The sequence below is a fragment of the Flavobacterium sp. genome (genome assembly GCF_044348915.1).
Classification (GTDB): domain Bacteria; phylum Bacteroidota; class Bacteroidia; order Flavobacteriales; family Flavobacteriaceae; genus Flavobacterium.
In genome coordinates, this window is the sequence record NZ_JBIKRX010000017.1 from 1 (window position 1) to 48,048 (window position 48,048).

The following is a 48,048-nucleotide window of genomic DNA, read 5'->3' on the forward strand; positions in this document are numbered from 1 at the left end:
AGAGAACTATAAACAATTATTCCGTAATCCACTTTAAGGAAACCGCCGTACACGCAAGTACATACGGTGGTGTGAGAGGACGACAAAGTTAAATACATTACTTAACTTTGTCTCCTACTTTAATTTAAAAACTTTGATTTAAAGCTTCCAGCCTTTTGAAGGCTGAAGCTTTGCAATGTTTAAAACAAGCCTTCAATAGACAAATATCTTTCGCCTGTGTCGTAGTTAAAGGTGAGTACAACCGCACCGTCTGGAATAGTTTCCAATTTTTTTGCTACTGCTGCCAATGATGCTCCAGTCGAAATACCCACCAGAATACCTTCTTCTTTGGCTATTTTTTTGGCGAATGCAAAAGCATCATCCTTGCTAACTTGTATCACTTCGTCGATGTATTGGCTATGATAATTCGCAGGGACAAATCCAGCGCCAATTCCCTGCAAAGGATGAGGTCCTGGAGCTCCACCACTCAATACGGGCGACAATTCGGGTTCAACAGCAATTACTTTCAAATTAGGAAATTTAGCTTTCAAGACTTTTGCTACACCCGTGATGTGTCCGCCAGTTCCAACACCTGTGATGATATAATCTAAACCATCAGGAAAATCAGCTAGGATTTCTTGGGCGGTTGTTCTTTCGTGAACAGCGACGTTTGCAGGATTATCAAATTGTTTTGGTGACCAAGCATTTGGGATTTCAAGAACTAATTCAGCGGCTTTTTCGATAGCGCCTTTCATTCCTTTTTCACGAGGTGTTAGCACAAATTCGGCTCCGTAAATTTCCATTAATTTTCTGCGTTCTACGCTCATAGAATCGGGCATTACTAAAATCACTTTGTAACCTTTGACAGCGGCTACCAAAGCTAAACCAATTCCCGTATTTCCTGAAGTTGGCTCAATAATTACGCTATCAGGATTCAATAATCCTTTACTTTCGGCATCTTCGATCATTGCCAAGGCAATTCGGTCTTTGATACTATTTCCTGGATTCGATCTTTCTAATTTAATCCAAACTTCTTTGCTGTTACTAAATAGCTTGTTGATTTGAACCACAGGTGTGTTTCCAATGGTTTCTAAAATGCTTTTTGCTTTCATATTTGTTTATGTTATGATTCGAATATTGTTTTTTATAATTTGTAATGGATTGCTAATTTACATAAAAATAGTATAGGGATTAAATTGGTGTGGAAACAAAAAACCCTCACCTCCCGAAACTTCGGGACTGCAAGGGTTCTAAAAATATAGGATGAGATTCCCGCCTGCGCGGGAATTCGGATTAGTATCTGTAATACTCCGGTTTGAAAGGCCCTTCAACCGCAACTCCAATGTATTCTGCTTGATCTACACGCAAAGTTTCTAGTTCAACACCTAGTTTTGCCAAGTGCAACATCGCCACTTTTTCGTCCAAATGTTTTGGTAACATATACACGTCATTGTTGTATGCCGCGCTATTTTTCCACAATTCGATTTGAGCTAGAGTTTGGTTAGTAAAGGAGTTACTCATTACAAAACTTGGATGACCTGTAGCACAACCAAGGTTTACCAAACGACCTTCGGCCAAGATGATAATGTCTTTTCCAGCGATAGTATATTTGTCCACTTGTGGTTTGATTTCGATTTTCGATGCGCCGTGGTTTTTGTTCAACCAAGCCATATCAATTTCGTTATCAAAATGTCCGATGTTACAAACGATAGTTTTGTCTTTCATTTGTTCGAAATGAGAACCCAAAACGATGTCTTTATTTCCTGTTGTAGTGATGATGATATCAGCATTTCCAACAACAGTGTCTAATTTTTTAACTTCAAAACCGTCCATTGCAGCTTGTAAAGCACAAATTGGGTCAATTTCAGTAACTGTTACAATAGAACCCGCACCTCTAAAAGAAGCAGCAGTTCCTTTTCCAACATCACCATAACCACAAACGATTACTCTTTTTCCAGCCAACATAATATCGGTAGCACGACGAACTGCATCAACGGCACTTTCTTTACAACCGTATTTATTGTCAAATTTCGATTTAGTAACCGAGTCATTTACGTTAATGGCAGGCATTGGCAATGTTCCCGCTTTTACTCTTTCGTACAATCTATGTACACCTGTAGTAGTTTCTTCGCTCAATCCTTTGATTCCAGCAACCAATTCTGGGAAACGGTCAATCACCATATTGGTCAAATCACCACCATCATCAAGAATCATATTCAATGGTTTTCTGTCTTCGCCAAAGAATAAAGTTTGTTCGATACACCAGTCAAAAGATTCTTCATCAAGGCCTTTCCAAGCATAAACTTGAATTCCAGCAGCAGCAATTGCAGCAGCAGCTTGATCTTGAGTTGAGAAAATGTTGCAAGACGACCAAGTCACTTCAGCGCCAAGAGCAATCAATGTTTCAATCAAAACCGCAGTTTGAATCGTCATATGCAAACATCCAGCAATACGAGCACCTTTAAGCGGTTGTTCGTCTTTGTATTCTGCACGAAGTGCCATCAAACCTGGCATTTCAGCTTCGGCTAATTCAATTTCTTTTCTTCCCCAAGCCGCTAGAGAAATGTCTTTTACTTTGAAAGCCACATAAGGCATAGTCGTTGTACTCATTTATAGTATATTTGTAATTGTAAAATTTTTTGCAAATTTACGCAATAACTTTAGAATTTAAAAAGCATTCGGGAACATTTATGAAATGTTTAATAGCCTAATCTTTTGAATTTTAATGAAATAATTTATTTTTTTAAGGAGCTAATCCTGCTGTACACTATATCTTTTCTGCCTCCCGATAGCTATCGGGACGGCATAAAAGGATGCCGTTTCCATCAGGGCTAAAAATCACGTTGCTAAAATGCCATTATTCAAAACCATAATCTTCAGTCCTACAACCCAAATCCTAGTTTGGGAAATCACCGAATCCCGAGAGGAATTATTGGGCAATGTAGTGCTGAAAGAAAAAACCCAACTTCGATTAAACGCAATGAAATCCGAAATGCACCAACGGGCTTTTTTGAGTGTGCGTATGCTTTTACAGGAAGTTGGCTATACTGATTTCGAATTGCATTACGACGAATTTGGAAAACCTTATTTTCTGGATGGAAAACACGTTTCTATTACACATTCGCATCATTTTTCTGCCATTATTATCAGTGATGAAACGGTTGGAATTGACATCGAAATGCAAAGAGAAAAAATCATCCGCATTGCCGATAAATTTGTAAACGAGAAAGAGTTGAATCGCCTAAAAAATTTCGACACCGAAGATTATATCAAAAAATTGACTGTAAAATGGGGAGCCAAAGAAGCCATTTTCAAAATCCGAAACGAAAAAGGAATCAGTTTCAAAGATCACATTCAAGTTAATACATTTGAAATTGAAGACCAAAAAACAAATGCAATTCTTGAATTCGAAAATATAAAACAAGTATTCTCCATTTACTTTGAAGAGTTTGAAAAATTTACTTTAGTGTATGCCTTTGAAAATTAAAAATTAATCCGCGCCAATCTGTAAAAATCCGTTTTATCCGTGTGCCAATAATGATAAACATCTACAACCAAATATTAAAATCAAAAGCCAATAAAGAGAAACTTCTCGCCATTCTCCTCGATCCCGATAAAGTCGATTTGAATCAGGTTGAGATTTTAATCGAAAAAACAAACCAATCACCCGCAACCCACATTTTCATTGGCGGAAGCCTGGTACAAAACAATATAATCGACGAATTAATTCTAAGAATAAGGCAAGTCTCCCCTTTTGGGGGTCGGGGGGCTTTACCAATTGTTCTTTTCCCAGGAAATCCGGCGCAAATTTCAAACGAAGCCGATGCTATTTTGTTCCTGTCTTTAATTTCGGGCAGAAACCCTGATTTTTTAATCGAACACCAAATACAAGCTGTTCCAATTCTTAAGAAAACCAATCTCGAGATCATTTCAACAGGATACATCCTCATCGAAAGCGGAACCGAAACTGCCGTTGAACGCGTAAGCAAAACAACGCCTTTGGCCAGAAATAATCCAGAATACATTTTACAAACGGCGCAAGCTGGAGAGTTGTTGGGGAATAAATTAATCTATCTCGAAGCAGGAAGTGGTGCCAAGAAAGCCGTTTCCAAGGAAATCATTCAGCTAGTCTCGCAAAATATCGATATTCCCTTAATTGTTGGCGGTGGAATTGTAGATTTGCAAGGAATTCAAAATGCCTATGATGCAGGTGCCGATTTGGTGGTTATCGGAACGGCGTTTGAAAATGACTTGAATTTTTTTAATCAAAATAGGTAAAGACGTTGCAATGCAACGTCTCTAACGAAAATGAAAATCAAATGTTAGATTACTTTTTCTCTCAATATAAAACCTACTCCACCTTTAATATTTTTCTAGAAATTACAGCAGTAATTTTTGGTTTAATGAGTGTTTGGTTTGCAAAAAAGGACAATACTTTGGTCTTTCCCACGGGACTAGTGAGCACTTTTATATATGCGTACTTACTATGGCAATGGGAATTGCTCGGAGATTCAATGATTAATGGCTATTATTTTATAATGAGTATTTACGGTTGGTATCATTGGACTCGTAAAAAAGGCGATACAGTTGAGTTTCCCATTGCGACAATGACCAATAAAGAAAAAAAAGCTGCCATCTTTATTTTCGTGTTAACAATCGTTTTTGTTAGTATTGTATATCTTTATTTTAATAAATTTACCAATTGGTATTCCTATATTGATACTATTTTGACTGGACTATTTTTTGTCGGGATGTGGTTAATGGCAAAACGAAAAATCGAAAATTGGATTTTTTGGATCATTGGCGATATTATTTCCATTCCATTGTATTTTGCAAAAGGATACACATTTACTAGTTTTCAGTTTTTAATTTTTACAATTATCGCCATATACGGTTATTTAGAATGGAAAAAAATCTTAAACAAGTCCGAAATACAGAAGGTTCAGAGATATTAAAAATAACTCTTTTTGGCCCTGAATCAACTGGAAAAACTACATTGGCAATCCAACTAGCTGAACATTTTGAAACAGCCTGGGTTCCCGAATTTGCCCGTGATTACCTTCAGGGAAAATGGGATAAAACGGGACAGATTTGCTCCGTTGATGATATGCTTCCTATAGCTTATGGACAAACTCAATTAGAAAACGAAAGCCTATCTAAGGCGAATAAATTTCTTTTTTGTGACACGAATTTAATGGTGACCAAAGTGTTTTTCGAAGTCTATTATAATTTCTGTGACCCAGCAATAGCTAAAGCTGCGAGGAAACACGAATATGATTTGTTTTTCCTAACCGATATTGATGTCCCTTTGGAAAAAGATGATTTGAGAGATAAACCCGAAGGTAGAGAGGCAGTTTTTAAGGCGTTTAAACAAGCATTAATAGATAACAAAAAACCATTTATTGTTCTCAATGGGGATAAAGAGTCTCGATTAAAAAATGCAATCACAATCTTAGAACAGTTAGAAAAAGCAAAAAAACTTGGTTTTTCGTCTGCTGATTTGCTGCAAATAAGGGAACATGGAATTCCATTAGAAAATTTAGTTAATCAAATTAATTATTACAACAATGGGATTGCCAAAGCCGTTTTGGTCAAACCAGCTCAGGTTTCTAGTGGAATTGCAAAATTTTCAGGCGATGAGATTCAGCAAAAAGCTGAGTTTTTTGATGCTAATAAAACGAATTTGAAATTGATAAAATTCGTTCCCGCTTCAGGTGCTGCAAGCAGAATGTTTCAATTTTTGAATGAATTTTTGAATGAGTTTGATATAGAGAAAGAAAGTATCAATGCATACATCAACAGGAAAAAAGCAAGTGAATTAGCGGTTTTTATTGTTGGATTAGACAAACTCCCTTTTTTCGATGAGATTTATTCAAAGCTGAAAGAAACCAACCCTAATTTTAATGTTTTAGAAAGGGATGCTAAATTTTTCCATTTTATTAAAACAATGTTGTCTTCGGAGTATTTTAATTATGCAAATAAACCGAAAGCAGTGCTTCCTTTTCACAAATACAAATCGCATATAGCAACTCCAATTGAGGAACATCTGTATGAGTGCACCAGATATTCGAGGTCCAATGGAAGTTCTCATTTGCATTTTACAGTTACCGAAATGCATCAAATTGGTTTTGAAACTGTTATCAAAACTGTAAAAAGAAGAGTAGAAGAAGAAACACAAACAAAAATTGATGTTAGTTTTTCGTATCAAAACAAAGCCACCGATATACTTGCCGTTGATGATTTGAACAAGCCTTTTCGAGAAGATAACGGAAAATTACTTTTTAGGCCAGGAGGACATGGTGCTTTGATTGAGAATTTAAATAATTTGGATGGAGATGTGATTTTTGTCAAAAACATCGACAATGTAATTCAAACTCATGTAGAGATCAATACTTTGTATAAAAAGGCATTGGCAGGAATAATGATAGAATTGCAACAACAGATTTTCAAATATTTGAATGCTATTGATAGTGGTCAAGAAATAAACGTTGAAGAAGTTATAAATTTTGCTAAGACTCGCTTGAATATTAAAGGGTCTAAAAAAGTCTTTAAATATACTTTGGAATATCAAAAGGAATACATCAAAAAAATTCTCGACAGGCCTATAAGAATTTGTGGTATGGTCCGAAATGAAGGCGATACAGGAGGAGGGCCTTTCTGGGTTCGAAGTCCGAAAGGAGCGGTTTCGTTGCAAATCGTAGAAACTTCTCAAATTGATTTAACAAATCCAGAACAAGCTACAATTTTTTCTGGCTCGACTCATTTTAATCCAGTTGATCTAGTTTGTGGAACACAAAATTACAAAGGGATTAAATTTAACTTAGCTGATTTTGTAGATAAGAACAGTGGGTTTATTGTGAAGAAAAACAAGGATGGAAAGCCATTAAAAAGCTATGAATTGCCTGGCTTGTGGAATGGAGCAATGGCGAAATGGATAAGTGTTTTTGTTGAAGTGCCTTTGATTACATTCAATCCGGTAAAAACAGTAAATGATTTACTGAAGGAACCGCATCAACCTCAATAATTTTGGAAACCGATAAAATCATATCCGAATTACAATTCAAAGCCGTACGAAGTAGCGGAGCTGGTGGGCAAAACGTGAATAAAGTTGCCTCGAAAGTAGTCTTGTCTTTTGATTTAAATGCTTCGCAAGCTCTATCGGAAGAGGAGAAAGCTTTGCTTGAAAACAAATTGGCTTCCAGACTTACTTCTGAAAAAATTCTGATTTTGAATTGTGATGAAGACCGAAGTCAACTCAAGAATAAATCTATTGTAATCAAGCGTTTTCTGGATATTATCACGGCAGGACTCCTCGTTCCGAAGATTAGGAAAGCAACAAAAGTCCCGAAATCAGTTATTCGAAAAAGAATCAAGGATAAAAAGACTGTGTCAGAAATAAAAAAATCGCGCAGAAAGCCTGATTTTTAGTTGTTTCAAAAACTTTAACTTTAAACTTGGAACTTCAAACAAATACTATATCTTTGCCCCGTCTCAAAGGGGTGCTCTAAATAACGAGCTGAGATTATACCCATAGAACCTGAACAGGTAATGCTGTTAAGGGAAAATAGAATAACAGATGAAGTGCACGTTATCTGAAAATTCAAAAAACCATTTTTTAATTTAACAAAAGAATAATTCCCCCTTTTATTCGTAAAACCATTTACGGATGAACCATTTATTTTATATACGAAGTACAAAGTACAAAGTACAAAGTAGTAAGACAAAAACTTTTAAACTGTTTTCAGGTCTATTTTCTATTCTCTTTTTTCTATTTTCATTAGTCTCATTTTCACAAGACAAACCTAAAGACACTACCAAAGTTAGTCAACTCGATGAAGTTTTGGTATCCGCTGTTCGTGTAACGACAAAAACGCCAGTTTCCTTCAGTAACTTAGACAAAAAGGAAATCAAATATCGAAATTTGGGACAAGATATTCCTATCTTAATGAATTATTTACCATCAGTAGTTACTACTTCTGATGCCGGAAACGGAGTAGGCTACACCGGAATTCGAGTTCGTGGTAGCGACGCCACACGTGTCAATGTAACCATCAACGGGATTCCCTACAACGACTCCGAAAGCCAGGGTACCTTTTGGGTGAATATGCCTGATTTTGCATCTTCCTTAGAAAGCGTTCAATTGCAACGCGGTGTGGGAACTTCTACCAATGGTGCAGGTGCTTTTGGCGCCAGTTTGAATATGCTAACAGACAATTATTCCAAAAAAAGCACGGGTGAAATTTCTAGTTCTATTGGGAGTTTTAATACCAATAAAAATACGGTAAAATTCAGTACGGGTCTAATGAATGATCATTTTGAGATTGCGGGACGTTTGTCAACTTTAAAATCAGACGGTTATATAGATAGAGCGACTTCCAATTTGAAATCCTATTTTCTTCAAGGAACTTATGTGGGGAATACTACCTTAATCAAAGCCTTGGCTTTTGGCGGAACAGAAAAAACCTATCAGTCTTGGAACGGAATCGACGCCGCTACAATGGAAACTGATAGAACTTTCAACTCCGCGGGAATGTTTACCGATGAGTTTGGGAATACTCGTTTCTATGATAATGAAACCGATAATTATCAGCAAGATCATTATCAATTGCATTGGAACGAAAAAGTATCTGGTAAGTGGAGTACAAATTTGGCTTTTCATTATACCAAAGGGAGAGGGTATTTTGAGAATTATAAAGAAGATGCTAAATTTTCTAGTTATGGTTTGACTCCAATTGTAATTGGTGGAACAACTATAAAAACTACAGATTTAGTACGTCAGAAATGGTTGGACAATGATTTTTATGGCACAACATTTTCAGCGAATTACAAAAACGATAAACTGGATTTGATTCTTGGTGGAGGCTGGAACAAGTACGAAGGCGAACATTTCGGAAAAGTAATTTGGGCGAGATATGCCTCAACAAGCGAGTTGGGCGATCTCTATTATGAAGATTTTGCAACAAAAACAGATGGAAATATTTTTGCAAAAGCGAACTATCAAATTACAGAAAGAATCAGCTTGTTTGGGGATCTACAGCTTCGAAATGTGCATTACAAAGCTGATAGTTGGGAAACAGGAGTGGTCAATGACAACTTTAATTTTTTCAACCCAAAAGCAGGTTTGAATTATGATATTGACTCAAAAAACAAATTGTATTTTTCTTATGCCAGAGCCAATCGTGAACCGAATAGAACTGATTATGAAAATGGGAATCCAAAACCAGAAAAATTAAACGATTTCGAATTAGGCTGGAGATTTGATGCTCAGAAAGTAAAAATCAATTCGAATATTTATTATATGGCTTACAGAGACCAATTGATTTTGACTGGAAAACTCGACGATGTAGGGAACCCTATCCGTTCTAACAGTGATAAAAGTTACCGTTTAGGATTAGAAGTCGATGCTACAATTGCTTTGTCTGAAAAATTCATCATCAGGCCAAATTTCACTTTGAGTGATAACAAGAATGTAGATTTGAACATAGGATATGGCGAAGTAAATACAGCCATTGCTTATTCACCAGCGATTGTTGCGGGGAATATTTTCATCTATAAGCCAATTGAAGGCTTGTATCTTTCGTTGTTACAAAAATTCGTTGGAGACCAATATATGAACAATCTTGATTCGCCAGAAGCAATATTGGAAAGTTATTTTGTGAATGATATCAATGTAAGTTATGAAATAAAACCAAAATCGGGCCCGATGGCTATCGGGATCCAGTCGATTACAATTACCGGTTTGGTTAACAATGTTTTCGATAAGGAATACGTATCCAACGGCTATATGTGGGATGTTTATCCTTACTATTATCCACAGGCTGGAATCAATTTCTTATTGGGACTAAGTTTGAAGTTTTAGTTTTTTTGTTCTTTTTTTGAAAATCCTGATGGTTATACTGTCAGGATTTTTTAATTAAATACTCTCAGAACATTTCCGTTTACCTCTACTCGGTATTGTCGTAATGGATATTGTTTGCCCTTACTTTGCCCTGAAAACAAACTGTATTCGGTATTGTCACAAGCGCAAATGGCGTTAATTCCTTTGATAGTCATTGTTGAGCAAGAACTCAATGCTTGATTAGGGCAAGCGGCATCAAAGGCATTATAACCACTACCCATATTGAAAACTATTATTCCACGAACCCCTTGATTAGGTATATAAACTGCATTGCTCACAAATTTAAGATCGGAATATTGGGGTAAATTCAAATTTATTTCTGTGTTGACCTGATAGATGGGCAGATACGGATTGTTGTTATTTGGGGAGTCGTTACTACATCCAAAAAGCAACGGAAAGACAATTAAAAGGAGAAAATATTTTTTCATTAGTTGGATAAAGTATAAGAATTAGCCGTACAAAATTAATTTATTTAACTTGCGAATCGATATGTTTAACGTATATTTATAGTTTAAATAAAAATAATACTATCTTTGTGAAAAGAAATCCCGTCCTGATGGGATTTTTTGTATTTTATATAAACGACGAAGTTATGACTAAAGTATCTTATTACACCGCCGAAGGATTAAAAAAATTGCGAGACGAATTAGATCAATTGAAAAGTATTGAAAGACCAAAAGCTTCACAAGCCATTGCCGAAGCCAGAGATAAAGGAGATCTATCCGAAAATGCCGAATATGATGCTGCTAAAGAAGCACAAGGTATGTTGGAAATGCGAATTGCCAAGCTAGAAGACATACATTCGAATGCTAGATTAATTGATGAAACCCAACTTGACGTTTCTAAGGTGCTTGTTTTGTCTAATGTGAAAATCAAAAACCAAACCAATGGAATGGAAATGAAATACACACTTGTTGCCGAAAGTGAAGCCGATTTGAAAACCGGAAAAATCTCTGTAACCTCGCCAATTGGAAGAGGATTGCTAGGCAAAAAGGTCGGAGAAGTAGCCGAAATCACAGTGCCAAACGGTGTTTTGAAATTTGAAATTCTCGAAGTTTCTAGAGACTAGAAATTTTACTCCCAACTTCTAACCTCTAAATTCCAGCGTTCTATGCCAAGTATTTTTACCAGAATAGTAAACGGAGAAATTCCTTGCTACAAAATAGCAGAGGACGATAATTTTTTGGCTTTTTTGGATGTAAATCCTAATGCAAATGGACATACTTTATGTGTTCCAAAACAAGAAATCGACAAAATTTTTGACATTGAAGACGACTTGTACCTTGGGCTAATGCAGTTTTCCAAAAGAATTGCCACCGCACTCGAAAAAACAGTGCCTTGCAAAAGAATAGGAATGGCTGTAATAGGTCTCGAAGTGCCACACGCTCACGTTCATTTGATTCCGTTGAACGAAATGGGAGAAATGACATTCAAACATAAAGTAAGTTTGACTAAAGAAGAATTTGAAACTTTGGCCAAAGATATACAAGCTAATTTGTAAATATTATTTGATTATCAAATGAAAAATTACTTACTGAGCTTAACTTTATTCTTTACCTTATTTAGTTTCGCTCAGACCAATTTGGCATACGAGGCAGTCGACAAAAAAGTTGCTTTAATTCCTCAGAAATCAACTACTTCAACCCAAGAAATAGCAAAATATATTGACGCCAATTTTACAACTGAAAACGAAAAAATTCGAGCTATTTTCTATTGGACCGCTTCCAATATAAGCTATGATGTAGCCAATATGTTTGCGGTCAATTTTGAAGAAACAACTAAAGATCGAATCGCAAAAACATTAAAAACCCATAAAGGAATTTGTGCCGATTACGCTGCAATTTTTAATGAAATAGCGAATTCGGTTGGCATAAAATCGGTTGTTATTTCTGGATATACCAAGCAAAATGGAAAAATTGCCGATTTGTCTCACGCTTGGTGTGCGGCAAAAATTGACAATAAATGGTATGTTTTTGATCCAACTTGGGGTTCAGGATCCTTGACGAATGGAAAGTTTGTCAAAAAAATCAACAATTATTATTTTAAAACGGAGCCAAGCAAAATAATTTCTTCTCACATTCCTTTTGATTATTTATGGCAGTTTTCAAATTATCCAGTTACCAATGATGAGTTTTACGCAGGAAAAACACAAATCAATAAAACCAAGAAATACTTTGACTTTGAGAAAGAACAAAGAAAACAAAGTAGCTTGTCTGAAATAGATCAATTGTTTGAATCGGCGGAACGAATTGAGAAAAACGGTTTGAAAAACGCGATGATTGTTGCGTACTACGAAAATCAAAAGAAACATTCAGCCTTTCTTCGGCAAAACGTCAGTATAGAAAAATTGAATAAGATAGTTGCCGAAATGAATGAAGCTGTTGTTTTATTGAATGATTTTATTTTTTACAGAAACAACAAGTTCAAACCTACTTTTCCTGACGAAGAAATCAATTCGATGATTCAAAAACCCAAAGAAAAATTGATTAAATGTCAAAACGATATTTACAAAGTGGGTGCCATCGGAACAGATTCTGCGAACTTATCATCTATTAAAAAATCAATAGAATCCAATTTGGCTTTAGCCGAAGAACAAGCTTTGTTTGTGAAAAACTACTTGAGCAAATCTAAATTGATTCGTAAAACGATGTTTTCTAAAGTGTCTTGGATGGGAATTCCCTTAAATTAATTCGGTGACGGTAAAACTGACCTGCATTGTGGTCCCTTTCCCTATTTCGGAATGCAGTACTTTTATAGTTCCTTTGTGATATTCTTCAACAATTCTTTTGGTTAGCGACAATCCCAATCCCCAACCCCTTTTTTTGGTAGTAAATCCAGGTTCAAAAACATTTTTGAATTGGTTTTTTGGAATGCCGCTTCCTGTATCCGAAATATTAATCTTAACCAATCCGCCTTCGTGCAGTACTTCAAGTGCTAATTTTCCTCGACCTTTCATTGCATCAATAGCGTTTTTGACCAAATTTTCGATGGTCCAACTGTGTAAAGTTGGATTGAATAATACAATTACTGGCGCTTCAGGACCTTTGAATGAAAATTCAATCTGTTTAGAAAATCGAGACTGTAAATAATCATAGGATTTTTGAGTTTCTTCGATGATATCTTTGCTTTCTAATTTGGGTTCGGAACCGATATTCGAAAAACGCTCCGTTATAGTTTGCAGTCGCTCAATATCTTTTTCGATTTCTTGGGTAGTGGTTTCATCAACATTATCGGCTTTGAGAATTTCAACCCAACCTACAAGTGAAGTAAGCGGTGTGCCGATTTGATGTGCCGTTTCTTTTGCCATTCCAGCCCAAAGCTTGTTTTGAGTAGCCATTTTGGTACTCTTGTAAAAATTGTACACCAAAGCAGCAAACAAAACAATGATTAGCAATAAAGCAATAGGATAATATTTCAGTTTATTCAACAAAGCGGAATCTCCATAATATAGATATTGGAATTTTCCAGGAACATACTCAATGATGATGGGCTCATTTTCGCTTTTTAAGCCTGACAAAAACTGATTTGCTCGTTTTGGGTTTTTTGCAATTGCTTCGTCAATATTAATATAATTGATGATGCTGTCATTTTCAGTCAGCATTATCGGAATCGAAGTATTGTTGCTAAAAATTTGAAGCGGGAGTTCTAAATCGGTGTTTTCGCCAGCATTGATAAGTGTTTTTTGTGCATTGGCCCAAAGATTCATTTTTAACCGTTCTTCCTGTTTGAAAATTTGGAAAAAGGTATAAGTGTTCCAAAGAATTAATGAAATAATTAAAAAGGAAGCAAAAATTATAATCCAACGGCTGGTGTTTCGACTCTCGGAAAACTGCATAAATTGATTTTTGTGGCATAAATATAACGAAATAATTCATCTAAGATTGTATTTTTTTGGGACTAGTTCTTTATTATTTAAATTTTGAAAAAAAGAGAATTTATATTTTTTCTGAATTCGTTTTTAATTTGAAACTAATTGATAAAATACTATATTTGTGTATCACAAATAATAAAAATTATAATGGAAGTTACAGGAAAAATTAAGATGGTCGATCAGACCAAAGAGGTTGGGTCTTCAGGTTTCAAAAAGAGAGATGTTGTTGTTACAACAGATGAGCAATATCCACAACATATTTTGGTTCAATTTGTTCAGGACAAATGTGATTTGTTGAATAATTTCCAAGTTGGAGAAGCCGTAAAAATCGACATCAATTTAAGAGGTCGCGAGTGGACAAATCCACAAGGTGAAACTGTTTACTTCAATACTATTCAAGGTTGGAGAATTGCAAAAGTTCAAGCCGAAGCAGCAGCCGCGACTCAAGCTCCGCCAATGCCTACAGCAGCAGCTTTTCCTCCAGCAACAAGCTTAAACGAAGAAGAACCAGACGATTTACCGTTCTAAATATGATATTAAAATCCTTGAAATTTCTCAAGGATTTTTTTTGGTTTTTCAAGAAATTATACCAATTGTAATTTAAAAATGGTCTAATCCATTTAAAAATTTTACAATGGTTTATGCCGATAGACAATATATTGAGTACAATTTATTGGACTCTTATATATTGCTAATCGGTATTAATTCAGTTGAATTAATGCTCCCATCCCAATTTGACTCCCTATTTTCGGATATACAAAAGCCGTATTTTTATTCTTCTTCCCAAATGACATCGACTTAAAGGGATTCCAATAGGAAACTATCAATCCCGATGCCAGTCCAATTCCTGCGCCGGCAAGCACATCGGAAGTATAATGTTCGTTATTAGCAATGCGGAGAATTCCTGTGGCGGTGGCAAACAAAAATCCGCTGCTCGCATACCACATATTTGAATCTTTGAATTCATAATATAATAAGGCAGCATTTGTAAAGGCAATCGCCGTATGACCCGAAGGAAAGCTTAAATCATCCGATTGGTCTGGTCTTTCTTCTTTTATGCTGTACTTTAACGCCATTGTTGTAGAAACTGCTATAACATTCGCAATCGCAATATTGATAGTCTGATGGTAAAAGTCGTTTTTTGGTTTGAATCCAAAACTTTTCCCAAGATAAATTTGTGCTGCCGGAACAAATAGTAGAACATCATCTGCTCGAGAACTAAAATCTTCGCCAAAAAAGTTGTTTGCGTTTTTCTGCAAATCGTCGTTTAATGCTGAGTTAATCATCAATGATCCCGCTGTTATTAGTGCAACTGGCGCTATAAATTGTTTATAAGATATTTTATCTTTTGGCTGTATTGATGAAATTGAATCTTTAGTTTGTGCATTTCCTGTAGCAAATAGTATAGAAAAGAGAAGGCAAAAAAGATAATTATTCATTGGGTTCAGCGGAATTTTTAAGATTAACTAATAAAGTGTATTTTAGCTTGCTCAAATGTAGGAATTTGTTCGAAACTATGTATTTTTTATCTGAAGAATTGTTTTTTCCTCCTGTTTCCGAGGCATATCCTGACGGAATACTTGCGATCGGTGGCGATTTGTCAGCTGAGCGGTTACAATTGGCTTACAAAAGCGGCATATTCCCTTGGTTTGAGGAAGACGAGCCCATTTATTGGTGGTCGCCCAATCCTCGGATGGTTTTGTTTCTGGACGAATTGGTGGTTTCGAAAAGTATGCGAAACGTTCTGAATCGAAATATGTTGAAAGTAACTTTCAATGAAAATTTCAGAGAGGTAATTTCGAATTGCCAAAAAATAAAACGCGAGGGGCAAAACGGAACTTGGATTACCAATGATATGATTGAGGCCTATTGCAAATTGAACGAAATCGGAATTGCAAAATCAGTAGAAGTCTGGCAAAACGAAGAATTGGTTGGCGGTTTATATGGAATTGATTTGGGACATATTTTCTGCGGAGAAAGTATGTTTTCTAAAGTTTCGAATGCTTCCAAAGTGGCATTTATTGGGTTGGCAAATCAATTAAAAAAGGATAATTATAAACTCGTAGATTGTCAGGTATATAACGAACATCTTGAGAGTTTGGGTTGTCGCGAAATCCCGCGGGAAGATTTTATGGAAATTCTTAAAAGTAACTAATTATGAAATGAGCATGACTCAAAATTTGGTAAAAAACACCAATGATGATATGCGAATTACATATGACCGATAACAAAACAATAAATATCAACATATGAAATACAAGGTTGAAGAATTGTACATTTATCCTATAAAAAGTTTGGCTGGAATTCGTGTTGAAAGCGCCAAAGCAGAAGAAATGGGCTTCAAAAATGACCGACGTTGGATGCTAGTCGACGAACAAAATCAGTTCATTACGCAACGAAAATATCCAATTTTGAGTCAGTTTTATCCCCAAATTATTGGGGACAAAATTTCCATTAACCATCAAAATAGCAGACACGAATTTTCCATACACGAAACATTAGGCGAACCTATATTCTCCAAAGTTTGGGATGATGAAACTACCGTGGTCGAAGTGAATATAGCGACTTCAAAATGGTTTAGCGAAATGCTTGGTTTCGGATGTAAATTAGTTAAAATTACTTCTATCGGAGACCGAAAACACAATAGTACTAAACTAGATACAACCCTGAATGTCAGTCTTGCCGACGGTTATCCGTATTTATTAATTGGCTCTGAAAGTTTGGATTTTCTAAATGAAAAACTGGAAGAGAAAATTTCGATGACGCGATTTAGACCTAACATTGTCATAAGCAGTTCCATTGCTCACGAAGAAGATTCTTTTGGGGATTTTCAAATTGGAAGCGTGAAATTTAAAAACGCGAAGCCTTGCGGACGATGTAGTATGGTTAACAATGATCCAAAGAATGGCTTTGTAGAAAAAGAACCTTTAAATACTCTAAATACCTATCGAAAGGTGGATAACTCGATTCTTTTTGGCACTAATATTATGTGCTTGAATGACGGGGAAATTAGGGTTGGCGATGCATTGGTTTTTTAAAGAGTTTTAGCATATTATGACGGTCTACAAAGTAGACAAATATTAAAAACTTTAGAACATATCTAAAACTGATTAGACAAATAGATAAGAACATTATTAAAATTTGAGCCAAAAAAATCCGTTTTAATCCGTTAAAATCTGTGTCATCCGTGTGCCAATATTTATATTGATTTTTTAAAGGTATTTAGCTTCTCTCCAGCAATCTTCCACGTGATCGTTGACCATTCCTGTAGCTTGCATATGAGCATAAACTACAGTTGAACCAACGAATTTAAATCCACGTTTTTTCAAGTCCTTGCTGATTTCATCCGAAAGCGGAGTAGTGGCAGGTACTTCTTTCAAGGATTTTCTGTTGTTGTCGATTGGTTTACCGCCCGTAAAACGCCAAATATATTTACTAAAGCTGCCAAATTCTTCTTGTATTTGCAAAAAAGCTACTGCATTCGACACTGCGGCTCGAATCTTCAATTGGTTGCGAATAATTCCAGCGTTTAATAGTAATTCTTGAATTTTTTCTTCGGAATAGCAGGCTACTTTTTTATAGTCGAAATGGTCAAAGGCAGTTCTGAAATTTTCTCTTTTGTTTAAAATAGTAATCCAGCTCAACCCAGCTTGAAACGTTTCGAGAATCAGGAATTCGAATAGTTTTTGGTCGTCATAAACCAGAACACCCCATTCTTTGTCGTGGTATTCTTTGTATAAGTCGCTTGATAAGCACCAACCGCATCTTTTAGGTTCTTCCATTAATCTCTGCCAATTTTCCAATAATATCCTTTTACTGAAGGGATGTGAGCTTTACGTCCGGTAACGACAAAATCGGTATAGATTTTTTTTTCACATTTGATAGCAATGGCACCACCCGAAATATAAACGGAGTTATTCACGAAACGAGCCTTTATTCTCCCGTCTTTGAATTTAGCATCGGATAACTTTTCGACAGCCCAAGTCGAATTCCATTTTACATCAATTTCATCTTCAGAAACTTTTGTAATGTTTTTTACCAGTTTTATAGCATCTTTCGGGATTTCAAGATGTTTTGACAAATCTTCTTGAGTTAGGGTTTCGCCAATTTCACAACCATTCAATATTTTTTGGATAGTATATTGAGATGGAGCTGAAGGTTTTTTTGTTGCGGCGGGTTCTGCGGTATTTGCTGCCGGAGTTGAAGGTGTGTTGTTTTCAGAAGAAACCTCTGTTTTTGTTTTATCAGATATTTTATCAGCTGGGGTTTCAGCTGTTTCATCTGGATTTTTAGAGAAATGTGCCTCACTTAAAACCGAACCTTTTGTTTCGATTTCATTCGAATTGGTTTCAATTATTGTAGTATCTTTTTTTGGTGAAGTAGCTACAGCTGAAGTGTCATTTTTCTCCTGAAAACCCTCATTGGAATTTAAATCGGTTTCTGTCTTATTTCGGCCGCAGCTGATTAAATTGAAAGTAATTATAGCAATAAGAAGTATTTTTTTGTAGGCTGTCATATTTAGAATTGTCTAATAAAATTAAATGCAAAATAAGTTTGCGTCTCTAGGGCAAATATAATGAAAAAATGGGTTTTCCGTAGCTATACAAGATCGTGTTTCAAATTAGGAATCACTAGAAATTGATGTAAAAAAAAAGGAGGCTTGAATGAACAAGCCTCCCTTTTTGAGTTCAAATTTGAATTAAAATTATCCTAAAGCGGCTCTTTTGAAACCAGTAACAATAAGATTTTTATCTAAAGATTTAACATAATCAGCAACGCTCATTTTGCTATCTTTAATATAGTCTTGGTTTACTAAAGTGTTGTCTTTAAAGAAACGAGCTAATTTACCTTTAGCGATATTGTCTAACATAGCTTCTGGTTTTCCTTCTTGACGCAATAAATCTTTTGCGATTTCGATTTCTTTAGCGATAGTATCAGCATCTACTCCAGCTTCGTTCAAAGCAATAGGAGCCATAGCTGCTGCTTGCATTGATACATTTTTAGCAACTTCGTCAGCACCTGCAACATTTGCAGATAAAGCAACTAAAGTAGCTATTTTGTTTCCAGCGTGAATGTAAGAACCAATAAAAGCTCCGTTTAATCTTTCGAAAGAACGGATTTCAATTTTTTCTCCGATAACTCCAGTTTGCTCAATTAATTTTTCAGCAATTGTAATTCCGTTGTAGTCAGCAGCTAGAAAAGCCTCTTTAGTCTCGAAATTCAATGCTAATTCAGCAAAATCATTGGCTAGTTTGATGAATGATTCGTTTTTACCCACAAAGTCAGTTTCACAGTTAAGAGAAACGATAGCTCCAGTAGTTTTGTCAGCACTTACAATAGCGATAACAGCACCTTCAGAAGATTCTCTGTCAGCACGGTTTGCGGCCACTTTTTGTCCTTTTTTACGTAGGTTTTCGATAGCTAAATCGAAGTCTCCGTCAGATTCTACAAGTGCTTTTTTACAGTCCATCATTCCAGCACCTGTGATTGTTCTTAATTTATTTACGTCTGCAGCAGTAATAGTTGCCATAATATAATGTGTTTAATGTTATAAAAGTAAAAATTCCAATTTTCAAATTCCCAATTCCAATTTTAACAAATTACTAACTTAACGTTACTAATTTTTTTGGAATTTGGAATTTAAAAATTGGAATTTTAAAATGATTTATTCTTCTGTTGCAGGAGCTTCAACTTCAGCAGTTGGCTCAGCTACTTCAACTTCTGCTACTGGAGCTTCAACTTCAACTTCAACTTCTTCAGCATTAGCTTCAGGTTGAATGTCTGCTTCAGCACCTCTATTTGATAAACCTTCCACAACCGCAGCAGTGACAATAGATAAAATTTTATCGATTGATTTAGAAGCATCATCATTTGCAGGTATTACATAATCAACCTCTCTTGGGTCAGAATTTGTATCCACCATTGCAAAAACTGGAATGTTTAATTTTTGAGCTTCTTTAATTGCGATGTGTTCAGCTTTGATATCTACTACGAACAATGCTGCAGGAAGTCTAGACATATCTGCGATTGAACCTAAGTTTTTCTCTAATTTAGCACGAAGACGATCAACTTGTAAACGCTCTTTTTTAGAAAGGGTCATAAATGTTCCGTCTTTCTTCATTTTATCGATAGTAGCCATTTTTTTAACAGCTTTACGGATAGTTACGAAGTTAGTCAACATTCCACCTGGCCATCTTTCAGTGATGTAAGGCATGTTACAAGCTGCTGCTTTATCAGCAACGATGTCTTTTGCTTGTTTTTTGGTAGCTACGAATAATATTTTTCTACCTGATGCTGCAATTTTTTTCAAAGCTTCGTTAGCTTCTTCAATTTTTGCTGCAGTTTTATATAGATTGATAATGTGAATTCCATTACGTTCCATATAAATGTATGGAGCCATATTTGGATCCCATTTTCTAGTCATGTGTCCGAAGTGAACACCTGCTTCTAGTAATTCTTTTACTTCTACTTTGTTTGACATTTTTTGTTTAGTTTACGTTCTGTTGATTAGCAATGTGTTTTTTGAGTTTATAGTTTATAGTTTATGGTTTATAGTTTTTTGGAAAAACTTCTAACTTCTAACTTCTAACTTCTAACTTTTACAACCCATTTAGATGCTAAACTAATTTCAAGCCTCAGCTTGACAACAACAACATTGTTTTTAAATTTTATTATCAATAAGTCTTGCACGAATTGCACAAGACAGGCAATATTAACGTTTAGAGAATTGGAATCTCTTACGAGCTTTTTTCTGACCGAATTTTTTACGTTCAACCATTCTTGGGTCTCTAGTTAATAAACCTTCTGGTTTCAAGATAGCTCTGTTTCCTTCGCCAACTTCACACATTACTCTCGCCAAAGCCATTCTTACAGCTTCTGCTTGACCAGTTGAACCACCTCCGTAAACGTTTACTTTTACATCAAAGTTGCTTACGTTTTCTGTCATAGACATTGGTTGTAAAACTTTGTATTGTAAAGTTGCAGTTGGGAAATAAGTTTCGAATGGTTTTTTGTTTACAGTGATAACTCCTGTTCCTTCTGAAACATATACACGTGCAACAGCGGTTTTTCTTCTACCGATTTTGTGAATTACTCCCATTACTTAAGATCGTTTAGGTTAACAGTTCTAGGTTTTTGAGCGCCTTGTTTGTGCTCTGGTCCTACAACAACATTTAAATTTCTGAAAAGTTCTGCTCCTAATTTGTTTTTAGGTAACATTCCTTTTACTGCTTTTTCTACTAATAATGCAGGGTTTTTTGCCTGTAATACTTTAGCAGTTAAAGTTCTTTGTCCTCCAGGGTAACCAGTGTGACGAACATAAGTTTTTTCACTTAGTTTGTTACCTGTAAGGTTGATTTTTTCTGAGTTGATAACAATTACGTTATCTCCACAGTCCACGTGTGGGGTATAACTTGGCTTGTACTTACCTCTAAGAATCATAGCGACCTTAGTTGCAAGACGACCTAAGTTATGACCGTCAGCGTCTACCACAATCCATTCTTTGGATACGGTTGCTTTGCTTGTCGATACTGTTTTGTAGCTTAATGCGTTCACAATAATTTATTTTAATTAAACATTCCATTCCCAATAAAGGGAGTGCAAAAGTACAATTATTTTTTTGAAAACCAAATAGTCAGTAATTTTTATTTTATTCTGATAATCAGTCTTTAAACTATTGGTTTTTATTGTGTATTTATTTTCAATTCCTTTTCGTCTCTTTTGGGTTGGACTTTACCTAAAATTTAATGCAAATAATGTCCATAGGCATCTAAATTTGTGAAGCATTTAGTGTAAATTTGTTAAATTATTTTATTTTTGAAGTGTTAACCATTCGTTTGCTTATGAAATTTTCCAAATTATTCCTTTGCCATTTTCTCTTTATATATATAGGTAATACTATTTCCTCTGCTCAAAATTTGCCCATCGTTAAAACTATTTTGTCTGATGAGACTAGTTTCTATTATACAGATTTCAACAAATATCCTGTTTTAGAGCCGAATATGCCTATCGGTGTGTTCGATTCTGGTACTGGAGGGCTCACAGTTTTGAACGCTATTGTGACTTTAGATGCTTATAACAACAAAACCCATCAAAAGGGAGCCGATGGATTTGTTGATTTTGCCGCCGAAGATTTCATTTATTTGGCAGACCAAGCCAATATGCCGTATGGAAATTATGCAGCGATGAATAAAACCGATTTGCTACAAGAACATATTATTAAGGACGCACAGTTTTTGTTGGGAAATAAATACTATAATTATAATGAGTTGTATACCAATAAGAATCCAATCAAGGTTTTGGTGGTGGCTTGCAATACAGCTACTGCTTATGGGTTAAGTGATATGGAACAGTTTCTTACCTTGACTAAATCAAATGTGAAGGTTATAGGCGTGATCAATGCAGGAGTCAAAGGGGCGCTCGAAACGTTTAAAAAATCCGAAAGCGGAAGTATTGGCGTATTTGCAACCGCGGGAACGGTAGCTTCGAATGGATATAGTAATGCGTTGAAAAAAATAATAGAAACTGAAAAGTATCAAGGAAACATTCAAATCTATAGTCAAGGCGGTGTTGGTTTGGCCGAAGCTGTTGACGAAGATTTGAATTATATAGATAAAAAAGCGACTCAGCCAAGAGAATTGTATAAAGGTCCAAGTTTGGAACAAAACAGTTCGAACATCAATAAAGCTTTGATGGCTATTTATGGCTTTGATTTTTCTAATTTTAAAATGCTATGCGACAGCAAGGAAACTGATCAATGTAGTATTATGCAAATCAATTCGCCCGAAAATTATGTTAGGTATCACTTAGTGACCTTGCTCGAAAAAATGAAGGCTACTCCTGATGCGCTTCCTCTAAAGACTTTGATATTAGGCTGCACGCATTATCCTTTTTTGACCGCGGAAATTCAAAAGGTTTTAGTGGAATTACGAAAGGTTAAGACGGATGGTAAATATAGGTATCGTCATCTTCTGTCGAGAAAGGTAAAGTTGATAGATCCTTCAGTATTTACAGCAAAAGAAGTGTACAATTATTTAAACAAAGCAAAACTTCTAAATCAGTCGAACAAGAAAACGCAAGCGGATTTTTATATAAGTATGCCCAATTTAAAGAATATTCAGGTGGTCACTGAGGATAACGGAAAGCGATTTACCTATGATTATAAATATGGAAGAAATGCAGGTTTAAATCAAGAATACATTCAAACGGTTCCGTTTTCTAGAGCAAATATTCCTGCGGAAACAAGCACTCGATTTGAAAAACAAATTCCAAAAATCTATGAATTGTTGCTCAATTCCAATCAAAATCAATTGCTATTAAACCCTGATAAATGGTGATTTCATACTTTTTAAATTTGAAATTGATTGAAAAAGCATTGTTGCTGTTCTCTTTTTTTAGAGAAAATACTTTTTTATCTTTTTTTTTATGATTGATGTAAAAAACTATCCAATTGTTTTTTTATTACCTTAGCATTTTAAAAATAATTTTTTACCATGAAAGCTAAAGCTACTTTAAAACAAATCGCTAAAGAACTTAATGTTTCTGTTTCTACTGTTTCAAAAGCCCTTAACGATAGTCCAGAAATTAGTGAGCAAACTAAAACTAGAATTAAGGAATACGCCAAGTTAAAAAATTACAAACCGAATGTTATTGGTCTGAATCTCAAAAACAGATCAACAAAAACGATAGGAGTGATTATTCCTAATATTCTGGATTCATTTTTTGCTAAAGTTTTCAGTGGAATTGAAAAAATTGCAGACCAAATGGGATACAATGTAATTATGTGTATCTCAAACGAATCATTAAAAAAAGAAGCCAACACCTTGAATATGTTGAGTAATGGAACCATTGACGGTTTTATCTTATCTATTTCTGAAGAAGCGCAAAAATTACATGAGTACGGTCACTTTCAGGAAATTATCAATGAGGGAACTCCAATCCTAATGTTTGACCGTATTGCCGAAGACATTGTTTGTGATAAAGTGATTGTCGATGATTTTGATTCGGCGTTGAATGCAACCCAACATTTGATTAATACAGGATGCAAAAATATTGCCTTGTTTTCTTCAATAGACAATTTAAGTGTTGGAAAATTGAGAGTCGAAGGGTATTTGCAAGCATTGAAAAACAATAACATTCCAGTAAATCCCGATTTAATTGTTCGAACAGATTCTGAGGACGATTTAAAAAACAAAATAGGTGCTGTGCTGGAAAACAATAAAGTTGACGGAATATTTGCTTTAGCTGAAAATGATTCTGTTGCTTCTTTGAGAATTGGTCTTAAAAAAGGGTATAAAGTACCGGAAGACTTATCGATTATTGGTTTTGCTGACGGAATTCTTGCCTCAAGAAGATTGTCGCCAAGTTTGTCAACCTTGAGTCAATATGGCGTAGAAATTGGAGAAGAAGCCGCCAGAAGAATGATAAAAAGATTAGAATCTAAGAATGAAGAATTGCCATATGAAACAATTGTAATCAAAACGCAACTTAGAGAAAGAGAATCGACAAGGAAGTTGTAATTTGTCGTGGCTGAATTAAAAATCTTTATTTTTCAAAAATTTCAAATAATATTGCCCAATTATTAGTAGTTTCAAACGGATTTAATCCTTTATAATTGTCAATTTCGTTTAGATTTTCAATACAAAAAAGGTCTTGTTTCGCATAAGGAACGAGGCCTTCTTCTTTTAGTTTTTTAGCCAAATATTCTTGCTCATATTGTCCTGGAGTTGGAATGAAAAAAGCTTTTTTACCAAGCTGTGCCAAGTCCATAATTGTAGTGTAACCCGATCTGCAAAGGACGAGTTCACTTTCATTAAAAGTTTGTTCTAGCTGTTTACTATTCATGAAGTTATAATAGGTAACATTTTCGATTTGATCTTTTTTTTGCTCCTTTTCGACAATACCTTGAATGAAAACTATGTTTCCTTTGTGTTTTCCGATTTCATTTTTCAGTTTTTCTTCCAATACACTGCGCTGAGGTTCAGGCCCTGACAGGATAATCATTAGATCATATACTTTTGTAACTTCTTTTTTGTGCAATCGACTCAGAGGGCCAATGTATTTCAAATTGAAATCAGGCTTTACGATATGCCCCAATTTACCTGTTAAGTTGAGCTTTTCCGAGACATCGGGAACCCAACATTCCTTGTGTTTTTTTATAATTTGTCGATGTAAAAAACTGCTAAACCAAGTCGTATTTCCAGACATTACATTCAATTGGTGCGTAAGATAGACAGAAGGGATTTTTTTGCTAAAGACACCCAATCTATTATCGGAAATAATGCCATCGATATCGTATTTTTTGATCCATTTCCTAACTTTTTTTTCTTCTTTCCAAATGGCTTTGAGTATCGTAGGAAAGTTTTTCAACAGTTTCCATTTAAAATTTTCGCCGTTCTTGGCATATTCAATACGATAAGAGGGTAATTTTAAAGTTTGAATATAGGGAAACTCTTTTTTTAATAATTCTAGGGCAGCCCCGTCCGAAGCGATAATTGGAATATAATTGTTTTCTTGTAATGCTTTTATTATCGGAATACAACGTGTTGCGTGACCTAATCCCCAATTTAGTGGAGCTATCAAAATAGTTTTGTTGGCAGAATTGAAACTCATTTTTGAACTATAATTTTATAAGCGAAAGATAGGAAATCAATAGTTAAGCCCATTTTTAAACTATTACTAAATCATTAAGAAAAGGTATAAAAAAACTGCCCAGAAAATAATTTTGGGCAGTTTTCTTTGTTTTCAGAAATGATTAATCTTCAAGATAGGTTTTATTTCCGTTTTTGTTGATATAATATCTTCCGCCTCTTGGGCCAGTGTATACTTTTTTACCTTTATACTCACCAGTAACTTTGTCTGGTGTTTTAGGTGCTTTTTCGTTAGATTCTTTAAGTTTTGGTTCTTTCTTTTTAGTAGAATTCCCTTTTGTGTATCTTTCGTCTTTTACCTTAGCGTCAATCTTTTTAGCTTCAGATTTATTTTCTTTTTTAACCGTTGTTGATTTTACAGGAACATCCTTATTATAATCATAACCTGATTTCTTTTTGGTAGTTTCTTTTGTAGCGGTTTCTTTTTTTGCAGTTTCTTTAGTTGCACTTGATTTAGAAGAAGTCTCTTTCTTGGTAGATTTTACAGGCACATCTTTGTCATAATCATAGCCTGATTTCTTCTTGGTGGTTTCTTTTTTGGCAGGTTCCTTTTTCGATTTAGTTTCTTGAGCATAAAATGATTCTGAAAAAAGAAAAAGGAAACACAGTAAAATTAATTTTTTCATAATGATCTGATTTTTAAGTTTGAACACCTAAATTAATAAAAAATAGAGAACAAGCTATATTTTTAAATAAAAATATCAAAAATAGGCTCTCAACTGAACGTTTCCTGTGTGGATGGCCTGACTAGTTTCACTTTTTCGTCCTTGATAATTGACGTTGATGTCTAGAAAACTAGTCAAGTTCTTTTGTAAAAGCAAGCGCCAAGTCAGATTTTGACCCGTTTGCAATCCCTCTAACATTTGAAAACCAACAGAGGAGAATTCATTTCCTACGAACTTATTTTGATAAAAAGAAACCTCTCCATTCATTGTGAAATTCTTTTTTCCGGCATAAGTAAATGAGGTTCCAAACCTGGTTTGGAGCAAAGTTTCCAGGTTTCCAATTTGATTTTCCTTGTTCTGCAGTTCATAAAACAAATCCAAACTCGTACTTTTAGAAAAAAGATAACTAATTTTTGGGGCTAATTGATAGCCGTTGATATCAAAATTCTTTTCGGGGTAGTTTTCAGAATCTAATGCGGTAGCTATTGTTTTGGCAAACATCCCAAACAACCAGCTTTTTTTATACAAATGATTGTATTGTAATTGATTGGAATTATTTTTGGTGTTTTGTGAACCGATAGAGAGCAAGTTTTGGTTTTCGTTTTGCACATACGTATAAGTAACGGAATGCTTTTGTTTACCTCGATTATAGAATAAACTATTTCTGAAACTGGAGTTCAATCCTAAAACGTCTTCATCGGACTTACTGAAGGGATTCAAATCAAAGTTATCGCCATTATTCTCGACTTTTCGATCAATGAGATAAGAAGTTTGGTTGTAAAAATAGGATAGTAATTTCTTGAAACCGGTCTTATTTTGCCACTGACTAGGGTTAAGCGTAATCGATTGGGAAAATTTATTTTGGTGCGTTTTAATAAAAATTCGGTTGGGTAAATAGATTCGAATGTATTTGGCTTGGTCGATAAACGGCGCCACTTCAAACTCCTCTAATTCTTGAATGCCGTTGTTGTTATAATCGTTCCAAGTATACACTCCTTGTCCGATTGGGACTTCCAAATATGTAAATTCTTGTTGTGGAATGGAACCCGAATTGGTTTCGAATACGGTTGTCCATTGAATCAATTGGTTGAAAAAACGATCGTTGTAAACCATTCGTGAGTTCAATGAAGGTTCGTTTTTTGTGTTTGCATCTACAAAATCCAATACTCTATAATTCACAAATAGCGATAAGTCCGTTTTGTTGGTTTGAATCAATTTCGATTTCAAAGCTATGGTTTGGGAGTTGTTTACGCGTTGGATAAGACCGTTTTGTAAACTATCGTTCATCCTTCTGAAGTAGCCCAATTCGACAAAAACTTTGGTGCTGTCGCCACGACCAGCAAAAAATCCATATTCTGTAAAGCGTTGACTCAAAGCCGAAAACTGATTGGTGGTTTTATCTTTTTCCTGATTATCCTCCAAATTCAGTGTGCTGCCAACCCAGTTTTTCTTGAAATTGTACTTGACCTGCGTTTGATTTCGTAAGAATTTCGAAGTCGAAGTGCTGGCATCGCTATTTAAAAAACTGCCTCGACTTTTGATACTCCAATCTTTCAAATTGAAGAAAGCATGAAGAATTTGGCGATTTCCTGAGAAACTTTCTGAGAAATCGAGTTTTTCAAATTGGTAAGTCAAATTTCCCTTTTGAGGTAATGACATCAACAAGCCCGAAATCAAATAGCTTTGATTGCCAGTTGTGGTTGCCCCGAGGTTCCAATCTCGGCTGAATTCGATATTGTAAAGCCGCTCCACGGTGCTAAAATCTTTCTGCACAAATTGATAATTAGCAAAGGCATCGACATTCCATTTTTTGGAAAACAGTCTTTGCTTCGCATTTATTTTGGTTGCCAATCCTTTATTATTCGAATCGTCTAGAGAAGAAAATAGGTTTTTGTCATTATTGCTTAATCCAAATTCAAAATCCACTGCAGTTTTTTCGCTAGGATTGTATTTTCCTAAAAATGTTGCTACCTGAATTTTTATTGGTGCTACCAATTGAATAATGGCGGCGTAATTTCCTTGCGGAATTGCATTTATGGGTGCCACGTATTCGTAAATTTTACCAATGGCAGCGTTGCTTTTTAGTACATAATTCCCTTTGTTTTGAGCAACTTGGCTGAATCGAACATTGTACAAGACATCCTGAGGATTATTGGAATACTCGAAGTATTCAACTCCATTAGCAATAATTTTTTTGTAGAGAATTTTATTGTCAGAGTATGAGTCCAAAAAGGCCGATGGTGCGACCATTAGATTTTTATTGTCTCCAGCATCGGCCAAAATTTGGGTTTGTTCTGCCAAAAGCGATTGCTGTAAAGGTTGGTTTTTCAAATCATTTTCAGAATACAAATAGCCACCAAAACTCCATTTTTTGTTTTCGTGAGTTCCTCCTGCATACGTCACCAATCGGGTGTAATTTTGTTCGGTATATTGGTATTCGACGGTGATTCTCATTTCGGAAGTAATCGTAAATAAAGGGGTAAATATGATTTCTCCGGCATTATAATCGATGGTATAATCTTTATTTTCGCCGCGAGTCAGCAGGATTCCATTGACAAAAACGCGTTCGGAGCCTGAAATCACTAGAACATACAGTTCGCCATTTTGGCCAATTAATTTGTATGGACCTTGATTGCCTTCTTGACCCACGAAACTACTTTTGGAATATTGCCCTCGTACAAGAGCAGCCGAGGCGAATATATTGGTCTTGTTGTCTTCATTACCAAAATTAAAACTGCTCGAAAGTCCTTGTGCTTTCTTATTGAAATTCAGAAATTGGGTGGCGCGATTTTCCAGAAAGAGATCACCTGCTCGAATATTCCATTTGTCGGTAAAAAGTTCCATAAAAACATTATCGAATTGATCTAGTTTTTGTGAATATCCGCCGTCTTGCAGCGGGATATTGCTGTCTTGTAAGGAGGCTCGCAAACTGACTTTATCTGATAGTTTTCCGGTGATTTGCAAATCTAAATTTGAATTTAGCGAGGAGTTTTGATTGTTGCCAATGGTGACTCCTCGTGAGATGCTGCCTGTTGTATTCAATCCCTCCAGCGGCTTGGTTTTTTTTTGAAAGGTGCTTTCTGTAGCATATAAATTACCGCCTGCTGCTTGATTGCTGATGACTTTGCTAGAATCGTAAATTTGATATTCTTTGGTTAAAAACGAAGGCAATTTGAGATATTGCACCGTTACAAAACCAGTATTCGAAGTGATTTTTTTATTAAAAACTAAGATTCCTTTTTTGAAATTTATTTTGTAATCCGCACTGTCAATGGGTTTGTCATTGGCGTCAAGCAATTTGAAATAGCTAGGATTGAGACTTTCATTTTCAAGTCGAATAGTGTCTCGAGAAATTGAAATTTTTTTGGTTTTGTACAATGAATTTTCTTCCTGAGCTTGCAGTCCAGAAAAGAAGAGTATTGCCAACAAAAACAAAATTTTTTTAAACATAAATACTTTAACACGAAAGTACCAAAAGTAGTATTTATAATTGGGAAAATGTGAAGTGGTTTTTTGGATGTGAGCTAAGAAACTATAAAAAAACCGCAAATTGGCAAATGTTACATTTGCCAATTTGCGGTAGAAATTATTTATTTGTTCCTCCTCCCTTTCCTTCGGAGAGGGCTGGGGTGAGAATTTAATTTTCCTTAGTCACAATCTGCATCGTTTCGCGGCTCACTTGTTTTAGTAAAACAGTTTTGTTTTGTTCTACGGTTTGAGCTGCTTTATCATTGAAATGTCTAATGGTGTATAAAGTTACATTTTCATTGAAATCTACTTTGAATTTTTTGGCCAAAATTGGATTCAAATCTTTAAAATTTCCGAATTTATCTTCAACACAAACCGAGAAACTGATGGCTGAATTCTGAATTAAATTTACTTTCAATTTGAATTGGTGAAACAACGCAAAGATTTCACTGATGTTTTCTTCCATAATAAACGAGAAATCTATCGACGAAAGAGAAATCAATAACTGGTTTCTTTTGACAATAAAACTAGGAATTTGCCATTCGGAATCAAAGCCTTTTGAGACACAAGTTCCAGCCAACATCGGATTTATAAATGACTTTACATACAAAGGAATTTCCTTTTTCTGTAACGGTTGCAGCGTTTTTGGGTGGATTACTGTTGCTCCGTAGAACGCCATTTCGATTGCTTCGCGATACGAAATATGGTTTAGCAAACTTGCATTTTCAAAATATCTTGGGTCGGCATTCATTACTCCCGGAACGTCCTTCCAGATGGTTACACTTTCGGCATTGAGGCAATAAGCAAAAATTCCAGCGGTGTAATCAGAGCCTTCACGACCTAAAGTGGTGGTGAAATTATTCTCGTCCGAACCCAAAAATCCTTGGGTAATGTTGAGCATTTTTTTCTTTACGTTTTTCGAAATGTTTTTTTGAGTCAAATCCCAGTCAACTTCAGCATCTCTGTAATTGGAATTAGTTTTTATAAAATTGCGCACATCAAGCCATTGGGTTTTGATGCCCATAAAATTCATAAAATGACTTAAAATCGTTGTCGAAACCAATTCACCGTAGCTTACTATTTGGTCATAAACAAAATTATAATTAGGAGATTTGTTATGCGACAGAAAATATTCTAATTCTGAAAATTGATTGTTTACTGCTGTAAACACCTCATTTTTTTCATCATCGAATAAGTCCAATAAAATTTGATTGTGGTATTTTTTTACTTCTTGAACAGAGGAGTTTAATTCTTCAGACTTTTCGAAATAATTTTTTATTACTTCTTCCAAAGCGTTTGTCGTTTTTCCCATTGCAGAAACAACTAGCAATACGTCTTCGTAACCCACTTTTTGTAAAACGTCATAAACGTTTTTTATTCCATCGGCATCTTTAACAGATGCTCCACCAAATTTGAATACTCTCATAAAATCTTAAAATTTCAATATTTTAAATTCCAAATTCCAAATTTGGAACTTTATTTTCATTAATTATTTTCTAAAAAAGCGTTAATTCCTGCTTCATCCATTTGCGCCACTCTCCAATCGTCAAGCACTTTTGCACCTGATTTTATATAGAAATCTATTGCAGGAGTGTTCCAGTCCAATACATTCCATTCAATTCTGCGAACTTTATCTTTTTTTCCTTGTTTTATGATTTCAGAATACAAGGCAAAGCCCACTCCTGAGCCACGCATATTCTCTTTCACCACAAGGTCTTCCAAGTGAATGGTTTTTCCTTTCCAAGTAGAATATCTGTAATAGTACAAAGCAATCCCAACAACCTCTGATTCTACCTCGGCAACGAATACTTGAAATAAAGGATTTGCAGAAAAGCCATCACGAATTAAATCTTCCTCCGTAATAACCACTGCATCAGGTTCGTTCTCAAAAACTGCTAATTCTTGAATAAGGCTTAAAACCGCTTTCATATCTTCGGGAATTCCTTTTCTGATATTCATAATTTTTATGGTAAAAAATGGTTATTAGGGTAGATTTTAATAAAATATATGGCAAATATACAATTCTGTTCACCGAAAGGAATAAAATATTTTCAATTTCACAAAAAACCCGATATTTGTGACTTCAAAACAACTACAACGATTTCATTATGGAAGAAGGCAACAAAACTCTCGGTGAATTTATTATCGAAAACCAATCAGCATTTCAGTATTCGTCGGGAGAACTATCCCGAATAATCAATTCTATACGACTCGCTGCCAAGGTGGTCAATTATAAGGTAAATAAAGCCGGATTAGTCGATATAGTTGGAGCAGCAGGAGCTCAAAATATCCAAGGGGAAGATCAGCAAAAATTAGATGTTTATGCCAATGAAGTGTTTATTCAAACGCTTGTAAATCGTGAAATTGTTTGTGGTATAGCGTCTGAGGAAAACGACGAGTACATTACTGTAAAAGGCACTGATAATTGCCACAATAATAAATATGTTGTTTTGATGGATCCTCTCGATGGGTCGTCAAATATCGACGTAAACGTTTCTGTGGGAACTATTTTTTCGGTTTATAGAAGAATTTCACCCGTTGGGACTCCTGTTACTATCGAAGATTTCTTGCAACCTGGAATCAATCAAGTCGCTGCGGGCTATGTGATTTATAGTACGTCGACGATGTTGGTTTATACTACTGGTCACGGGGTAAACGGATTTACTTTGAATCCGGCTATTGGAACATTTTACCTTTCGCATCCCAACATTCAATTTCCAAAAGACGGAATTATCTATTCAATAAATGAAGGGAATTATGTTCATTTTCCGCAAGGTGTAAAAGATTATATCAAATATTGCCAACTTGAAGAGGACGAAAGGCCTTATACTTCGAGATATATAGGTAGTTTGGTTTCAGACATTCATAGGAATATGCTAAAAGGAGGGATTTATTTGTATCCAACAAGCTCAAAATCGCCTAAAGGAAAGTTGCGATTGCTTTACGAATGCAATCCTATGGCATTTATTGTAGAACAAGCAGGAGGTAAAGCATCGGATGGATTTAATCGAATAATGGAACTCCAACCTACTGAACTGCACGAAAGAACACCTTTCTTCTGCGGAAGTTACAATATGGTCGAAAAAGCGGAAGATTTTATGCGATTGGCCAAGCTAAGCAAATACTAACATTAAATAAAAAAGAAGCTCTCCAATCGGTGAGCTTCATTGTTTTAGATAGCCTTCAATACTATCGGTTTAGCCACCAAATACTAGCATTCAGAACGCTTGCAAAACTTACCCAAAGTAAGTAGGGGATCATTAGATAGCCTGCGATTTTATTTATTTTGACGAATTTTACATAGGTTTCATATATCATTAACCACAAAATAATGATTTCGATGCCAGCCAACATTGGATTTTTCAAACCAAAAAATAAGTAAGACCATAATGCATTTAATGCCAATTGTACAGCAAAGAAAATTAATGCTTTTTTTACTACTTCTTTTTCGAAGTCTATTCGACTCCAAACCAAACCAGCTGCGACTCCCATCATCGCATAAAGCATAGTCCAAACAGGTGCAAAAACCCAATTTGGCGGATTAAAACTTGGTTTTATTAGGGTTGGATACCAAGTGGTTATTGAAGAACGCGTTACCATACCCGAAAAATAACCAACCACCAAACAAGTAACTACTACAACTAGAATTTTGGAAATTTTATTCATCTTTTAATTTTTTTTCAAAATTAATCAAAACTTTGAACGAATCAACAAATAAAGAAATCAGTATCTTTGCGCAAATTTTATATTGATGTTTTCAGAAAACGATTTTATTCCGAAAAAATTTTCCCAATCTGTCGAAACCGGAAAATTCGAATGGAGTTCTCCAAGCAACATTGCTTTGGTAAAATATTGGGGCAAAAAAGAAGGAGTAGGACAGCAAATTCCTGCTAACCCATCGATTAGCTTTACCCTGAATAATTGCAAAACGATTACCACATTGGCTTTTGCCAGAAAACAAAGCCAAGATGGTTTTTCATTCGAGTTGCTTTTTGAAGGAAAACCCAAAGAAGATTTCAAACCAAAAATTCAACAATTTTTCGAAAGAGTTTTGGTTTATTTGCCTTTTCTGAAAGAGTATCACTTCGTTATAGATACTCAGAATACCTTTCCACATAGTTCTGGAATAGCATCGTCTGCATCCGGAATGGCAGCTTTGTCAATGAACCTAATGAGTTTAGAAAAAGCATTAAACCCAAATATGACCGAAGATTATTTTTACCAAAAAGCTTCTTTCTTGGCGCGTTTGGGTTCCGGAAGCGCTTGCCGAAGCGTAAAAGGTGAGGTGGTCGTTTGGGGCAATCACGATAATGTTAAAGGAAGTACAGATTTGTACGGGGTTGAATTTTCTCATCGTATTCACGAGAATTTCAAAAATTTTCAAGACACGATTTTATTGGTAGATAAAGGAGAAAAACAGGTTTCGAGTTCGGTAGGTCATAATTTAATGCACAATCATCCATTTGCCGAAAGGCGATTTGAGCAAGCTCACGAAAACTTGGATAAATTGAGTAAAGTACTTCAAGACGGAAATTTAGATGAATTCATTGCCATTGTCGAAAGCGAAGCTTTGACTCTGCACGCAATGATGATGACTTCTCTTCCGTACTTTATTTTAATGAAACCGAACACATTAGAGATTATCAATAAAATATGGAAATTTAGAAACGAAACAAAAACACCTGTTTGTTTCACGCTTGATGCAGGAGCAAACGTCCATATTTTGTACCCAGAAACCGCAAAAGAGGCTGTTTCGCAATTAATTAAAACTGAATTAGTTGGCTATTGTCAAAATGGTCATTATATTTGTGACCAAATCGGAATTGGTTCGATTGAAAACAAGAACAATTAATTTTTAATTTGATACAGAGATGGACATTGAATTAGAAAAATCAGAGTTGATGAAATTGTTGGCTGAAACCAACGATGAATCTATAATTGCATCGATTAAAAAACTATTCACAACTCAAAAAAAAGATTTTTGGGATGAATTGTCTGAAGAGCAAAAGTTTGAAATTGAAGAAGGCGAAAGACAAATCGAGCGTGGAGAGTTTGTGCTTTATGAAGATTTGATGAAGAAATACAGATGAAAAGAGAAATAATCTTTTCAAAGAATGCTGAGAAAAAGTTAATTGATTTATTGGAGTATTTAGAATTTAAATGGTCTGCGAAAGTTAGAGATAAATTCATTTCAAAACTTGACAAATCGTTCTATTTGATTCAAAAAGAACCATAAATGTTCCCAAAATCTCAAATTAACAAAAACCAGCACAGATGTGTTTTGTCGAAGCAAACAACTATTTATTATAAATACGATTCAAAGAAATTTAGAGTTTTAGCTCTTTTCGATACCAGGCAAAACCCAACAAAAATTAACAAAATAAAATAAGTTCAAGCATATATGAAAGGACCTTTATTTTACTCAAAAATATTACTCTTTGGAGAATATGGAATCATTCGTGACTCGAAAGGATTATCTATTCCATACAATTTTTACAATGGCGCACTGAAGAGGGAAGAAAATCCATCAGCCGAAGCCATAAAATCCAACGGAAACTTGAAACGTTTTGTGTCGCATTTAGAAACTTTACAACGCGAACAACCAGAACTAGTGACTTTCGATTTGGCAATGCTTAAAAACGATGTCGAAACGGGAATGTACTTCGATTCTAGTATTCCTCAGGGTTACGGCGTTGGAAGCAGCGGTGCATTAGTTGCAGCCATTTACGACAAATATGCCCAAGATAAGATTACCGTTCTAGAGAATCTGACTCGTGAAAAATTATTGCAATTAAAAACTATTTTCTCCCAAATGGAATCGTTTTTTCACGGAAAAAGTTCCGGTTTAGATCCTTTGAATAGTTATTTGAGTATTCCGATTCTGATTAATTCTAAAGATAATATTGAAGCAACTGGTATTCCCACCCAAAGTTTGGAAGGAACTGGCGCTGTATTTTTGATCGATTCTGGAATTGTGGGCGAAACGGCTCCAATGGTCAATATTTTTATGGAAAAATTGAAAGATCAAGGATTCCGAAAAATGTTGAAATCGCAATTTATCAAACATACCGACGCTTGTGTCGAAAATTTCTTGGGTGGTGATATTCAATCTTTGTTTGCTAATACCAAAAAATTATCAAAAGTCGTTCTGAATAACTTCAAACCGATGATTCCGGAACAATTTCACGGAATTTGGCAAAAAGGAATCGAATCGAATGATTATTACCTTAAATTATGCGGTTCAGGTGGTGGCGGTTACATCCTTGGATTTACACAAGATCTAGAAAAAGCACGAATTTCACTCAAAGATTATAAGCTAGAAGTAGTTTATCAATTCTAATAAATGCTTAGCCGAAAGAACAAAATAATCGTGATGAAATTCATCAGCTTGTTTTCTGTGGTTAGAGGCTACAACATTCCGATAATTGTCATAGCACAATATCTTTCTGCTATTTTCATTCTTGCACCCGAAAAAAGAGCGCTAGCTATTCTTCTCGATTTCGATTTATTTATTATCGTCTTAGCATCCTCGTTGGCGATTGCGTCCGGTTATATTATCAATAACTTTTACGATAGCAAAAAAGATTTAATCAATCGACCTACTAAGTCTATGCTCGATCGATTGGTGAGCCAAAAAACAAAGCTAAACGTTTATTTTACGCTAAATTTCATTGTAGTTTTTCTTGCTGTTTTTGTTTCTTGGCGCGCTTTTTTATATTTTTCTGTATATATTTTCTTGATTTGGTATTATTCTCATCGAATAAAAAAACAACTGTTTCTTGGAAATTTAATGTCAGCATTTCTATCGGTATTGCCGTTTTTCGCTGTATTTTTATATTACAAAAATTTGTACGAAGTCATTTTGGGACACGCAGCGTTCTTGTTTTTATTGCTTTTGATTCGGGAATTGGTCAAAGATTTAGAGAACATCAAAGGCGATTTGGCTAATGACTATAGAACCATTCCCATTGTTTATGGCGAAGAAGTTTCGAAGAAAATTATAACGGTTTTGTCTATCGCTACCATCATTCCAGTATATGTATTAATCGAAATTTTCGATGTTGGTTATATGGACATCTATTTTTATACTTGCCTTATCATATTGATCTTCTTTCTATTGTATCTGTGGAAATCCAGTGCCAAAGAGCAATATGTGTTGCTTCACAATGTCTTAAAATTCCTGATTGTTGCAGGAGTGTTTAGTATTGTGCTTATCAATCCCTCCGTGTTGTGGCACGGGGAGAAATTATTGCGCTCTATCTAATTATCATTGCTATCCCGATTGCTATCGGGAGAAGCAATCAGGAGCTTAATCCTGCTGTACACTATATCTTTGTTGTCAAACCCCGGCAACAAAGGATGCCGTTTCCATCATGGCTAGAAAACCCTTGTCCAAGAACGTTCGCTTTTTTGATTATGGTTATTGACGCTATATTTAAGTTGTTGATATTGACAACTGTATTTCATTTGGATATTTTGATAAAACTACAGAGATGCCACTAGTTTTAAAGGCGAAGAGCTACCTAATCCCAAGGCATTCGCTTTTAAGATTTTGGTTATTAACAATATATTTCAAGTTGTATATAATGGCACACAGATGACACAGATGGAACGGATTTTACACAAATCCTCATTCTTTTTTCTAAATTAAGATAAGAAATTCGCGCGAATCAGTATAATCCGTGTCATCTGTGTGCCAATTAAGTTCTTTGATAAAAAACGAAGTAGCATTTAGTTTTAAACGCGAATGCCCTGACCTAATCCAAAAACAATCAACTTTTAAGCAATAAAAAGCTATCTTTGCAGCCATGAAGCCATTAAAGGCAGAAATGACGAAGTAAAATTATTGAATGTTATGTATAAGAAGGAAGGCGATAATAATAAAAGTGGTGGTAGAGCAAATAGTTCAAGACCCAATTCAAATAAGCCAAAGCCGGCAATGGCAAAGCGTGCTCAGGGGCCAAAAAAAGTAAAACCATCTGTGAAAATAGCTGAGGAAGAGGCTGCAAAAAATGCCAAAAAACCGAATCAAGCGCCAAAAAGACCAAAAGTAAAAGACGAAATTCGTTTGAACAAATACATTTCTAATTCTGGAGTGTGTTCGCGTCGTGATGCCGATATTTACATTCAATCTGGAAACGTAAAAGTTAACGGAATTCCGGTAACCGAAATGGGTTATATGGTAAAACCAGGCGATGTTGTCAATTTTGATGGAGCTGTTTTGACTCCGGAGAAGAAAGTATATATCTTGTTGAACAAACCCAAAAATTTTACCACAGCTCTTGACGAAGGTCAAGAAAATCGTAACGTTTTGGAATTGGTAAAAGGTTCAACCACAGCCAAAATTGCCCCTGTTGGGAGAATGGACAAGAATACTACTGGTTTATTGTTGTTTACCAACGATACTGATATGATTCGTAAGTTTACTTTACCAACGAACAAATCATCTAAAATCTACCAAGTTTCATTGGATAAAAACTTGAAATTCGAAGATTTAGAGAAAATACAAAAAGGATTAGTTCTGGACGGACACCGTGTTTTTGTGGAAGAAGTTAGCTATATCGAAGGAGAGGCTAAAAGTGAAATTGGACTGAAATTAAGATCGGCCAACGTTAAAGTCGTTCGTTCTATTTTCGAGAATTTCAGTTATGACGTTTTAAGAATTGACAGAGTTGCTTTTGCGGGTTTGACCAAAAAGAATTTACCTCGCGGAAACTGGAGATTGCTTACTGAACAAGAAATTATCAATTTGAAAAACGTATAAAGTTTTACAGTTATACTAAAATCAAAAATTCTTCCTCTATTTTGAAGGGTGATTTTTTTAGAAAATAAAAAAACCTGTATCATCAAAAATGATACAGGTTTTCTGCTTCAAAAGGCGGCCTTTATTATCCTTGGATTTTTTTAAGTGACTCCTCTTTTTTATCTAATCCGCGTTTTCTCAACAACGGTTCAACACTTGGTTCTGCACCTCTAAATCGTTTGTACAAAACCATCGGATCTTCAGTTCCTCCTTTTTCTAGGACATTTTCGCGGAATGATTTGGCTTTTTCGGGATTGAATAGGCTAGTGGTTTTGAAAGCTTCAAAAGCATCAGTATCCAAAACGCCAGACCAGATATAGCTGTAATATCCTGAAGAATATCCACCAGAAAATATATGGCTGAAATAAGTACTTCTGTATCTTGGGATGATCGACTCGATTAAGCCAATTTTCGACATAGCTTCTTTTTCAAAAGTGTTGGCATCTACGGTAATATCTTTGGTTTGCGAATGGTAAGCCAAATCCAAAAAGGACGCAGCAAGATATTCAGTTGTTACAAAGCCTTGATCAAAAGTTCCTGCTTTTTTTAATTTATTTACTAAATCATCTGGAATAGTCTTTCCTGTTTTATAGTGTATTGCATACATTTTTAAAACTTCTGGTTCAGCAGCCCAGTTTTCCATAATTTGTGAAGGCAATTCTACAAAATCTCTTGGAACACTTGTTCCTGCTAAACTTCTGTAAGTCACATTCGACAATAATCCGTGTAAGGCGTGTCCAAATTCATGAAAGAAAGTAGAAACTTCGTCGAAAGTCAATAGAGCTGGAGTTTCGCCTGAAGGTTTCGTAAAATTGCAAACTATAGAAATCACAGGTGCCAATCGTTTTCCATCAACCGTTTTTTGAGTTCTGTAAGAAGTCATCCAAGCACCTCCGCGTTTTGAATCTCTAGGATGAAAATCCATATAAAAAATACCAATATGTGTTCCGTCAGCTTCTTTTACTTCCCAAACGGATGCGTCTGGATGGTATTTGGGAACGTTGTTCAATTCCTTGAATTGGATTCCATATAATTTTTCTGTAACCTGAAAAACGCCTTTTCTAACATTCTCTAAACTAAAATACGGTTTTAGTTCTTCTTCGTCTAAATCAAATCGTTCCTTTCTGATTTTTTCGGTGTAATATCTCCAGTCATACGGTTGTACTGCTCCTTTTATTCCATCTTTCGCCATCATTTTTTGAATGTCCGCAGCTTCTGTTTTTGCTATTTCCAAAGCAGGTTTCCACAAATCATTCAAAAGCTTTTTTGCGTTTTCGGGTGTTTTAGCCATCGATTCCTCTAAAACATAATTGGAATGGGTTTTAAAACCCAACAATCGTGCTTTTTGTCCGCGAAGATTAGCCAAATCGATAGCGTTTTTCTTGTTGTCCAACTCATCATCGTGATTCCCTTTGGTTTGATAGGCATTCCAAATTTGTTTCCGCAATTCTCTATTCGAGCTGTATTGCAAAAACGGCATCACACTTGAATTCGAAAGTGTAAACACCCATTTTCCCTCTTTGCCTTTTGCTTTGGCATCAGCGGCTGCTGCATCGATCAATCCTTGTGGCAAACCGGCTAAATCTTTTTTATCACCGATAACCAATTCGTATTTATTGGTTTCGGCCAAAATGTTTTGACCATATTTCAAACTGATTAGCGAAAGTTGCCCGTTTATTTTTCTTAAAATTTCTTTATCAGCATTTGATAAATTGGCACCGCTACGGACGAAGTCTTTGTAGGTATTATCCAAAATCTTTGCCTGCTCCAAATTCAATCCTAAGCTTTCTTTTTTATCCCAAAGTGTTTTTACTCTGGTAAATAATTTCTCGTTGAGGTAAATATTATCTCTGTGTGCCGATAGATTTGGCGCAACTTCTTTGGCTATATTTTGAATTTCTTTGCTAGTGTTTGCCGAATTAAGATTCGAAAAAACGGTATTCACATTCGACAATAATTCTCCTGCATTTTCCATTGCAAGAATGGTGTTGTCGAAAGTAGGAGCGGATGAGGAATTGGCAATCGTGCTGATTTCTTCTTCGTGTCTTTTAATACCTTCTAAAATGGCGGGTTTAAAATGTTCGTTTTTTATCTTGTCAAAAGGCGGCACATTATAAGGTGTGTCATAAGCTTGGAAGAAGGGATTCATTGTCGTGCTTTCTTTTTTTTCTTGCGCTTCAATTGTTAGTAGATTACCGATAACTAACAAAATGAAAAAGGATTTAGATTTCATTTTCATGTTATTAAATATTTGTGTAAATCTACAAAAAACAATTAAAAATTACTCTAATGAAGCTTCGGATTATTAGTGGTTTTCTCTTGTAAAAAGCAAAATATATTTAAATGTGCTTTTCTATTTCCACTTCAAAGTCTCCATCAAACGTTGCATATCGTTTCTAACATAACTTGCCGCTGGCATTATGGAATCGTAATTGGGTTTTGCATAGAAATAAACCGAGCCAGTCACAAAATGTTTGGTGCTATCGGTCACGTAAAACTGTGAATTTGTCGCCGCATTTCCATCCACTTGGTAGAACATTCCATATACTTTTTTGGAAGGATTCAAATAGGGTTGTTCTAGAATATCATCCGCTTTTATCACGTGTTCATAGGTCAGTTTTTGAGCGTCACGCAACAATTTATTGATATTATTGTTCACGGGTTTGTAGGTCAAATAAATCGTAGCTTTCATTTTGGGGTAGGTGATGGTAAATCCAAAATCTTTCCCACCCTTGATTATAGCTTCTGAATTTATTTCGAATGCAAATGGCGAAGCGCTATTTTCAAAATTCACATATTCTGCCTCAGGATAATCTAAACGCAAAAAAGATGCAGGTTTTGGTAGTACCTCGTCTTTACAGCTCAAAACTGAAAACATCACGGTTAAAATCGCGAAAATTATAAGTTGTTTTTTTTGCATTTTGTATTTATTCAATAGTAACTTTTATTTGTTTTACTCTTTTTTTATCTACTAATTCAATAGTAAAAGTGCAGTTTTCAAAAACGATATTTTGTCCTTTTTTTGGGAAGTTGCCTAAAATTTCTAGAATAAATCCCGCCAAAGTTTCGGCTTCACCTTTTTTCACTTCGAATAAATCTTCATCAACATCAATCACTCTATAGAAATCCTTAAGATTTGTTTTTCCTTCAAAAAGGTAGTTTTTATCATCGATTTTAGAATAATTTGTGTTGTCACCATCGAATTCATCGCTGATATCTCCCACAATCTCTTCGATAATATCTTCAAGCGAAACCAATCCCGAAGTTCCTCCATATTCATCCACTACAATTGCCAAATGACTTTTCATACTTTGAAAATCCTTGAGTAAATTGTCGATTTTTTTGTTCTCAGGCACAAAAAACGGTTCTCGCAACAATGTTTTCCAATCAAAATCTTCTTTGTTGATGTGCGGAAGCAAATCTTTTACAAACAAAACGCCTTCTATCTGATCTATATTGTCTTTATACACGGGAATTCTTGAAAAACCCATTTCTATAATTTTTGGATAAATAGTAGCAAACGGCTCGTCGATTTCTAAGGCAAAAATATCCATTCGCGGACTCATCACTTGCTTGGTATCCGTGTTTCCGAAAGTGACAATGCCTTCTAATATTTTTTGCTCTTCAGTCGAAGTTTCTTCGGAATCTTTGAGTTCCAACGCTTGGGATAATTGATCGACAGAGAAGTTTGTTTTTTGTTTTCCTAATTTATTATGCAGGTAAATGGTTGCTTTTCGCATAGGCAAACTAATAGGAGATAACAGTTTGTCAAGTCCAGAAATAGGATAGGCGATTAATTTTGCAAATTTGATGTTGTTTCGGCTGGCATATACTTTTGGCAAAACCTCTCCGAATAACAAGATTAAAAAAGTGACTAAGATCACTTCGATGATAAATTTTAGTACAGGAGATGCTATTCCAGAAAACACTTCGTGGCCAACGTATGAAAACAAAATTACCACGCCAATATTGATAAAATTGTTGGCGACAAGAAGTGTGGCTAGTAATTTTTTTGGTTTTTCTAAAAGTTTCGAAATTATTTTTCCTTTCGAGGGATGATTTTGCAAAGTATTGTCAATATCTTTCTGTGACAAAGAAAATAAGGCTACTTCGGCGGCAGAAACTAATGCAGAACAAAATAGCAGGGCAAATATCGCGATAAGACCAAATACTAAATTAGTATCGAGAGTGTATTGAAGAAAAAAACTGGGCTCTGGGTCCAAATTATAAGAGATTAGTTAAACAATCAAAACGGCAAATCATTTATCGGTAAGCCATTGTTTTCTGGGTCAAAGTTAGTGTTTTTTGTGGTTTCGGGAGATTTATTCTCTTTGGAACCGTCAGTTTCTTTTTTGGTTGTAAGAAAAGTAAAATCTATGGCTTGAATTTCAGTAATGTATTTTGTCGAACCGTCTTCCGCTTGCCATTGACGCGATTTTATTCGACCTTCAACATAGATTTTATCTCCTTTCGAAAGATATTTTTCGCATAATTCTGCCGCCTTGTTGCGCACCACTATATTATGCCACTCGGTCGAAGTGATTTTTTCACCCGTTTCTTTATTAATATAGGTCTCGTTTGTTGCCAAAGGAAATTTCCCAATGCAAGAATCACTTTTGAAATAGTGCATTTTGACATCGTCGCCCAAATGGCCAATCAGCATAACTTTATTTAAGGTAGAATTCATTTGATTTGTTTTCTATTTCCAAATATAATGATTTTTGAATAAGTTCTAAAAATCCTTTTCGATAAAATTATGAATGACAATGGGGAAAGGAAATGTTTTTAAAGTTGCAGCGTCAATACCTTTTGCTACATTTCCTTTTAAATGAACTTTCCAAAACTTGATATGCAAATGTTGATGCGATAATTTGTGAATAATGCTCTCAGGGTACATTTCGAATAGGCTTTCGATAGTATTTTCTTTGAAAAAGTCGGCCTTAATTTGTTGGGCAATGAATGTAAAATCCTCGATTTTCTCTGTTTCAATCAATGGAAATTCGTAGAGATTGTGCCAGATTCCCTTGGCTGTTCTTTTTTGAATGATGGTCTTTTCCTCATCGTCGGAAACTACTATATAATTAAAGTATCGATTTCTGACCTTCAATTTCTTTGATTTTACGGGCAATTGATCGACTTTCTTTTTTTGCAAAGCGGCACAACTCGTGTTGAAAACGCAAATTTCACAATTCGGACTTTTGGGAACGCATTGCAAAGCGCCAAATTCCATAATGGCTTGGTTGAACAAAGCTGGGTTTTCTTTTGGCATCAATTCGAAAGCCAAAGCAGCAAATTCCTTTTTGGCTGTAGCCGAAGCAATATCCGTTTCCACATCAAAATAGCGCGACAAAACCCGAAAAACATTTCCATCGACAACGGGAACGGCTTCGTTATATGAAAAGGATGCGATTGCAGCAGCGGTATATTCGCCAACGCCTTTTAAATTTAATAAATCATTATAATTATCCGGAAATTTTCCCGATAATTCATCGGCGACAAATTGTGCAGTTTTATGTAAGTTTCGAGCCCGAGAATAATAGCCCAAACCTTGCCAAAGTTTCAAAACTTGTTCTTCATTGGCTGCGGCCAAATCAAAAACTGTTGGAAACGCATTTGTAAAAGATAAAAAATAGGGTGTTCCTTGTGCTACTCGCGTCTGTTGAAGCATAATTTCTGAGAGCCAGATGAGGTACGGATTGTCGGTTTTTCGCCAAGGTAAATCACGCTTGTTTTCTAAATACCACCTTATCAACACTTTGGAAAAGCTCATCGTTAAATTTTAGTTAGCAAAAGTAAAAGTTTATGTTGTTAAATTTTAATGAATTAGCTTGAATAATTGTTTTTTTTATTCCTATCTTTGCAACCTCAAAAAATTAGTACACAATAATAAATTACGAATTAAAATGACAAAAGCAGATATCGTAGCAAAAATCTCAGAGAGATTAGGTCTAGAAAAGGGAGATGTTCAGGCAACAGTTGAGACCTTTATGACAGAAGTAAAAACCTCATTAGAAACTGGGGATAATGTTTATTTAAGAGGTTTCGGAAGTTTCATCGTGAAAACAAGAGCTGAGAAAACTGGAAGAAACATTTCAAAAAATACTACAATCAAAATCCCTGCTCACAATATTCCAGCTTTCAAACCTGCAAAAGTTTTTGTAGAAGGAGTGAAAACGAATAACGAAGCAAAATAATATTTATTAATCACAAAATCACCAGATTATGCCAAGTGGTAAAAAAAGGAAGAGACATAAGGTAGCTACGCACAAACGCAAGAAAAGAGCGAGAGCTAACCGTCACAAAAAGAAAAAGTAGTTTATAACTACTTTTTTCTTTTTAAACGTTCATTGAAATTGAAAGTTAGTGATCAGTGTTCGGTATTTAGTGTTCAGTTAGCTGCTAGCTAAATACTGCAAACTGCCGACTAATTTTCCCCGGGTTCAATACCTGTTAAAATTATTGTTTAATCCATCCTTGCTGAAGTTAGAAGTTGGAAGTTGGAAGTTGGAAGTTTTTTGTATCTACAAAAATCTGAAATCTGAAATCTGAAATCTGAAATCTGAAAGTGCGGATAAAAATTTACAGAGTGAATAAAGAATTAATCATCCGATCTAGTTCCGAAGCCGTAGATTTTGCCTTATTAAAAGATGGAAAACTAATTGAATTACACAAAGAACAAGAAACAAGCAATTTCCAAGTTGGCGATATTTTTATTGCCAAAATAAGAAAACCAGTTGCAGGACTAAATGCTGCTTTTGTAAATGTTGGCTACGAAAAAGACGCCTTTTTACATTATCACGATTTGGGTCCTAATCTTGCTTCCCAACTGAAATTCATAAAACTTGTAAGCGCAGGTAAAATAAAAGATTTCTCCCTAAAAAACTTTCAGTTTGAAAAAGAGATAGACAAAGATGGTTCGATAACCGATATTATCAATTCGAATCAGTCTATCTTAGTACAAGTTGTCAAAGAACCAATATCTACCAAAGGACCAAGAATAAGCGCAGAGCTTTCACTTGCCGGAAGATTTATTGTTTTGGTTCCGTTTTCTGACCGCGTTTCTATTTCTCAAAAAATAGAAGACAAAAAAGAAAAGGATCGTTTGAAACGACTCGTACAATCCATCAAACCAAAAGGATTTGGTGTTATTGTTCGCACAGTAGCCGAAGGCAAAAATACAGCCGAATTAGAAAAAGATTTGCAGAAGCTCATAGAGAGATGGACTGCAATGTGTAAAAAATTACCAACCGCTCATCATCCGTCCAAGGTATTAGGAGAGCTCAATAGAGCTTCATCAATACTAAGAGACGTCTTCAACGATACCTTTAGTGGAATCCAAATAGATGATGAAGAGTTGTACAACCAAACGAAGGATTATTTACAAGAAATAGCCCCTTCGAAAACATCGATTGTTAAGTTTTATCAATCCAAAGACACTCCAATTTTCGAGAAATACAATATAGAGAGACAAATCAAGACCTCCTTTGGAAGAACAGTTTCCATGAGTAAAGGTGCTTATCTTATTATCGAACACACCGAAGCTTTGCACGTTATTGACGTCAACAGCGGAAACCGTTCTAATAAAGCATCCAATCAAGAAGATACTGCAATGGAAGTCAATATGATTGCCGCCGCCGAAATCGCCAGACAATTGCGCCTTCGTGATATGGGCGGAATAATTGTAGTTGATTTTATCGATATGGGCAATCCTGAAAATCGCAAAGTGTTGTTCGACTTCCTTAGAGAAGAAATGAGCGACGATAAAGCCAAACACAAAATCTTACCTCCGAGTAAGTTTGGATTAGTCCAAATTACAAGACAAAGAGTAAGACCGGAAGTCAACATTAAAACTAGAGAAGAAGATCCAAACAATATTGAAGGCGAAATAGAAGCGCCAATTCAAATCATTGACAAAATCGCACTTGATCTAGAAAGTATATTAAAAACACACAATGAAGTTGTGCTTAACGTACATCCCTTTGTGGCCGCATACCTTACAAAAGGTTTTCCATCGATACGTTCAAAATGGTTTTTTGAACATAAAAAATGGGTGAAAATCATACCACGTGACGCTTACACGTACCTAGAATATCATTTCTACGATAAAAAGAAGAATGTTATTATAGAATAAATCAAAAACCGCCTTTCGTGAGATTGCTTTCAGCCTGTTTGGCTTAGCAGCCTCGAGTAGGCGGTTTTTTTTGTCTTTTTTTAGGAGCTATTTCCAGCTATCCGTTGCAATCTTATATGCCGAACACCGGCACATAAGGATTTCCACTGCTATCTGGGCTAGGAAATCGGGAATCTAAATGATATTTTGCTAATCTAAATTATATTCTAATCTCACGGTAATTCTAGCTGTTTTGTTTTTGCTAAAAGTGTCGTTATTTCCACCATAACTATCTTCTTCAGTTGAACCCTGACCCGTAATTTGAAAAACGCCCATATTTGCACCTTTTAATTTTCCTAAATCACCATTGGCAGTTTTTACAATTTTATTTGCTCTTTCGTTAGCATCTCTTGCAGCATTTTCTATCAAACTCTGTTTCAAACTAGGCAAATCAGAATAGGTATATTGAATAGAATTTGAAGTAAGTTCTATACCAGAATTGATCAATTCCGATGTTTTACTCGAAACTTCTTCAATGCGATTCATTAGTTGAGGATTCTTTTTAGCCGAAAACGAAATACTTTGAGTGGCTTCATATCCATCAAAAATCTGTTCGGAATTTACATAGCCACCGTTTTCAGCATTTACAGTTCTAATTTGTCTAAACTTTTTTTGGAAATTCACTGCTCCAAACGAAAACTCATTCGGTTTAAAACCTTTGCTAATAAAGAAATTAGAAACAATTTTTTGGTCAGAAATAATTTTGCTGTAAGCTGTTTTTATATCCATACTATTGGTAGTAAAACTTCCAGACCATAAAATTTCATCTGAAACAAAATCTTTTGTACCCAATCCGATTACTGAAATAGAATCTAAATTTTCATTTCTTTTTTTGAAAGACTGACCCAAAATAAAGGCAGTGATAATAATAGCAATTCCAATAATGATTGATGATTTGAGTCTATTTTCCATTGAAAATTTGATTTAAATTTAATAGTAGTAAATATAACACTATTTGAGAAACAAAATTGAATTGAAAATCATTTCCTCTTCTCTGCAAAAAACCGCTTCATCAATTCCGAAGCTTCAGCCGCCAAAACCCCACGAACAACTTTAGTTTTAGGATGTAATTGTGTCCCCATTTTCTCGAAACCCCGTTGTTCATCGCTCGCTCCGATACAAAGGTTTGATGATTTGAAGATAATTAACATCAAAAAAAATCCTGAAATGAATCAGGATTTTTTTTACTTTTTGACAGCCGTATTAGTTACTGCTTTTTTTGCTTTCTCAGCAGGTGTAGGTTCCAGACCAACTGCTTTTTTTGCTGTTTTAGCTGGAGAAGTTTCTATTCCTACAGCTTTTTTCACTTCTTTCTTTGCTTCGTGTTTTACAACTTTTTTTGTTGCAGTTTGTGAATAGCCACTCAAGCCAAGAAAAAACAGTCCAATGATTAAAATATTTTTCATAACATTTAATTTAAAGTAACTAATCAGTCTCAAATATAGGGATTTTATTTCATGTCAAAATGACGTGAAATAAAATTCGAATTCATGCCACATAGTCATTGGATTTATTAGGTGAATCTTTTTATATTTTGTACTTTCAT

The 48,048-nt window shown here is 35.2% G+C and carries 47 protein-coding genes, 1 pseudogene and 1 riboswitch; of the genes and pseudogenes, 23 read left to right on the plus strand and 25 right to left on the minus strand.

Annotated elements, in window-relative coordinates:
* Positions 1-179: 179 nt before the first annotated feature.
* Entirely contained in the window at positions 180-1,091 is a 912-nt protein-coding gene (gene cysK / locus ACIQ1E_RS04785; protein ID WP_396169189.1) for a cysteine synthase A, read from the minus strand.
* Positions 1,092-1,272: 181 nt separating this feature from the next.
* On the minus strand, positions 1,273-2,589 hold the full coding sequence (gene ahcY, locus ACIQ1E_RS04790; protein ID WP_396169191.1) for an adenosylhomocysteinase: 1,317 nt from the start codon (positions 2,587-2,589) through the stop codon (positions 1,273-1,275).
* A gap of 241 nt (positions 2,590-2,830) precedes the next feature.
* Between ahcY and ACIQ1E_RS04795 the strand changes: the two genes are divergently transcribed.
* The 6 genes from ACIQ1E_RS04795 (at position 2,831) to ACIQ1E_RS04820 (ending at position 9,838) form a co-directional block, all read left to right on the plus strand.
* Positions 2,831-3,466 carry a 4'-phosphopantetheinyl transferase family protein gene (locus ACIQ1E_RS04795; RefSeq protein ID WP_396169193.1) on the plus strand — a complete coding sequence of 212 codons (636 nt, stop codon included), beginning with the start codon at positions 2,831-2,833 and terminating at the stop codon, positions 3,464-3,466.
* 50 nt (positions 3,467-3,516) lie between these two features.
* On the plus strand, positions 3,517-4,257 hold the full coding sequence (locus tag ACIQ1E_RS04800; protein WP_396169195.1) for a geranylgeranylglyceryl/heptaprenylglyceryl phosphate synthase: 741 nt from the start codon (positions 3,517-3,519) through the stop codon (positions 4,255-4,257).
* Between the two features lie 41 nt (positions 4,258-4,298).
* The gene (gene pnuC, locus ACIQ1E_RS04805) at positions 4,299-4,934 is read left to right on the plus strand and encodes a nicotinamide riboside transporter PnuC (RefSeq protein ID WP_396169197.1); all 636 of its coding nucleotides are present in this window, start codon (positions 4,299-4,301) and stop codon (positions 4,932-4,934) included.
* Complete coding sequence (locus ACIQ1E_RS04810; RefSeq protein WP_396169199.1) at positions 4,883-7,003, plus strand: DUF4301 family protein; 2,121 nt, start codon at positions 4,883-4,885, stop codon at positions 7,001-7,003. The genes pnuC and ACIQ1E_RS04810 overlap by 52 nt, the downstream gene beginning before the upstream one ends.
* A 2-nt stretch (positions 7,004-7,005) precedes the next feature.
* A complete protein-coding gene (arfB, locus tag ACIQ1E_RS04815) occupies positions 7,006-7,407 on the plus strand; it encodes an alternative ribosome rescue aminoacyl-tRNA hydrolase ArfB (protein WP_396169201.1) in 402 nt (133 codons plus the stop codon).
* Between the two features lie 57 nt (positions 7,408-7,464).
* Positions 7,465-7,559, plus strand: a riboswitch (TPP riboswitch).
* Positions 7,560-7,645: 86 nt separating this feature from the next.
* Positions 7,646-9,838 (plus strand): TonB-dependent receptor, encoded by a 2,193-nt coding sequence (locus ACIQ1E_RS04820; protein WP_396169203.1) that lies wholly within the window; start codon positions 7,646-7,648, stop codon positions 9,836-9,838.
* A 50-nt stretch (positions 9,839-9,888) separates the two neighbouring features.
* Here the strand turns inward: ACIQ1E_RS04820 and ACIQ1E_RS04825 are convergent, their stop codons facing one another.
* The gene (locus tag ACIQ1E_RS04825) at positions 9,889-10,305 is read right to left on the minus strand and encodes a Rieske (2Fe-2S) protein (RefSeq protein ID WP_396169205.1); all 417 of its coding nucleotides are present in this window, start codon (positions 10,303-10,305) and stop codon (positions 9,889-9,891) included.
* A gap of 164 nt (positions 10,306-10,469) precedes the next feature.
* Here ACIQ1E_RS04825 and greA point away from each other — a divergent pair, with 164 nt between their 5' ends.
* Genes greA through ACIQ1E_RS04840 form a run of 3 tightly spaced genes read left to right on the plus strand, consistent with a single transcriptional unit; the run spans position 10,470 to position 12,566 of the window.
* Positions 10,470-10,946 carry a transcription elongation factor GreA gene (gene greA, locus ACIQ1E_RS04830; protein WP_396169207.1) on the plus strand — a complete coding sequence of 159 codons (477 nt, stop codon included), beginning with the start codon at positions 10,470-10,472 and terminating at the stop codon, positions 10,944-10,946.
* A 42-nt stretch (positions 10,947-10,988) separates the two neighbouring features.
* Positions 10,989-11,378 carry an HIT family protein gene (locus ACIQ1E_RS04835; RefSeq protein ID WP_396169209.1) on the plus strand — a complete coding sequence of 130 codons (390 nt, stop codon included), beginning with the start codon at positions 10,989-10,991 and terminating at the stop codon, positions 11,376-11,378.
* An 18-nt stretch (positions 11,379-11,396) separates the two neighbouring features.
* Positions 11,397-12,566, plus strand: a complete 1,170-nt coding sequence (locus ACIQ1E_RS04840; protein WP_396169211.1) for a transglutaminase domain-containing protein — start codon at positions 11,397-11,399, stop codon at positions 12,564-12,566.
* Here the strand turns inward: ACIQ1E_RS04840 and ACIQ1E_RS04845 are convergent.
* Complete coding sequence (locus tag ACIQ1E_RS04845; RefSeq protein ID WP_396169213.1) at positions 12,558-13,712, minus strand: sensor histidine kinase; 1,155 nt, start codon at positions 13,710-13,712, stop codon at positions 12,558-12,560. The genes ACIQ1E_RS04840 and ACIQ1E_RS04845 overlap by 9 nt on opposite strands.
* Before the next feature lie 183 nt (positions 13,713-13,895).
* On the opposite strand from ACIQ1E_RS04845, the gene ACIQ1E_RS04850 reads away from it, so the two are divergent.
* Entirely contained in the window at positions 13,896-14,276 is a 381-nt protein-coding gene (locus ACIQ1E_RS04850; RefSeq protein ID WP_396169215.1) for a DUF3127 domain-containing protein, read from the plus strand.
* A gap of 173 nt (positions 14,277-14,449) precedes the next feature.
* Here the strand turns inward: ACIQ1E_RS04850 and ACIQ1E_RS04855 are convergent, their stop codons facing one another.
* On the minus strand, positions 14,450-15,187 hold the full coding sequence (locus tag ACIQ1E_RS04855; RefSeq protein ID WP_396169217.1) for a phosphatase PAP2 family protein: 738 nt from the start codon (positions 15,185-15,187) through the stop codon (positions 14,450-14,452).
* Between the two features lie 77 nt (positions 15,188-15,264).
* Between ACIQ1E_RS04855 and aat the strand changes: the two genes are divergently transcribed.
* Both aat and ACIQ1E_RS04865 read left to right on the plus strand, forming a co-directional pair.
* Positions 15,265-15,903, plus strand: coding sequence for a leucyl/phenylalanyl-tRNA--protein transferase (gene aat, locus ACIQ1E_RS04860; protein WP_396169219.1), 639 nt, complete (start codon positions 15,265-15,267; stop codon positions 15,901-15,903).
* A 94-nt stretch (positions 15,904-15,997) separates the two neighbouring features.
* Positions 15,998-16,786, plus strand: a complete 789-nt coding sequence (locus ACIQ1E_RS04865) for an MOSC domain-containing protein (RefSeq protein ID WP_396169221.1) — start codon at positions 15,998-16,000, stop codon at positions 16,784-16,786.
* 174 nt (positions 16,787-16,960) lie between these two features.
* Here ACIQ1E_RS04865 and ACIQ1E_RS04870 read toward each other — a convergent pair whose 3' ends face one another.
* The 6 genes from ACIQ1E_RS04870 to rplM all read right to left on the minus strand — a co-directional run bounded on the left by ACIQ1E_RS04870 (position 16,961) and on the right by rplM (position 21,302).
* The gene (locus ACIQ1E_RS04870; RefSeq protein ID WP_396169223.1) at positions 16,961-17,530 is read right to left on the minus strand and encodes a DNA-3-methyladenine glycosylase I; all 570 of its coding nucleotides are present in this window, start codon (positions 17,528-17,530) and stop codon (positions 16,961-16,963) included.
* Complete coding sequence (locus ACIQ1E_RS04875) at positions 17,530-18,264, minus strand: hypothetical protein (RefSeq protein ID WP_396169225.1); 735 nt, start codon at positions 18,262-18,264, stop codon at positions 17,530-17,532. The genes ACIQ1E_RS04870 and ACIQ1E_RS04875 overlap by 1 nt, the downstream gene beginning before the upstream one ends.
* Before the next feature lie 189 nt (positions 18,265-18,453).
* Positions 18,454-19,278 carry a translation elongation factor Ts gene (tsf, locus tag ACIQ1E_RS04880; RefSeq protein WP_396169227.1) on the minus strand — a complete coding sequence of 275 codons (825 nt, stop codon included), beginning with the start codon at positions 19,276-19,278 and terminating at the stop codon, positions 18,454-18,456.
* A gap of 135 nt (positions 19,279-19,413) precedes the next feature.
* Entirely contained in the window at positions 19,414-20,229 is an 816-nt protein-coding gene (gene rpsB, locus ACIQ1E_RS04885; RefSeq protein WP_396169229.1) for a 30S ribosomal protein S2, read from the minus strand.
* A gap of 231 nt (positions 20,230-20,460) precedes the next feature.
* Positions 20,461-20,847: a 30S ribosomal protein S9 gene (gene rpsI, locus ACIQ1E_RS04890; protein ID WP_396169231.1), complete on the minus strand. Its 387-nt coding sequence runs from the start codon at positions 20,845-20,847 to the stop codon at positions 20,461-20,463.
* Positions 20,847-21,302: a 50S ribosomal protein L13 gene (rplM, locus tag ACIQ1E_RS04895; protein WP_396169233.1), complete on the minus strand. Its 456-nt coding sequence runs from the start codon at positions 21,300-21,302 to the stop codon at positions 20,847-20,849. Before rplM ends, rpsI begins: the two co-directional genes overlap by 1 nt.
* Positions 21,303-21,664: 362 nt before the next feature.
* On the opposite strand from rplM, the gene ACIQ1E_RS04900 reads away from it, so the two are divergent.
* Entirely contained in the window at positions 21,665-23,083 is a 1,419-nt protein-coding gene (locus ACIQ1E_RS04900; RefSeq protein WP_396169235.1) for a glutamate racemase, read from the plus strand.
* A gap of 156 nt (positions 23,084-23,239) precedes the next feature.
* Positions 23,240-24,265, plus strand: coding sequence for a LacI family DNA-binding transcriptional regulator (locus ACIQ1E_RS04905; protein ID WP_396169237.1), 1,026 nt, complete (start codon positions 23,240-23,242; stop codon positions 24,263-24,265).
* 25 nt (positions 24,266-24,290) lie between these two features.
* Here the strand turns inward: ACIQ1E_RS04905 and ACIQ1E_RS04910 are convergent, their stop codons facing one another.
* The 5 genes from ACIQ1E_RS04910 to ACIQ1E_RS04930 all read right to left on the minus strand — a co-directional run bounded on the left by ACIQ1E_RS04910 (position 24,291) and on the right by ACIQ1E_RS04930 (position 31,488).
* The gene (locus tag ACIQ1E_RS04910; RefSeq protein ID WP_396169239.1) at positions 24,291-25,358 is read right to left on the minus strand and encodes a glycosyltransferase; all 1,068 of its coding nucleotides are present in this window, start codon (positions 25,356-25,358) and stop codon (positions 24,291-24,293) included.
* Positions 25,359-25,500: 142 nt separating this feature from the next.
* A complete protein-coding gene (locus tag ACIQ1E_RS04915; protein ID WP_396169240.1) occupies positions 25,501-26,022 on the minus strand; it encodes a hypothetical protein in 522 nt (173 codons plus the stop codon).
* 75 nt (positions 26,023-26,097) lie between these two features.
* The gene (locus ACIQ1E_RS04920; RefSeq protein ID WP_396169241.1) at positions 26,098-29,511 is read right to left on the minus strand and encodes a hypothetical protein; all 3,414 of its coding nucleotides are present in this window, start codon (positions 29,509-29,511) and stop codon (positions 26,098-26,100) included.
* A gap of 187 nt (positions 29,512-29,698) precedes the next feature.
* Positions 29,699-30,955: an aspartate kinase gene (locus ACIQ1E_RS04925; RefSeq protein WP_396169243.1), complete on the minus strand. Its 1,257-nt coding sequence runs from the start codon at positions 30,953-30,955 to the stop codon at positions 29,699-29,701.
* A gap of 59 nt (positions 30,956-31,014) precedes the next feature.
* Positions 31,015-31,488: a GNAT family N-acetyltransferase gene (locus ACIQ1E_RS04930; protein WP_396169244.1), complete on the minus strand. Its 474-nt coding sequence runs from the start codon at positions 31,486-31,488 to the stop codon at positions 31,015-31,017.
* 149 nt (positions 31,489-31,637) lie between these two features.
* On the opposite strand from ACIQ1E_RS04930, the gene fbp reads away from it, so the two are divergent.
* Positions 31,638-32,657, plus strand: a complete 1,020-nt coding sequence (fbp, locus tag ACIQ1E_RS04935) for a class 1 fructose-bisphosphatase (protein WP_396169246.1) — start codon at positions 31,638-31,640, stop codon at positions 32,655-32,657.
* A gap of 61 nt (positions 32,658-32,718) precedes the next feature.
* Here fbp and ACIQ1E_RS04940 read toward each other — a convergent pair whose 3' ends face one another.
* Positions 32,719-33,195 (minus strand): TspO/MBR family protein, encoded by a 477-nt coding sequence (locus tag ACIQ1E_RS04940; RefSeq protein WP_396169248.1) that lies wholly within the window; start codon positions 33,193-33,195, stop codon positions 32,719-32,721.
* Positions 33,196-33,280: 85 nt separating this feature from the next.
* On the opposite strand from ACIQ1E_RS04940, the gene ACIQ1E_RS04945 reads away from it, so the two are divergent.
* The 6 genes from ACIQ1E_RS04945 to ACIQ1E_RS04970 all read left to right on the plus strand — a co-directional run bounded on the left by ACIQ1E_RS04945 (position 33,281) and on the right by ACIQ1E_RS04970 (position 38,293).
* The gene (locus ACIQ1E_RS04945) at positions 33,281-34,381 is read left to right on the plus strand and encodes a diphosphomevalonate/mevalonate 3,5-bisphosphate decarboxylase family protein (protein WP_396169250.1); all 1,101 of its coding nucleotides are present in this window, start codon (positions 33,281-33,283) and stop codon (positions 34,379-34,381) included.
* A gap of 19 nt (positions 34,382-34,400) precedes the next feature.
* Positions 34,401-34,619 (plus strand): hypothetical protein, encoded by a 219-nt coding sequence (locus tag ACIQ1E_RS04950; RefSeq protein ID WP_396169252.1) that lies wholly within the window; start codon positions 34,401-34,403, stop codon positions 34,617-34,619.
* A complete protein-coding gene (locus tag ACIQ1E_RS04955) occupies positions 34,616-34,765 on the plus strand; it encodes a type II toxin-antitoxin system RelE/ParE family toxin (RefSeq protein WP_396169254.1) in 150 nt (49 codons plus the stop codon). Before ACIQ1E_RS04950 ends, ACIQ1E_RS04955 begins: the two co-directional genes overlap by 4 nt.
* A gap of 165 nt (positions 34,766-34,930) precedes the next feature.
* The gene (locus ACIQ1E_RS04960; protein ID WP_396169256.1) at positions 34,931-35,869 is read left to right on the plus strand and encodes a mevalonate kinase; all 939 of its coding nucleotides are present in this window, start codon (positions 34,931-34,933) and stop codon (positions 35,867-35,869) included.
* 3 nt (positions 35,870-35,872) lie between these two features.
* Positions 35,873-36,793, plus strand: a complete 921-nt coding sequence (locus ACIQ1E_RS04965) for a geranylgeranylglycerol-phosphate geranylgeranyltransferase (protein WP_396169257.1) — start codon at positions 35,873-35,875, stop codon at positions 36,791-36,793.
* A 591-nt stretch (positions 36,794-37,384) separates the two neighbouring features.
* Entirely contained in the window at positions 37,385-38,293 is a 909-nt protein-coding gene (locus ACIQ1E_RS04970) for a pseudouridine synthase (protein WP_396169258.1), read from the plus strand.
* A 124-nt stretch (positions 38,294-38,417) separates the two neighbouring features.
* On the opposite strand, the gene ACIQ1E_RS04975 is transcribed toward ACIQ1E_RS04970, so the two are convergent.
* The 5 genes from ACIQ1E_RS04975 to mutY form a co-directional block, all read right to left on the minus strand.
* Positions 38,418-40,565 carry a M3 family metallopeptidase gene (locus ACIQ1E_RS04975; RefSeq protein WP_396169260.1) on the minus strand — a complete coding sequence of 716 codons (2,148 nt, stop codon included), beginning with the start codon at positions 40,563-40,565 and terminating at the stop codon, positions 38,418-38,420.
* A 120-nt stretch (positions 40,566-40,685) separates the two neighbouring features.
* Positions 40,686-41,252 (minus strand): gliding motility lipoprotein GldD, encoded by a 567-nt coding sequence (gene gldD / locus ACIQ1E_RS04980; protein ID WP_396169262.1) that lies wholly within the window; start codon positions 41,250-41,252, stop codon positions 40,686-40,688.
* A 7-nt stretch (positions 41,253-41,259) separates the two neighbouring features.
* Positions 41,260-42,555, minus strand: a complete 1,296-nt coding sequence (locus tag ACIQ1E_RS04985) for a gliding motility-associated protein GldE (RefSeq protein WP_396169264.1) — start codon at positions 42,553-42,555, stop codon at positions 41,260-41,262.
* Positions 42,556-42,578: 23 nt separating this feature from the next.
* Positions 42,579-43,019, minus strand: a complete 441-nt coding sequence (locus tag ACIQ1E_RS04990; RefSeq protein ID WP_396169265.1) for a single-stranded DNA-binding protein — start codon at positions 43,017-43,019, stop codon at positions 42,579-42,581.
* Between the two features lie 45 nt (positions 43,020-43,064).
* Complete coding sequence (gene mutY / locus ACIQ1E_RS04995) at positions 43,065-44,102, minus strand: A/G-specific adenine glycosylase (protein WP_396169267.1); 1,038 nt, start codon at positions 44,100-44,102, stop codon at positions 43,065-43,067.
* Between the two features lie 127 nt (positions 44,103-44,229).
* Between mutY and ACIQ1E_RS05000 the strand changes: the two genes are divergently transcribed.
* Both ACIQ1E_RS05000 and ACIQ1E_RS05005 read left to right on the plus strand, forming a co-directional pair.
* Positions 44,230-44,526 carry an HU family DNA-binding protein gene (locus tag ACIQ1E_RS05000; protein WP_262709732.1) on the plus strand — a complete coding sequence of 99 codons (297 nt, stop codon included), beginning with the start codon at positions 44,230-44,232 and terminating at the stop codon, positions 44,524-44,526.
* A gap of 392 nt (positions 44,527-44,918) precedes the next feature.
* On the plus strand, positions 44,919-46,463 hold the full coding sequence (locus ACIQ1E_RS05005) for an Rne/Rng family ribonuclease (RefSeq protein WP_396169269.1): 1,545 nt from the start codon (positions 44,919-44,921) through the stop codon (positions 46,461-46,463).
* A gap of 189 nt (positions 46,464-46,652) precedes the next feature.
* On the opposite strand, the gene ACIQ1E_RS05010 is transcribed toward ACIQ1E_RS05005, so the two are convergent.
* The 3 genes and pseudogenes from ACIQ1E_RS05010 to ACIQ1E_RS05020 form a co-directional block, all read right to left on the minus strand.
* Positions 46,653-47,414, minus strand: a complete 762-nt coding sequence (locus ACIQ1E_RS05010) for an SIMPL domain-containing protein (protein ID WP_396169271.1) — start codon at positions 47,412-47,414, stop codon at positions 46,653-46,655.
* A gap of 68 nt (positions 47,415-47,482) precedes the next feature.
* Positions 47,483-47,617 (minus strand): annotated as a pseudogene (locus ACIQ1E_RS05015) (nucleoside deaminase); the annotation flags it as partial.
* 69 nt (positions 47,618-47,686) lie between these two features.
* Positions 47,687-47,908, minus strand: coding sequence for a hypothetical protein (locus tag ACIQ1E_RS05020; protein ID WP_396169272.1), 222 nt, complete (start codon positions 47,906-47,908; stop codon positions 47,687-47,689).
* Between the last annotated feature and the right edge of the window lie 140 nt (positions 47,909-48,048).

Bases quoted from the DNA above. Each gene is read 5' to 3' on its own strand.
- cysK (WP_396169189.1), bottom strand. From the start codon at position 1,091: ATGAAAGCAAAAAGCATTTTAGAAACCATTGGAAACACACCTGTGGTT.
- ahcY (WP_396169191.1), bottom strand. From the start codon at position 2,589: ATGAGTACAACGACTATGCCTTATGTGGCTTTCAAAGTAAAAGACATT.
- ACIQ1E_RS04795 (WP_396169193.1), top strand. From the start codon at position 2,831: ATGCCATTATTCAAAACCATAATCTTCAGTCCTACAACCCAAATCCTA.
- ACIQ1E_RS04800 (WP_396169195.1), top strand. From the start codon at position 3,517: ATGATAAACATCTACAACCAAATATTAAAATCAAAAGCCAATAAAGAG.
- pnuC (WP_396169197.1), top strand. From the start codon at position 4,299: ATGTTAGATTACTTTTTCTCTCAATATAAAACCTACTCCACCTTTAAT.
- ACIQ1E_RS04810 (WP_396169199.1), top strand. From the start codon at position 4,883: ATGGAAAAAAATCTTAAACAAGTCCGAAATACAGAAGGTTCAGAGATA.
- ACIQ1E_RS04820 (WP_396169203.1), top strand. From the start codon at position 7,646: ATGAACCATTTATTTTATATACGAAGTACAAAGTACAAAGTACAAAGT.
- ACIQ1E_RS04825 (WP_396169205.1), bottom strand. From the start codon at position 10,305: ATGAAAAAATATTTTCTCCTTTTAATTGTCTTTCCGTTGCTTTTTGGA.
- greA (WP_396169207.1), top strand. From the start codon at position 10,470: ATGACTAAAGTATCTTATTACACCGCCGAAGGATTAAAAAAATTGCGA.
- ACIQ1E_RS04835 (WP_396169209.1), top strand. From the start codon at position 10,989: ATGCCAAGTATTTTTACCAGAATAGTAAACGGAGAAATTCCTTGCTAC.
- ACIQ1E_RS04840 (WP_396169211.1), top strand. From the start codon at position 11,397: ATGAAAAATTACTTACTGAGCTTAACTTTATTCTTTACCTTATTTAGT.
- ACIQ1E_RS04845 (WP_396169213.1), bottom strand. From the start codon at position 13,712: ATGCAGTTTTCCGAGAGTCGAAACACCAGCCGTTGGATTATAATTTTT.
- ACIQ1E_RS04850 (WP_396169215.1), top strand. From the start codon at position 13,896: ATGGAAGTTACAGGAAAAATTAAGATGGTCGATCAGACCAAAGAGGTT.
- ACIQ1E_RS04855 (WP_396169217.1), bottom strand. From the start codon at position 15,187: ATGAATAATTATCTTTTTTGCCTTCTCTTTTCTATACTATTTGCTACA.
- aat (WP_396169219.1), top strand. From the start codon at position 15,265: ATGTATTTTTTATCTGAAGAATTGTTTTTTCCTCCTGTTTCCGAGGCA.
- ACIQ1E_RS04865 (WP_396169221.1), top strand. From the start codon at position 15,998: ATGAAATACAAGGTTGAAGAATTGTACATTTATCCTATAAAAAGTTTG.
- ACIQ1E_RS04870 (WP_396169223.1), bottom strand. From the start codon at position 17,530: ATGGAAGAACCTAAAAGATGCGGTTGGTGCTTATCAAGCGACTTATAC.
- ACIQ1E_RS04875 (WP_396169225.1), bottom strand. From the start codon at position 18,264: ATGACAGCCTACAAAAAAATACTTCTTATTGCTATAATTACTTTCAAT.
- tsf (WP_396169227.1), bottom strand. From the start codon at position 19,278: ATGGCAACTATTACTGCTGCAGACGTAAATAAATTAAGAACAATCACA.
- rpsB (WP_396169229.1), bottom strand. From the start codon at position 20,229: ATGTCAAACAAAGTAGAAGTAAAAGAATTACTAGAAGCAGGTGTTCAC.
- rpsI (WP_396169231.1), bottom strand. From the start codon at position 20,847: ATGGGAGTAATTCACAAAATCGGTAGAAGAAAAACCGCTGTTGCACGT.
- ACIQ1E_RS04905 (WP_396169237.1), top strand. From the start codon at position 23,240: ATGAAAGCTAAAGCTACTTTAAAACAAATCGCTAAAGAACTTAATGTT.
- ACIQ1E_RS04910 (WP_396169239.1), bottom strand. From the start codon at position 25,358: ATGAGTTTCAATTCTGCCAACAAAACTATTTTGATAGCTCCACTAAAT.
- ACIQ1E_RS04915 (WP_396169240.1), bottom strand. From the start codon at position 26,022: ATGAAAAAATTAATTTTACTGTGTTTCCTTTTTCTTTTTTCAGAATCA.
- ACIQ1E_RS04920 (WP_396169241.1), bottom strand. From the start codon at position 29,511: ATGTTTAAAAAAATTTTGTTTTTGTTGGCAATACTCTTCTTTTCTGGA.
- ACIQ1E_RS04925 (WP_396169243.1), bottom strand. From the start codon at position 30,955: ATGAGAGTATTCAAATTTGGTGGAGCATCTGTTAAAGATGCCGATGGA.
- ACIQ1E_RS04930 (WP_396169244.1), bottom strand. From the start codon at position 31,488: ATGAATATCAGAAAAGGAATTCCCGAAGATATGAAAGCGGTTTTAAGC.
- fbp (WP_396169246.1), top strand. From the start codon at position 31,638: ATGGAAGAAGGCAACAAAACTCTCGGTGAATTTATTATCGAAAACCAA.
- ACIQ1E_RS04940 (WP_396169248.1), bottom strand. From the start codon at position 33,195: ATGAATAAAATTTCCAAAATTCTAGTTGTAGTAGTTACTTGTTTGGTG.
- ACIQ1E_RS04945 (WP_396169250.1), top strand. From the start codon at position 33,281: ATGTTTTCAGAAAACGATTTTATTCCGAAAAAATTTTCCCAATCTGTC.
- ACIQ1E_RS04950 (WP_396169252.1), top strand. From the start codon at position 34,401: ATGGACATTGAATTAGAAAAATCAGAGTTGATGAAATTGTTGGCTGAA.
- ACIQ1E_RS04955 (WP_396169254.1), top strand. From the start codon at position 34,616: ATGAAAAGAGAAATAATCTTTTCAAAGAATGCTGAGAAAAAGTTAATT.
- ACIQ1E_RS04960 (WP_396169256.1), top strand. From the start codon at position 34,931: ATGAAAGGACCTTTATTTTACTCAAAAATATTACTCTTTGGAGAATAT.
- ACIQ1E_RS04965 (WP_396169257.1), top strand. From the start codon at position 35,873: ATGCTTAGCCGAAAGAACAAAATAATCGTGATGAAATTCATCAGCTTG.
- ACIQ1E_RS04970 (WP_396169258.1), top strand. From the start codon at position 37,385: ATGTATAAGAAGGAAGGCGATAATAATAAAAGTGGTGGTAGAGCAAAT.
- ACIQ1E_RS04975 (WP_396169260.1), bottom strand. From the start codon at position 40,565: ATGAAATCTAAATCCTTTTTCATTTTGTTAGTTATCGGTAATCTACTA.
- gldD (WP_396169262.1), bottom strand. From the start codon at position 41,252: ATGCAAAAAAAACAACTTATAATTTTCGCGATTTTAACCGTGATGTTT.
- ACIQ1E_RS04990 (WP_396169265.1), bottom strand. From the start codon at position 43,019: ATGAATTCTACCTTAAATAAAGTTATGCTGATTGGCCATTTGGGCGAC.
- mutY (WP_396169267.1), bottom strand. From the start codon at position 44,102: ATGAGCTTTTCCAAAGTGTTGATAAGGTGGTATTTAGAAAACAAGCGT.
- ACIQ1E_RS05010 (WP_396169271.1), bottom strand. From the start codon at position 47,414: ATGGAAAATAGACTCAAATCATCAATCATTATTGGAATTGCTATTATT.
- ACIQ1E_RS05020 (WP_396169272.1), bottom strand. From the start codon at position 47,908: ATGAAAAATATTTTAATCATTGGACTGTTTTTTCTTGGCTTGAGTGGC.